Annotated in this window: 50 protein-coding genes and 5 tRNA genes (1 of these 55 running past the window's edge); 15 read left to right on the forward strand and 40 right to left on the reverse strand. The window is 33.2% G+C overall.

The genetic code is table 11. The annotated features are described in order from the left end of the window. The coding region (locus HNQ90_RS15590; RefSeq protein ID WP_221279887.1) for a beta strand repeat-containing protein at nt 1-4,235 on the reverse strand (4,235 nt) is incomplete at its 3' end. 384 nt (nt 4,236-4,619) lie between these two features. On the opposite strand from HNQ90_RS15590, the gene HNQ90_RS15595 reads away from it, so the two are divergent. Next, complete coding sequence (locus HNQ90_RS15595) at nt 4,620-6,209, forward strand: peptide chain release factor 3 (protein WP_144116607.1); 1,590 nt, start codon at nt 4,620-4,622, stop codon at nt 6,207-6,209. Between the two features lie 106 nt (nt 6,210-6,315). Beyond that, nucleotides 6,316-6,546, forward strand: coding sequence for a (4Fe-4S)-binding protein (locus HNQ90_RS15600; RefSeq protein WP_144116608.1), 231 nt, complete (start codon nt 6,316-6,318; stop codon nt 6,544-6,546). A 461-nt stretch (nt 6,547-7,007) separates the two neighbouring features. Here the strand turns inward: HNQ90_RS15600 and HNQ90_RS15605 are convergent, their stop codons facing one another. The 24 genes from HNQ90_RS15605 to HNQ90_RS15720 form a co-directional block, all read right to left on the reverse strand. Beyond that, nucleotides 7,008-7,325 (reverse strand): DUF3467 domain-containing protein, encoded by a 318-nt coding sequence (locus HNQ90_RS15605; protein ID WP_144116609.1) that lies wholly within the window; start codon nt 7,323-7,325, stop codon nt 7,008-7,010. A 114-nt stretch (nt 7,326-7,439) separates the two neighbouring features. Next, nucleotides 7,440-11,741 carry a DNA-directed RNA polymerase subunit beta' gene (rpoC, locus tag HNQ90_RS15610; RefSeq protein ID WP_144116610.1) on the reverse strand — a complete coding sequence of 1,434 codons (4,302 nt, stop codon included), beginning with the start codon at nt 11,739-11,741 and terminating at the stop codon, nt 7,440-7,442. 32 nt (nt 11,742-11,773) lie between these two features. After that, nucleotides 11,774-15,586, reverse strand: a complete 3,813-nt coding sequence (rpoB, locus tag HNQ90_RS15615; protein ID WP_144116611.1) for a DNA-directed RNA polymerase subunit beta — start codon at nt 15,584-15,586, stop codon at nt 11,774-11,776. Between the two features lie 193 nt (nt 15,587-15,779). After that, entirely contained in the window at nt 15,780-16,154 is a 375-nt protein-coding gene (rplL, locus tag HNQ90_RS15620) for a 50S ribosomal protein L7/L12 (protein ID WP_144116612.1), read from the reverse strand. A 65-nt stretch (nt 16,155-16,219) separates the two neighbouring features. Beyond that, nucleotides 16,220-16,741, reverse strand: a complete 522-nt coding sequence (gene rplJ / locus HNQ90_RS15625; RefSeq protein ID WP_144116613.1) for a 50S ribosomal protein L10 — start codon at nt 16,739-16,741, stop codon at nt 16,220-16,222. A gap of 21 nt (nt 16,742-16,762) precedes the next feature. After that, complete coding sequence (gene rplA / locus HNQ90_RS15630) at nt 16,763-17,452, reverse strand: 50S ribosomal protein L1 (protein ID WP_144116614.1); 690 nt, start codon at nt 17,450-17,452, stop codon at nt 16,763-16,765. 19 nt (nt 17,453-17,471) lie between these two features. After that, entirely contained in the window at nt 17,472-17,909 is a 438-nt protein-coding gene (gene rplK, locus HNQ90_RS15635; protein WP_144116615.1) for a 50S ribosomal protein L11, read from the reverse strand. Between the two features lie 73 nt (nt 17,910-17,982). Continuing rightward, on the reverse strand, nt 17,983-18,537 hold the full coding sequence (nusG, locus tag HNQ90_RS15640; RefSeq protein WP_144116616.1) for a transcription termination/antitermination protein NusG: 555 nt from the start codon (nt 18,535-18,537) through the stop codon (nt 17,983-17,985). Nucleotides 18,538-18,548: 11 nt separating this feature from the next. After that, on the reverse strand, nt 18,549-18,743 hold the full coding sequence (gene secE / locus HNQ90_RS15645) for a preprotein translocase subunit SecE (protein ID WP_092851656.1): 195 nt from the start codon (nt 18,741-18,743) through the stop codon (nt 18,549-18,551). Nucleotides 18,744-18,794: 51 nt separating this feature from the next. Beyond that, nucleotides 18,795-18,867 (reverse strand) — tRNA-Trp (locus HNQ90_RS15650). A 66-nt stretch (nt 18,868-18,933) separates the two neighbouring features. Next, nucleotides 18,934-20,121 carry an elongation factor Tu gene (gene tuf, locus HNQ90_RS15655; RefSeq protein ID WP_144116617.1) on the reverse strand — a complete coding sequence of 396 codons (1,188 nt, stop codon included), beginning with the start codon at nt 20,119-20,121 and terminating at the stop codon, nt 18,934-18,936. A 70-nt stretch (nt 20,122-20,191) separates the two neighbouring features. Beyond that, nucleotides 20,192-20,263: transfer RNA gene (locus HNQ90_RS15660), tRNA-Thr, on the reverse strand. 90 nt (nt 20,264-20,353) lie between these two features. Then, nucleotides 20,354-20,426, reverse strand: a tRNA-Gly gene (locus tag HNQ90_RS15665). Nucleotides 20,427-20,489: 63 nt separating this feature from the next. Next, nucleotides 20,490-20,571: transfer RNA gene (locus HNQ90_RS15670), tRNA-Tyr, on the reverse strand. A gap of 32 nt (nt 20,572-20,603) precedes the next feature. Continuing rightward, a tRNA-Thr gene (locus tag HNQ90_RS15675) sits at nt 20,604-20,677 on the reverse strand. Nucleotides 20,678-20,788: 111 nt separating this feature from the next. Then, the gene (gene hpf, locus HNQ90_RS15680; RefSeq protein ID WP_144116618.1) at nt 20,789-21,091 is read right to left on the reverse strand and encodes a ribosome hibernation-promoting factor, HPF/YfiA family; all 303 of its coding nucleotides are present in this window, start codon (nt 21,089-21,091) and stop codon (nt 20,789-20,791) included. A 35-nt stretch (nt 21,092-21,126) separates the two neighbouring features. Beyond that, the gene (locus tag HNQ90_RS15685) at nt 21,127-22,017 is read right to left on the reverse strand and encodes a tyrosine-type recombinase/integrase (RefSeq protein WP_144116619.1); all 891 of its coding nucleotides are present in this window, start codon (nt 22,015-22,017) and stop codon (nt 21,127-21,129) included. Nucleotides 22,018-22,319: 302 nt separating this feature from the next. Continuing rightward, a complete protein-coding gene (gene rpsU, locus HNQ90_RS15690) occupies nt 22,320-22,514 on the reverse strand; it encodes a 30S ribosomal protein S21 (protein WP_144116620.1) in 195 nt (64 codons plus the stop codon). A 388-nt stretch (nt 22,515-22,902) separates the two neighbouring features. Beyond that, a complete protein-coding gene (locus HNQ90_RS15695; protein ID WP_144116621.1) occupies nt 22,903-24,069 on the reverse strand; it encodes an acyl-CoA dehydrogenase family protein in 1,167 nt (388 codons plus the stop codon). Further along, on the reverse strand, nt 24,070-24,960 hold the full coding sequence (locus HNQ90_RS15700; protein WP_144116622.1) for a ComEA family DNA-binding protein: 891 nt from the start codon (nt 24,958-24,960) through the stop codon (nt 24,070-24,072). Between the two features lie 22 nt (nt 24,961-24,982). After that, nucleotides 24,983-26,683: an alanine/glycine:cation symporter family protein gene (locus HNQ90_RS15705; protein WP_144116623.1), complete on the reverse strand. Its 1,701-nt coding sequence runs from the start codon at nt 26,681-26,683 to the stop codon at nt 24,983-24,985. 107 nt (nt 26,684-26,790) lie between these two features. Then, on the reverse strand, nt 26,791-27,810 hold the full coding sequence (locus HNQ90_RS15710) for a potassium channel family protein (protein ID WP_144116624.1): 1,020 nt from the start codon (nt 27,808-27,810) through the stop codon (nt 26,791-26,793). Next, nucleotides 27,807-28,034, reverse strand: coding sequence for a PspC domain-containing protein (locus tag HNQ90_RS15715; protein WP_144116625.1), 228 nt, complete (start codon nt 28,032-28,034; stop codon nt 27,807-27,809). Before HNQ90_RS15715 ends, HNQ90_RS15710 begins: the two co-directional genes overlap by 4 nt. 159 nt (nt 28,035-28,193) lie before the next feature. After that, complete coding sequence (locus tag HNQ90_RS15720; protein ID WP_144116626.1) at nt 28,194-29,465, reverse strand: DUF2851 family protein; 1,272 nt, start codon at nt 29,463-29,465, stop codon at nt 28,194-28,196. An 82-nt stretch (nt 29,466-29,547) separates the two neighbouring features. On the opposite strand from HNQ90_RS15720, the gene HNQ90_RS15725 reads away from it, so the two are divergent. Continuing rightward, the gene (locus HNQ90_RS15725) at nt 29,548-29,943 is read left to right on the forward strand and encodes a DUF2721 domain-containing protein (protein ID WP_144116627.1); all 396 of its coding nucleotides are present in this window, start codon (nt 29,548-29,550) and stop codon (nt 29,941-29,943) included. 10 nt (nt 29,944-29,953) lie between these two features. On the opposite strand, the gene HNQ90_RS15730 is transcribed toward HNQ90_RS15725, so the two are convergent. Next, nucleotides 29,954-30,784 (reverse strand): sterol desaturase family protein, encoded by an 831-nt coding sequence (locus tag HNQ90_RS15730; protein ID WP_144116628.1) that lies wholly within the window; start codon nt 30,782-30,784, stop codon nt 29,954-29,956. Nucleotides 30,785-30,808: 24 nt separating this feature from the next. Next, nucleotides 30,809-31,300, reverse strand: a complete 492-nt coding sequence (locus HNQ90_RS15735) for a YkgJ family cysteine cluster protein (protein WP_144116629.1) — start codon at nt 31,298-31,300, stop codon at nt 30,809-30,811. A gap of 122 nt (nt 31,301-31,422) precedes the next feature. Between HNQ90_RS15735 and HNQ90_RS15740 the strand changes: the two genes are divergently transcribed. Continuing rightward, nucleotides 31,423-32,121 (forward strand): class I SAM-dependent methyltransferase, encoded by a 699-nt coding sequence (locus tag HNQ90_RS15740; RefSeq protein ID WP_144116630.1) that lies wholly within the window; start codon nt 31,423-31,425, stop codon nt 32,119-32,121. Here HNQ90_RS15740 and HNQ90_RS15745 read toward each other — a convergent pair. The 3 genes from HNQ90_RS15745 to HNQ90_RS15755 all read right to left on the reverse strand — a co-directional run bounded on the left by HNQ90_RS15745 (nt 32,118) and on the right by HNQ90_RS15755 (nt 37,650). Then, nucleotides 32,118-32,501 carry a hypothetical protein gene (locus HNQ90_RS15745; RefSeq protein WP_144116631.1) on the reverse strand — a complete coding sequence of 128 codons (384 nt, stop codon included), beginning with the start codon at nt 32,499-32,501 and terminating at the stop codon, nt 32,118-32,120. The genes HNQ90_RS15740 and HNQ90_RS15745 overlap by 4 nt on opposite strands. Nucleotides 32,502-32,822: 321 nt before the next feature. Then, the gene (locus tag HNQ90_RS15750; RefSeq protein WP_241678367.1) at nt 32,823-34,586 is read right to left on the reverse strand and encodes a TonB-dependent receptor; all 1,764 of its coding nucleotides are present in this window, start codon (nt 34,584-34,586) and stop codon (nt 32,823-32,825) included. Between the two features lie 43 nt (nt 34,587-34,629). Next, nucleotides 34,630-37,650, reverse strand: coding sequence for a tetratricopeptide repeat protein (locus HNQ90_RS15755; RefSeq protein WP_144116632.1), 3,021 nt, complete (start codon nt 37,648-37,650; stop codon nt 34,630-34,632). Nucleotides 37,651-37,908: 258 nt separating this feature from the next. Here HNQ90_RS15755 and HNQ90_RS15760 point away from each other — a divergent pair, with 258 nt between their 5' ends. From HNQ90_RS15760 to HNQ90_RS15775, 4 genes are all read left to right on the forward strand, one after another. Further along, on the forward strand, nt 37,909-38,592 hold the full coding sequence (locus tag HNQ90_RS15760; RefSeq protein WP_144116633.1) for a cell division ATP-binding protein FtsE: 684 nt from the start codon (nt 37,909-37,911) through the stop codon (nt 38,590-38,592). A 2-nt stretch (nt 38,593-38,594) separates the two neighbouring features. Beyond that, nucleotides 38,595-39,485 (forward strand): glycosyltransferase family 2 protein, encoded by an 891-nt coding sequence (locus HNQ90_RS15765; RefSeq protein WP_144116634.1) that lies wholly within the window; start codon nt 38,595-38,597, stop codon nt 39,483-39,485. A 2-nt stretch (nt 39,486-39,487) separates the two neighbouring features. Beyond that, entirely contained in the window at nt 39,488-40,444 is a 957-nt protein-coding gene (locus tag HNQ90_RS15770; RefSeq protein ID WP_144116635.1) for a glycosyltransferase family 2 protein, read from the forward strand. A 78-nt stretch (nt 40,445-40,522) separates the two neighbouring features. Further along, nucleotides 40,523-41,476 carry a glycosyltransferase family 2 protein gene (locus tag HNQ90_RS15775; RefSeq protein ID WP_172625879.1) on the forward strand — a complete coding sequence of 318 codons (954 nt, stop codon included), beginning with the start codon at nt 40,523-40,525 and terminating at the stop codon, nt 41,474-41,476. Here the strand turns inward: HNQ90_RS15775 and HNQ90_RS15780 are convergent. The 9 genes from HNQ90_RS15780 to typA form a co-directional block, all read right to left on the reverse strand. Next, nucleotides 41,447-41,866: a sugar 3,4-ketoisomerase gene (locus tag HNQ90_RS15780; RefSeq protein ID WP_144116637.1), complete on the reverse strand. Its 420-nt coding sequence runs from the start codon at nt 41,864-41,866 to the stop codon at nt 41,447-41,449. The two genes, HNQ90_RS15775 and HNQ90_RS15780, sit on opposite strands and share 30 nt — an antisense overlap. 1 nt (nt 41,867) lies before the next feature. Further along, nucleotides 41,868-43,145, reverse strand: a complete 1,278-nt coding sequence (locus HNQ90_RS15785) for an O-antigen translocase (protein ID WP_144116638.1) — start codon at nt 43,143-43,145, stop codon at nt 41,868-41,870. Then, nucleotides 43,145-44,248: a DegT/DnrJ/EryC1/StrS family aminotransferase gene (locus tag HNQ90_RS15790; RefSeq protein WP_144116639.1), complete on the reverse strand. Its 1,104-nt coding sequence runs from the start codon at nt 44,246-44,248 to the stop codon at nt 43,145-43,147. The genes HNQ90_RS15785 and HNQ90_RS15790 overlap by 1 nt, the downstream gene beginning before the upstream one ends. Then, complete coding sequence (locus HNQ90_RS15795; RefSeq protein WP_144116640.1) at nt 44,245-45,219, reverse strand: GNAT family N-acetyltransferase; 975 nt, start codon at nt 45,217-45,219, stop codon at nt 44,245-44,247. Before HNQ90_RS15795 ends, HNQ90_RS15790 begins: the two co-directional genes overlap by 4 nt. A 5-nt stretch (nt 45,220-45,224) precedes the next feature. Continuing rightward, the gene (locus HNQ90_RS15800) at nt 45,225-46,439 is read right to left on the reverse strand and encodes a sulfatase-like hydrolase/transferase (protein WP_172625880.1); all 1,215 of its coding nucleotides are present in this window, start codon (nt 46,437-46,439) and stop codon (nt 45,225-45,227) included. Between the two features lie 250 nt (nt 46,440-46,689). Then, nucleotides 46,690-48,075, reverse strand: a complete 1,386-nt coding sequence (locus HNQ90_RS15805; RefSeq protein ID WP_144116642.1) for a class I SAM-dependent methyltransferase — start codon at nt 48,073-48,075, stop codon at nt 46,690-46,692. Continuing rightward, entirely contained in the window at nt 48,068-48,268 is a 201-nt protein-coding gene (locus HNQ90_RS15810) for a hypothetical protein (RefSeq protein WP_241678368.1), read from the reverse strand. The genes HNQ90_RS15805 and HNQ90_RS15810 overlap by 8 nt, the downstream gene beginning before the upstream one ends. Nucleotides 48,269-48,336: 68 nt before the next feature. Continuing rightward, a complete protein-coding gene (locus tag HNQ90_RS15815; RefSeq protein WP_144116643.1) occupies nt 48,337-49,644 on the reverse strand; it encodes an O-antigen translocase in 1,308 nt (435 codons plus the stop codon). A 367-nt stretch (nt 49,645-50,011) separates the two neighbouring features. Beyond that, on the reverse strand, nt 50,012-51,811 hold the full coding sequence (gene typA / locus HNQ90_RS15820; RefSeq protein ID WP_144116644.1) for a translational GTPase TypA: 1,800 nt from the start codon (nt 51,809-51,811) through the stop codon (nt 50,012-50,014). A 175-nt stretch (nt 51,812-51,986) separates the two neighbouring features. Between typA and HNQ90_RS15825 the strand changes: the two genes are divergently transcribed. The 4 genes from HNQ90_RS15825 (at nt 51,987) to HNQ90_RS15840 (ending at nt 54,617) form a co-directional block, all read left to right on the forward strand. After that, entirely contained in the window at nt 51,987-52,346 is a 360-nt protein-coding gene (locus tag HNQ90_RS15825; protein ID WP_144116645.1) for a hypothetical protein, read from the forward strand. A gap of 206 nt (nt 52,347-52,552) precedes the next feature. Next, complete coding sequence (gene kdsA / locus HNQ90_RS15830; RefSeq protein WP_144116646.1) at nt 52,553-53,371, forward strand: 3-deoxy-8-phosphooctulonate synthase; 819 nt, start codon at nt 52,553-52,555, stop codon at nt 53,369-53,371. A gap of 13 nt (nt 53,372-53,384) precedes the next feature. Beyond that, a complete protein-coding gene (locus HNQ90_RS15835; RefSeq protein WP_144116647.1) occupies nt 53,385-54,245 on the forward strand; it encodes a hypothetical protein in 861 nt (286 codons plus the stop codon). Nucleotides 54,246-54,380: 135 nt separating this feature from the next. Beyond that, complete coding sequence (locus tag HNQ90_RS15840; RefSeq protein WP_144116648.1) at nt 54,381-54,617, forward strand: CDGSH iron-sulfur domain-containing protein; 237 nt, start codon at nt 54,381-54,383, stop codon at nt 54,615-54,617. Between the two features lie 324 nt (nt 54,618-54,941). Here HNQ90_RS15840 and HNQ90_RS15845 read toward each other — a convergent pair whose 3' ends face one another. After that, on the reverse strand, nt 54,942-55,310 hold the full coding sequence (locus tag HNQ90_RS15845; RefSeq protein WP_144116649.1) for a DUF1801 domain-containing protein: 369 nt from the start codon (nt 55,308-55,310) through the stop codon (nt 54,942-54,944). 91 nt (nt 55,311-55,401) lie between these two features. Between HNQ90_RS15845 and HNQ90_RS15850 the strand changes: the two genes are divergently transcribed. The 3 genes from HNQ90_RS15850 to creD all read left to right on the forward strand — a co-directional run. Then, a complete protein-coding gene (locus tag HNQ90_RS15850) occupies nt 55,402-56,013 on the forward strand; it encodes a hypothetical protein (RefSeq protein WP_144116650.1) in 612 nt (203 codons plus the stop codon). 73 nt (nt 56,014-56,086) lie between these two features. Further along, complete coding sequence (locus HNQ90_RS15855) at nt 56,087-56,380, forward strand: winged helix-turn-helix domain-containing protein (protein ID WP_092851608.1); 294 nt, start codon at nt 56,087-56,089, stop codon at nt 56,378-56,380. 53 nt (nt 56,381-56,433) lie between these two features. Next, nucleotides 56,434-57,671: the 5' portion of a cell envelope integrity protein CreD gene (gene creD, locus HNQ90_RS15860; RefSeq protein WP_144116651.1), read on the forward strand. 133 nt of this gene lie beyond the right edge of the window; only the first 1,238 of its 1,371 coding nucleotides appear in the window; the start codon lies at nt 56,434-56,436; the stop codon falls past the right edge of the window.

The following is a 57,671-nucleotide window of genomic DNA, read 5'->3' on the forward strand; positions in this document are numbered from 1 at the left end:
TTTACTAAGGTTCCTGGATCGGTAACTGCAGTGTCATCATCAGCTACTGGTGGTTGATTTACTGTTACTGTTACATTTCCTACATCTGTTAATCCGTCTTCATCTTCTAATGTATAATCTAAATCTACACTGGCTACTCCTGTTCCTGGTGTAATATCCAAAGTACCATCTGGTTTTAGAGTTACTTCCGTTCCATCGGTTAAGGTTACTGGTGTGTTAACTGTTAATGGAATAGCTACTGTTGGTGCTGCTGGATCAAAAACTTCGGTAATTACTAAGTTGGAATTTAATCCATCTGGATCATTATCACCATCTAAAGCATTTACATTTACTAAGGTTCCTGGATCGGTTACTGCTGTTTCATCATCGGCTACTGGTGGTTGATTTACAGTTACTAAGATGTTTCCAGTATCTGTTAATCCGTCTTCATCTTCTAATGTATAATCTAAATCTACACTGGTTACTCCTGTTCCTGGTGTAATATCCAAAGTACCGTTTGGTAATAAGGTCACTACCGTTCCATCGGTTAAGGTTACTGGTGTGTTAACTGTTAATGGAATAGCTAGTGTTGGTGCTACTGGATCAAAAACTTCGGTAATTACTAAGTTGGAATTTAATCCATCTGGATCATTATCACCATCTAAAGCATTTACATTTACTAAGGTTCCTGGATCGGTTACTGCTGTTTCATCATCGGCTACTGGTGGTTGATTTACAGTTACTAAGATGTTTCCAGTATCTGTTAATCCGTCTTCATCTTCTAATGTATAATCTAAATCTACACTGGTTACTCCTGTTCCTGGTGTAATATCCAAAGTACCGTTTGGTAATAAGGTTACCGTAGTACCATCTGCTAATGTTTCTGTAACACCTTCCGATAATGGAATCGCTACTCCTGGGTTTGATGGATCAAAAATCTCTGTGATCGATAAGTTGGAATTTAATCCATCTGGGTCATTATCACCATCCAATGCGTTTACATTTACTAAGGTTCCTGGATCGGTTACTGCTGTTTCATCATCGGCTACTGGTGGTTGATTTACAGTTACTAAGATGTTTCCAGTATCTGTTAATCCGTCTTCATCTGCTAATGTGTAATCTAAATCTACACTCGTTACACCTGTTCCTGGAGTAATATCTAAAGTACCGTTGGCTAATAAGGTTACCGTAGTACCATCTGCTAATGTTTCTGTAACACCTTCCGATAATGGAATCGCTACTCCTGGGTTTGATGGATCAAAAATTTCTGTGATCGATAAGTTGGAATTTAATCCATCTGGGTCATTATCACCATCCAATGCGTTTACATTTACTAAGGTTCCTGGATCGGTTACTGCTGTTTCATCATCAGCTACTGGTGGTTGATTTACAGTTACTAAGATGTTTCCAGTATCTGTTAATCCGTCTTCATCTGCTAATGTATAATCTAAATCTACACTCGTTACACCTGTCCCTGGAGTAATATCTAAAGTACCGTTAGCTAATAAGGTTACCGTAGTACCATCTGCTAATGTTTCTGTAACACCTTCCGATAATGGAATCGCTACTCCTGGGTTTGATGGATCAAAAATTTCTGTGATCGATAAGTTGGAATTTAATCCATCTGGGTCATTATCACCATCCAATGCGTTTACATTTACTAAGGTTCCTGGATCGGTTACTGCTGTTTCATCATCGGCTACTGGTGGTTGATTTAAAGTTAGAGTAGCACAATTAACCTCACTGATACATTCATTATCATCATATGTAATTAGTAAACAATACTGAGTACCATCTAAACCAGTAACATCAACAATACTTAATGTGTTTGTATTTTCCCCTGAATAATTAGTATTCGATGCAGCAATTGCAGTAGACCCATCAGGATTTGGCGTTCCTATATGCCATTCATAATTTATACCACTTGTAGAACTTGTACCTGATCCATAATCTGGAACCCTATTAGATACTGGACCAGTAAAAGTAGTTGTATTATCTGCACTCACTGGGGTAATAGTAAAAGACGTACCTGATCCTACATTAACTGACTGATCCACTAATGCTGCAGCATCTACAATAACTTGGCTAGCCGTAGTCACTTCAGCAGAAGTATCCTGCGGGCTACCTGAAACCGTAGGCACTCCATTAGTCCCAACAGGACTATCTAAGCTATCATCTGTACCTGGATTCACCAAATTCGCTGCTGTAAAAGCCCCTTGACCTTCAATAGCATCAGGACAACCATCGTTATCACTATCAAGATCCAAATTATCAGAAAGTCCATCGCCATCTGTATCAGGACAAATTAATACAGAGGTCTCTATAATTAAAGATGTTAATGTATTTATAATATTTTCTCTAGCTCCATTTTGAGCCAAATCTTCAAACAATAGGGTTGCTTCAACGAAAGGAGAATCTGCAATGAAAGTGGCACTTGCCCCATTAGTTTCTCCACCTACTGTACCTCTAAGTAAAGAAGATCCTACTCCACCTCTAGTAAGAAATTCTTGGTTAGAGCTTCCACCTACAGATATATTATTAGCTGCATCTCCATTTTCATTATTAGTTATTAAAGCACCTGTTGTTAAATCATATGACGCCATATCACCAGAGTCTACCTGCCATGTACCTGGTATTGTAAATGCTATAGCATCTGTTGGACTTGTAGCGTTGTTATCTCTATCATAATCATCAAGTGTTGGTAATTGTATCCTATCTATCGCAATTGTAGAAGTAAAAGTTATGGCACTTTCTAATACGGCAAACTCGCCAGGGTTTGTTCCTCCATCACCGTCTAAAGCTTCAATTACTGGAGATGAACCCGCGGTAATAGTTACACCACTTGCTTCTGTAGTACCTGTTGAACCATAAAAATATAATGGATTTGTAGCCGTACTTACAGTTATAGTTTCTTGATTTCCATCAACGGTTGCAGTAAACACCAATGTACCTGCAGAAGACAATGCCTCATCATAAGCAAAACTAACAGTGCTTCTTCCCGTACATTCGTCCAAATCAAGGATACCATCATTATCGTTATCTAAATCACAGGAATCAGATATTCCATCATTATCAATATCAGGATTACCTGAAGCAACCGCATCACACTCATCAACCACAGTAATTTGTAAATTACTTCGATTAGAACTAACTCCTAAATCATCTTCAACAGAAAACAAAATAGAAGCATCACCAATATAATCTTGCTGTGGTAAGAAAATAACATTTCCTGTGTTATCTACCGTATAAGTACCAATACCAGAAATTACTAAAGGAGTTCCAAAAGAGCCTTGATTAGCAGGGTTACTAGGATCCCATAATCTCACCGTTGAAACATCCAAATTACCATCCGGATCACTTGACCCTGGCAAAACATTTTTAGAAAATGTTGAATTTGAAGCTATTACATTCCCTAAATTATTTATAACCACAGGAGGATCATTAACATCTACTGTGTTTTCTGTATTAAAAGTCACCTCTCCTAAAAAGCTAATAGAATTCTGCCTATCATTACTATCATTAGAGCTACCATTTCTAAATTTTACTACACTAATATTAGTATAATCCACCCTAACAACATATTCAGTATTTGCAGCATCTATTCCAGCAGCAAAATCAACATCACTTTGAAACCTTGTCCAAGCACCATTTTGCGACACCACTAATTCTGTAGTTGGAGAAGCACCACCTTCTATAGTATATGAATCTGTTACAATAACCTCTAAATACTCAAAACCGTCAACATCAATAGCTTCAAGAGAAAAATTATCAAGTCGTGCCCTTATTCCTTGGTCATTAGCATCGGTTACAGAACCATCTAATACAAATTCAATTTGCCACTCCACATAACCATCACCCGCACCAGTATTTACGGTTGGCTCAAATCTATCATCTTCACCTAAAGCAGAATCTACAGTAAATGAATTAGCTGTTGCTTCCTGCGTATTAACCTTATTCACAATAGTTACAATAGCGTCAATAAATACTCCATCTGAAGAAACCTCTATATTTTGATAAATATATTTAGCCCCGACCTGTTCAGCTCCAGCTCCGTTAGCCAAAAGTGTTGGCCCTTGAGATAAGTTGAATGTTGGCTTAGTTTGTGCAGCAAGATTATTAATGCTTAGTAAACATAACGTTAGTACTAAAAAAACACCTTTTAGTAAGGATACATAGACAGATAATTGAAAAAACTTCTTAAATGCTCTTATTTCTAGCTTAGAAATAAATAATTTTAATTGAGTAAAATTTATCATATTAAGGGAAGGGTGAATTATAAAAACAACTTTTTATTTTGGATATAAAAATAGGCATTTGAGAGAAAAAATTATAGTGCAACAATAATATTACAAGAAAAATACTACCAAAAGTCAATTTTTAAGCTAAATTATAAAAAAATATTAACATATGTTAACAATTAAAAATAAATGTATACTCAAATACACTTAAACATCATTGCTAATATTATTGCAAAAATGATGTTTGGAAATGAATTATCATGAGATTAAACCACGCAATTACTACTCAAAATTTGGTTTAATTTAAATCTAATAATAACCAATACACTACTAAGACACAAAATCACAAACGAAAGTCACAAAAATCCTTTATAAAAAGTATATTTGCCAAAATTTAATTTTATGTCTTTTTTAAAAGAAATACAACGCAGACGAACCTTTGGAATTATTTCTCATCCCGATGCTGGTAAAACTACATTAACAGAGAAACTATTACTATTTGGAGGTGCAATTCAAGAAGCTGGAGCAGTAAAGAGTAATAAAATAAAAAAAGGTGCTACCAGTGATTTTATGGAAATAGAACGCCAGCGTGGAATATCGGTAGCTACCTCTGTATTAGCTTTTGAATATAATGGCATTAAAATTAATATTCTTGATACACCAGGGCACAAGGATTTTGCTGAAGATACATTTAGAACACTAACCGCCGTGGACAGTGTTATTGTTGTAATTGACGTTGCAAAAGGTGTTGAGGAGCAAACCGAAAAACTAGTAGAAGTTTGCCGTATGCGTAACATCCCAATGATTGTATTCATAAATAAAATGGATAGAGAGGGAAAAGATGCTTTCGATTTATTAGACGAGGTTGAGCAAAAACTAGGATTAAAGGTAACACCTCTTAGTTTTCCTATTGGGATGGGCTACGACTTTAAAGGAATCTATAATCTATGGGAGAAAAACGTTAATCTTTTTAGTGGTGATAGCAGAAAAGATATTGAAGAAACAGTTGAGATTTCAGATTTATCTTCAGCAGAATTAGATAAATTAGTAGGACAAGAAGCCGCTGATACTTTAAGAGAAGAAATTGAATTAGTAGAAGGTATTTACCCTTCATTTAATAAAGAAGATTACCTAAATGGGCAACAACAACCCGTATTTTTCGGTTCTGCATTAAACAATTTTGGGGTTAGAGAACTATTGGATTGTTTTGTTGAAATTGCCCCAAAACCAAGGCCAAAACAAAGTGAAGAACGTCTAGTTAAGCCAGACGAAAATAAATTTAGTGGTTTTGTATTTAAGATACATGCCAATATGGATCCTAACCACCGAAACAGGTTAGCATTTATAAAAATTGTATCTGGCGAGTTTAAAAGAAACACACCATACTTGCACGTACGCCATAACAAAAAAGTAAAATTCTCCAGCCCAAATGCTTTTTTTGCTGAGAAAAAGGAAATAGTAGACATCTCGTATCCTGGTGATATTGTTGGCTTACAAGATACCGGAACATTTAAAATAGGCGATACATTAACAGAAGGCGAAGTATTAAATTACAAAGGTGTACCTAGCTTTTCTCCAGAACATTTTAGATATATTAATAATGCCGATCCTTTAAAATCTAAACAACTATTTAAAGGTATAGACCAATTAATGGACGAAGGTGTAGCTCAATTATTTACATTAGAGCTAAACGGTAGAAAAGTAATTGGAACCGTTGGAGCCTTACAATATGAAGTAATTCAATATAGACTAGAACACGAATATGGTGCTAAATGTACCTACGAAAACTTGAATGTACATAAAGCATGTTGGGTAGATCCTAAAAACTCAAAAAGTGCAGAATACAAGGAATTTGTACGAGTAAAACAACGTTTTTTAGCAAAAGACAAGCAAAACCAATTAGTATTCTTAGCAGATTCTGCTTTTTCATTACAAATGACGCAGCAAAAATATCCAAATATAAAACTACATTTCACTTCAGAATTTGAGTAATATTAGCCAAAATTTTAGGCTAAATATAAAATTGAAACCTTATAACTAAAGGGCTATATAACAATTATAAGCCCACATATAACAGTCAATCCCAAATTGATACAGTATGAATATTGAATATAAAACATTTAAAAACAAAGAAGTAACGGTAACTTACGACCCAAGAAAATGTGAACTATCTGGAACTTGCTCCAAAGAACTTTCGGATGTATTTAGCGATAGCATAATCCCTTGGGTAAATTTAGAAAACACAGAAACCGAAAAAATAATTAAACAAATAAAAAAATGTCCTTCAGGTGCTTTAAAATTTCGGTTAAGAGAAAAAGCAACGTATTAAGTATATATCTTTGGTACAAAAATGGAAGTGAAACAGAAAAATACTTAAATTAAAACGATTTAAGACCGTTTCGTAAACCATCCTAAACAAGTACATGTAAATTTAATTAAACTCGATTAAAAGTATATTTATGAAGGTCGGCTTCTAAACCACTATAAGGTAAACTTATTGATAAATTATTTTATATAAATAATTTATATAATAAAGGAAATTTCAATTTTTTTTATATATCAGATTAAAATTAAATAAAAAAAGCAGGACGTATAAATTTATACGTCCTGCTTTTTTTAGCAATAGATATTAATTTCCTTTTAAAACACAAAAAATAAAATTGTGTTCTCCACTAATTAAAAAAACATGCTTGACCCGTTGGTTCGAAATTCAAAGGCATTGGTGGTTGCTCAAACAAAACATTTTGAGCACCACTTTTAAGAAAAACTATTATCCTCCACTACCCTTGATTATGCCTGACCTGTTGGTCCGAAATTCAGTGGCATTGGTGGTTGCTCATAATCTTTGATTTCACCATGGGCATTTTCAAATCTTGTAACATTTTCACCTAATGCCTTCAATAAACGTTTAGCGTGCTGCGGTGTTAATATAATCCTAGATTTAACCTTGTTTTTGGGAACACCTGGCATAATATTTACAAAATCCACTACAAATTCTGATACTGAATGGTTTATAATAGCTAGGTTAGAATAAGTACCTTCGGCAACTTTTTCGTCTAGCTCAATATTAATCTGTCCTTGTTTTGGCTTATCTTTTTCTTCTGCCATAATAACGTATTTTTTAAGTATTAAAAAAGCCTTCAAGTATAATATACATGAAGGCTTTTAGTTTTATAAATTCCCGCCTTCTTGCCTGCCGGCAGGCAGGCGCGGAAATAAAATTTAATTGTAATTCAATTCTTGTTTTACTTGCATCATTTCATCAAACTCTTCTTTAGAGCCAACAATAATATCAGAGTAACTTCTCATACCTGTACCTGCAGGAATTCTATGTCCTACAATTACATTTTCTTTCAATCCTTCTAAAGAATCAACTTTACCAGCAACAGCGGCTTCGTTAAGTACTTTAGTTGTTTCTTGGAAAGAAGCAGCAGAGATAAATGACTTCGTTTGAAGTGACGCTCTTGTAATACCTTGAAGTATTGGTGTAGCAGTTGCAGGTTGTGCATCTCTTGCTGTTACCAATGCCTTATCTTCTCTACGTAAAATAGAATTCTCATCTCTTAACTCACGAGGCGAAATAATTTGTCCCGCTTTAAGGTTAGATGAATCTCCGGCATCTTCAATAACTTTCATTCCAAAAATATCATCGTTTTCTTTGATGAAATCTGCTTTATGAGCTAATTGATCTTCTAAGAAAATAGTATCTCCAGAATCAATAATTCTAACTTTACGCATCATTTGTCTTACAACAACTTCAAAGTGCTTATCGTTAATCTTCACACCTTGTAAACGATATACTTCTTGTACTTCATTTACTAAGTATTGTTGAACAGCTGAAGGGCCTTTAATATTTAAAATATCGTTTGGTGTTATAGAACCATCAGATAATGGCATACCAGCTTTTACGAAATCATTTTCTTGTACAAGAATCTGACTTGATAACTTAACTAAGTATTTCTTAACATCTCCTAATTTAGACTCTACTATAATCTCACGGTTACCACGTTTAATTTTCCCGAAAGAAACTACACCATCAATTGCACTTACAACTGCTGGGTTAGATGGGTTACGCGCTTCAAATAACTCAGTTACACGAGGAAGACCACCTGTAATATCACCTGCTTTAGAAGATTTACGAGGTATTTTAACTAATATTTTACCAACACTAATCTTATCACCATCATCAATCATTAAGTGGGCACCAACTGGTAAGTTATAAGAACGCATTGTTTCTCCTTTAGAATCTTCAATATGAAGCGTTGGAATAAGCTTTTTATTTCTAGATTCAGAAATTACTTTTTCTTGGAAACCTGTTTGTTCATCAATTTCAACTTGGTAAGTAACACCTTGCTCAACGTTTTCATATCTTACTTTACCAGCAAATTCTGAAACGATTACACCATTATATGGATCCCAAGTACACACCACATCACCTTTACTTAATTTATCACCATTCTTTATTTGAATAGTAGAACCGTAAGGAATATTATTAGTACTTAAAACAATACCTGTTTTCTTATCAATAAGTTTAAGTTCAGATGTTCTAGAAATAACGATATCTGCATCATTTCCTTCGCTATCTTGACCTTTAACTGTTTTTAAATCTTCTATTTCAGCAATACCATCAAACTTAACAGCTAAATTGTTATCCTCTGAAATGTTACCTGCAATACCACCTACGTGGAATGTACGAAGCGTTAACTGTGTACCAGGTTCACCAATTGATTGTGCAGCAACTACACCAACAGCTTCACCGCGTTGCACCATTTTACCGGTAGCTAAGTTACGTCCATAACATTTAGCACAAATACCTTTTAAAGCTTCACAAGTTAATGCTGAACGTACCTCTAAACTATCAATAGGAGAAGCTTCAATTGCTTTAGCAACATCATCTTCAATTAATTGACCAGCTGATACTAATAACTCATCAGTAAGCGGGTCTACAACATCATTTAATGACACACGACCAACTATTCTTTCTTGTAATTTTTCAACTACTTCATCATTCTTTTTCAATGCTTCAACTTCAACACCTCTTAAAGTACCACAATCTTCAGTATTGACAATAACATCTTGAGATACATCTACTAAACGACGTGTTAAGTAACCCGCATCGGCAGTTTTAAGAGCCGTATCCGCAAGACCTTTACGTGCACCGTGAGTAGAGATAAAGTATTCTAAAATTGAAAGTCCTTCTTTAAAGTTAGAAAGAATTGGATTCTCAATAATAGATCCACCTCCTGCTGTAGATTTTTTAGGCTTAGCCATTAATCCACGCATACCTGTTAACTGACGAATCTGTTCTTTAGATCCACGAGCTCCAGAGTCAAGCATCATAAACACCGAGTTAAATCCTTGTTGGTCTTCTCTAATACGTTTCATTGACAATTCTGTCAATTCAGCATTTGTAGATGTCCAGATATCAATAACTTGGTTATAACGTTCGTTATTTGTAATAAGCCCCATGTTATAGTTTCCAGTAATACCGTCAACTAAACCATTAGCTTTATCAATCATACTTTGCTTTTCTGGTGGGATAATAATATCACCTAAACTAAATGATAATCCACCTTGGAATGCAAATTTAAATCCTAATGTTCTAATACTATCTAAGAAATCAGCACATTCAGGAACAGATGTTGCCTTAAGAATATCACCAATAATATCTCTTAAAGATTTTTTGGTTAATACTTGGTTGATGAATCCTGCTGCTTGTGGCACGTGTTGGTTAAATAACACACGACCAACAGTAGTTTCAACAATCATTCTGTCTAACTTACCATCTTCATTAATATCAATAGTTCTAACTTTGATACCAGCATTTAATTCAACCTTTCCTTCATTAAAAGCAATCTCTACTTCTTCTGGAGAATAGAATGTTAAACCTTCACCTTTTACTTTTACCTCTGCAGTAGAAGTACGTAACTTAGTCATGTAGTATAAACCAAGTACCATATCCTGAGAAGGTACAGTTACTGGCGCACCATTTGCTGGATTTAAAATATTATGAGAGGCCAACATTAACATTTGACACTCTAATATTGCTTCTGGTCCAAGTGGTAAGTGAACTGCCATCTGGTCACCATCAAAATCGGCATTAAATGCCGCACATGCTAATGGGTGTAATTGAATTGCTTTTCCTTCAATTAATTTTGGTTGAAAAGCTTGTATACCCAAACGGTGTAAAGTAGGCGCACGGTTTAGTAATACCGGATGTCCTTTAAGAACATTTTCCAAGATATCCCAAACCACTGGTTCTCTTTTATCTATAATTTTCTTTGCAGATTTTACAGTTTTTACAATACCTCTTTCAATTAGTTTCCTAATTACGAAAGGCTTGTATAACTCAGCTGCCATATTTTTAGGCAATCCACATTCAAATAATCTTAATTCTGGACCAACAACAATTACAGAACGTGCAGAATAATCAACACGCTTACCAAGTAAGTTTTGACGGAAACGCCCTTGCTTACCTTTAAGTGAATCTGAAAGTGATTTTAACGGTCTGTTAGAATCTGTTTTTACAGCTGAAGATTTACGAGTGTTATCAAATAATGAATCAACCGATTCTTGTAACATACGTTTTTCATTACGTAAAATTACTTCTGGTGCTTTTATCTCAACTAATCTTTTAAGACGGTTGTTACGGATAATTACACGACGGTATAAATCATTTAAATCTGAAGTTGCAAAACGACCACCATCTAAAGGCACTAACGGACGTAATTCTGGCGGAATAATTGGCACCACCTTCATAATCATCCACTCTGGTCTGTTTTCTCTATTAAGATTTGATTTACTCAACGATTCAACAACTTGTAAACGTTTTAAAGCTTCTGTTTTACGTTGCTTAGACGTTTCAGTATTTGCTTTATGACGTAACTCGTATGATAAAGATTCTAAATCAATTCTTGCTAATAAATCTATTAAACACTCAGCACCCATTTTAGCTAAAAACTTATTTGGGTCTTCATCATCTAAATACTGATTATCTTGAGGAAGTGATTCTAATACATTTAGGTATTCTTCTTCAGTAAGGAAATCCATTTTTTGTAATGGTTCGCCTTCTTCATTTTTAGCATTACCTGGTTGTATTACTACATAACGTTCGTAGTAAATAATCATATCTAATTTCTTAGATGGTAACCCTAATAAATAACCTATTTTATTTGGTAAAGAACGGAAGTACCAGATATGAGCTACAGGAACCACTAAATTAATGTGCCCTACTCTATCACGACGTACTTTCTTTTCTGTTACTTCTACACCACAACGGTCACATACAATACCCTTGTAACGAATTCTTTTATATTTACCACAAGCACACTCATAATCCTTTACAGGACCAAAAATACGCTCACAGAACAAACCATCACGTTCAGGTTTGTGAGTTCGATAATTGATAGTTTCTGGTTTTAAAACCTCACCTCTAGACTCTGCTAAAATAGACTCTGGTGATGCTAAACCAATTGAGATTTTGTTGAATCTCTTAACTGTATTTTTATCTTGTTTTCTTGCCATAATAAATGGTTGAAATGAATTTAATTAATTAACTACTCCTCTAATCTGATGTCTAAACCTAAACCTTTCAATTCGTGCATAAGTACGTTGAATGATTCTGGTAAACCTGGATCTGGCATTGGCTCGCCTTTTACGATTGCTTCGTAAGTTTTAGCTCTACCAATTACATCATCAGATTTTACAGTTAAGATCTCGCGTAAAGTACTTGATGCTCCATAAGCCTCAAGTGCCCAAACTTCCATCTCACCAAAACGCTGACCACCAAACTGTGCTTTACCACCTAATGGTTGTTGTGTAATTAATGAGTAAGGTCCAATAGAACGTGCGTGCATTTTATCGTCTACCATGTGTCCTAATTTCAACATGTAAATCACACCAACTGTAGCCGGTTGATCGAAACGTGCACCTGTTCCACCATCATATAAATATGTATGACCGTATCTTGGTATTCCTGCTTCATCAGTCAAAGCATTAATCTGATCGATATTAGCACCATCAAAAATTGGAGTTGCATATTTACGATCTAATTTTTGACCTGCCCAACCAAGAACAGTTTCATAAATCTGACCAATGTTCATACGAGATGGTACACCAAGTGGATTTAATACAATATCAACAGGCGTTCCATCTTCTAAGAAAGGCATATCTTCTTGACGAACAATACGTGCAACAATACCCTTGTTACCGTGACGTCCTGCCATTTTATCACCTACTTTCAACTTTCGTTTCTTAGCAATGTATACTTTAGCTAATTTGATAATTCCAGCTGGTAACTCATCACCTACAGAGATTGTAAATTTCTCGCGACGTAATGCCCCTTGTAAATCGTTCTCTTTAATTTTGTAGTTATGAACTAAATCTGCAACTAACTTGTTAGTATGCTCATCAGTTGTCCATTTACCTGACACTAAATGCGCATAATCATCAACAGCATTTAACATTTTAAGTGTAAACTTTTTACCTTTTGGTAATACCTCTTCACCTAAATCGTTAAAAATACCTTGAGCTGTTTTACCATTTACAATAGCAAATAGTTTTTCAACTAAAACATCTTTTAACTCGTCAAACTTTCTATCGTATTGCGCTTCTAAAGCTAAGATATCATCTTTATCTTGTGCTCTTTTACGCTTATCTTTTACCGCTCTTGCGAATAATTTCTTTTCAATTACAACACCATGTAATGAAGGCGAAGCTTTTAAAGATGCATCTTTAACATCTCCTGCTTTATCCCCAAAAATAGCACGTAATAATTTCTCTTCAGGAGTTGGATCAGATTCACCTTTTGGTGTAATCTTACCAATTAAAATATCTCCAGGTTTAACTTCGGCACCAACTCTAATCATTCCATACTCATCAAGGTCTTTTGTAGCCTCTTCAGAAACGTTAGGAATATCGTTTGTTAATTCTTCGTTACCTAATTTAGTATCTCTTACATCAAGAGAATACTCATCAATATGAATCGATGTAAAGATATCTTCACGAACTACTTTTTCAGAAATTACAATCGCATCCTCAAAGTTATACCCTTTCCAAGGCATAAAGGCTACTTTCATATTTCTACCTAAAGCAAGTTCTCCTTTTTGTGTTGCATAACCTTCACATAAAACTTGTCCTTTAGTTACTTTATCACCTTTAACAACGATTGGTTTAAGGTTAATAGAAGTTCCTTGATTCGTTTTACGGAATTTCACCAATTGATATGTTTTAACATCAGAATCGAAGCTTACTTTAGCTTCATCTTCAGTACGATCATATCTAATTTGAATTTCTTTTGCATCAACATAAAGTACTTCACCATTTCCTTCAGCATTAATTAACACTCTAGAATCTGATGCTACTTGACGCTCTAACCCTGTACCAACTATAGGAGCATCTACTCTTAATAAAGGAACAGCTTGACGCATCATGTTAGATCCCATCAAGGCTCTATTCGCATCATCATGTTCTAAGAACGGAATTAACGAAGCCGATATAGATGAAATTTGGTTTGGTGCAACATCTGTATAATGCAGCTCATTAGGATCAATTACAGGGAAGTCACCTTCCATTCTTGCAATTACCTTATCATGTAAAATTTTACCGCTATCATCAACATTTACCGTTGCTTGAGCGATTAATTTATCTTCTTCCTCTTCTGCACTTAAATAAATTGGTTCGTTTTTAATATCTACAACACCATCTGTTACCTTTCTATAAGGTGTTTCAATGAATCCCATAGAATTCACTTTAGCAAATACTGAAAGTGAAGATATTAAACCAATATTTGGTCCCTCTGGTGTTTCAATTGGACAAAGTCTTCCGTAGTGTGTATAGTGAACATCACGAACCTCAAACCCTGCTCTTTCTCTAGATAAACCTCCTGGTCCAAGAGCTGATAAACGACGCTTATGCGTAATTTCAGCTAATGGATTGGTTTGATCCATAAATTGAGATAACTGGTTTGTACCAAAGAAAGAATTAATTACAGACGATAATGTCTTAGCATTAATTAAATCGATAGGTGTAAATACCTCGTTATCACGAACGTTCATACGCTCACGAATAGTACGAGCCATACGTGCTAAACCAACACCAAATTGAGAAGATAATTGCTCACCTACAGTACGTACACGACGGTTAGATAAGTGATCAATATCATCAATCTCTGCTTTAGAATTGATAAGCTCGATTAAATATTTTATAATAGTAATGATATCTTCTTTGGTAAGCACTTGCTTATCCATTCCGATATCTAAACCTAATTTTTTGTTCATTCTGTAACGACCTACCTCTCCTAAAGAGTAACGTTGGTCTGAGAAGAATAATTTATCTATAATTCCACGTGCTGTTTCCTCATCTGGCGGCTCAGCATTACGTAATTGTCTATAGATATGTTCAACAGCCTCTTTTTCAGAGTTTGTTGGATCTTTTTGAAGCGTATTATGAATAATAGCATAATCTCCTTGTTCATTAGATTCTTTATGTAAAAGAATCGTTTTAACTTCAGCTTCAAGAATTTCTTCTATATTTTCTTTATCAAGAACCGTATCACGATCAAGCACAATTTCGTTACGCTCGATAGATACAACTTCTCCAGTATCTTCATCAACAAAATCCTCATGCCATGTATTTAATACACGCGCAGCTAATTTTCTTCCTAAGTATTTTTTTAATCCAGATTTTGAAACTTTAGCTTCTTCTGCTAAATCAAAAATCTCTAATATATCTTTATCACGCTCAAATCCAATTGCACGGAAAAGCGTAGTAACAGGTAATTTTTTCTTTCTATCAATGTATGCATACATCACCTGGTTGATGTCTGTAGCAAACTCAATCCAAGATCCTTTAAATGGAATAACCCTTGCTGAATATAATTTTGTTCCATTGGCATGGAAAGACTGACCGAAAAATACTCCTGGTGAACGGTGTAATTGAGATACTACTACACGCTCTGCACCATTAATACAAAACGTACCAGATGGTGTCATGTAAGGTATAGTTCCTAAGTACACATCTTGAACAATGGTTTCGAAATCTTCATGTTCAGGATCGGTACAATATAACTTTAACCTTGCTTTAAGCGGAACGCTATAAGTAAGTCCTCTTTCAATACACTCTTCAATGGCATATCTTGGTGGATCTACGAAGTAATCTAAAAATTCTAAAACGAATTGATTACGAGAATCAGTAATTGGAAAGTTTTCCATGAAGGTATTATAAAGACCTTCATCACCTCTTTCTTCAGATTTTGTCTCTAATTGGAAAAAATCCTGGAAGGATTTTATCTGAATATCCAAGAAGTCTGGATAATCTGTCTTATTTACAATAGACGAGAAATTTAATCTTTCAGCTTGTGTTGATAACATCAATGGACGGAATTTTGATTAAAAAATAGTGATAGTGCTTTTAAACACTAGTTAAACATTAAATTATGTATCCATAGTTTAACGCGATTTTGCAATTTATTTTTGCTATATCATTATATACGCAAAATGGTCTAGGTGTTATCCCGCTAGAAGCGGGATATACCTAAACCTTTGTATTATTGAGTAGTAAAGCTTACTTAAGCTCAACCTCAGCTCCAGCCTCTTCTAAAGATGCTTTTAATGCTTCAGCTTCATCTTTAGTAACACCTTCTTTGATTGCACTTGGTGCATCATCCACTAAACCTTTAGCTTCTTTTAATCCTAAACCAGTTAATTCTTTAACTAATTTTACTACAGCTAGTTTAGAACCACCTGCCGCTTTTAAGATTACATCAAATTCAGTTTGCTCTTCAGCAGCTTCTCCACCACCAGCACCAGCAGCAGCAACAGCTACAGCTGCAGCAGCAGGCTCGATACCATACTCATCTTTTAATATAGTTGCTAACTCATTTACTTCTTTTACAGTAAGGTTAACTAATTGTTCTGCGAAATCTTTTAAATCTGCCATTTTTCTATCGTTTTAATAATTTTGTAATAATAATATAATTGTAATAAAGTGCGTACTGTTTAATACTATTCTGATCTCTCAGAAAGTGTTTTGATAAGTCCAGCTATAGTTCCTCCACCTGATTTAAGTGCAGAAATAACGTTTTTAGCAGGCGATTGTAATAATCCAACAATCTCTCCTATTAACTCTTCTTTAGACTTAATATCAACTAACATGTCTAACTGATCATCGCCAATATAAACTGCTTCCTCAATAAAAGCTCCTTTTAATAAAGGCTTCTCTGATTTTTTACGGAAGGTTTTAATTAACTTAGCCGGTGCATTACCAGTTTCAGAATACATCACAGATGTATTTCCTTTTAATACTGAAGCAAGGTCTCCAAAATCTCTATCTGAAGCTTCCATTGCTTTTTCAAGTAATGTGTTCTTAACAACTGCCATTTGCACGTTTGCTTTGTAAGCAGCACGACGCAAGTTAGAAGTAGTTCCAGCATTTAATCCTGAAATATCTGCTAAATAGATATTTGAGTTATTAGCTAATTCTGCAGTTAATTCCTCAATTACTTGTGATTTTTCTTCTCTAGTCATAATTTGAAAGTTTTAACTTAATTAACCAATTTTAGGATCAATAGCTATACTAGGGCTCATTGTAGAAGACATAAATATGCTTTTTACATAAACACCTTTAGCGGTTGTCGGTTTCAGTTTCATTAATGTTGTTAATAATTCATTTGCGTTACCCGCAATTTTATCAGCACTAAATGATGCTTTACCAATAGCAGCGTGTACAATACCGGTTTTATCAACCTTAAAGTCAATTTTACCAGCTTTTACTTCGCTAACTGCTTTAGCAACATCCATAGTTACTGTTCCTGTTTTAGGGTTTGGCATTAAACCACGAGGACCTAATACACGTCCTAAAGGACCTAATTTACCCATAACACTTGGCATAGTAACAATAACGTCTACATCTGTCCAACCACCTTTGATTTTATCAAGGTACTCATCTAAACCAACGTAATCTGCTCCAGCTTCTTTAGCTTCCGCTTCTTTGTCTGGTGTTACTAATGCTAATACTTTCATGTCTTTACCAGTTCCGTGTGGTAATGAAACCACCCCTCTAACCATTTGATTAGCTTTACGAGGATCTACTCCTAAACGTACTGCTAAATCAACTGATGCGTCGAACTTGGTATTGGTAATTTCTTTAATTAAAGCTGAAGCTTCGTTTAAAGAATAAACTTTACCTTTTTCAATTTTTGCTAAAGCCTCTTTTTGCTTTTTTGTTAATCTTGCCATTTTTTAATGCTTTAATAGATTAAGAAGGGAATTGCCCTGTTACGGTTATACCCATCGATCTTGCTGTACCAGCTACCATTTTCATAGCAGACTCGATAGTAAATGCGTTTAAATCTACCATTTTGTCTTCTGCGATGGTTTTAACCTGATCCCAAGATACTTTAGCTACTTTTTTTCGGTTTGGCTCTCCAGACCCTTTCTTCACCTTTGCAGCTTCTAATAATTGAACTGCTGCTGGTGGAGTTTTAATTACAAAGTCAAATGATTTGTCTTTGTAAACAGATATAACAACTGGTAATACTTTACCTGCTTTATCTTGGGTTCTGGCATTGAATTGCTTACAGAACTCCATGATGTTAACACCTGCAGCTCCTAAAGCGGGTCCAACCGGTGGCGATGGATTCGCAGCACCTCCCCGAACTTGTAACTTAACTACTTTACCTAATTCTTTTGCCATTTTTAATAATTTAATTTTTTGATGTTATCTTTCTTTTGGAAGCGAAAGACTCATCTATCGTAATGTAACACTATTATACTTTTTCAACTTGCATATAACTTAATTCTAATGGTGTTTTTCTTCCGAAAATCTTAACCATAACTTCAAGTTTACGCTTTTCTTCATTAATTTTCTCAATAGTTCCATCAAACCCGTTGAAAGGACCATCGATAACTTTAACTGTTTCTCCTTTAGTAAAAGGAATTGCAACATTTGCACTTTCTTCAACTGAAAGCTCATCAACCTTACCTAACATTCTGTTAACTTCAGATTGTCTTAATGGCACAGGATCTCCACCTTTAGTTTCCCCTAAAAAACCAATTACATTAGTAACCGATCTAATAATATGAGGAACCTCTCCAGTTAAGTTAGCTTGAACCATAATATATCCAGGAAAGAATGTTTTCTCTTTCTGGATTTTTTTTCCGTTACGGATTTGAATCACTTTTTCTGTAGGTACAAGTACTTGATCAACATAATCTTCTAAACCTAAACGAGCAATTTCATTCTCGATATAAGTTTTGATCTTGTTTTCCTGACCACTTACTGCACGAACAACGTACCATTTTTTTTCACTTACTTCAGACATAAATTCTCTTTTTAACTAATCGATTGAAAGTAAGCTGTTATAACTTTACTAAAAACTGTATCTACACCCCAAATAGCAAGTGAAAATATAATAGAGAATACAGCTACCAAGATTGTTAAACTCTGCGCTTCAGCCCAAGTAGGCCACGACACATTATTTTTTAACTCTCCGAATGATTCTTTAATATAGTTTACTAATCCAGCCATGACGTTATTTTATTTTTAATCTAAATTGAAATGTTACTCAATTCTTTGTTGCACGGGCGGAGAGACTCGAACTCCCGACACCTGGTTTTGGAGACCAGTGCTCTACCAACTGAGCTACGCCCGTAAATACAAGTCAAGGTATTCCAAATAAACGGAATACCTTAACTTATAATATTTATTTAAACTTGTATTAGTCTAATATTTCAGTTACCTGACCTGCACCAACAGTTCTACCACCTTCACGTATAGCGAAACGTAGACCTATGTTCATTGCAATTGGCTGAATTAACTCAACAGTAATAGTTAAGTTATCTCCAGGCATAACCATTTCAACACCATCAGGAAGCGCAATGTTTCCAGTTACGTCAGTTGTACGTACGTAGAACTGTGGACGGTAGTTGTTATGGAATGGAGTGTGACGTCCACCTTCTTCTTTTTTAAGGATATAAACCTCAGCTTTAAATTTAGCGTGTGGAGTTACAGAACCTGGTTTAGTAATTACCATACCTCTAGAGATTTGAGATTTCTCAATACCTCTTAATAAGATACCAGCGTTATCACCAGCTTCACCTCTATCTAATATTTGACGGAACATTTCAATTCCAGTAATAGTAGAAGTTAATTTCTCAGCTCCCATACCAATAATTTCTACAGGATCTCCAGTGTTAGCAACACCAGTTTCAATACGACCAGTTGCAACAGTACCACGACCAGTAATAGAGAATACATCCTCGATAGGCATTAAGAAAGGCTTATCCATATCACGTACAGGCTCTTCGATCCAATCATCACAAGCTTGCATTAATTCTAATACAGTATCAACCCATTTTTGCTCACCGTTAAGTGCACCTAAAGCAGAACCTGATACTACAGGACCATTATCACCATCGTATTCATAGAAAGATAATAAATCTCTAACTTCCATGTCTACTAATTCTAATAGCTCTTCATCATCCACCATATCAACTTTGTTTAAGAAAACAACGATACGAGGAATTCCTACTTGACGACCTAATAAGATGTGCTCACGAGTTTGTGGCATAGGACCATCAGTTGCAGCAACTACTAAAATAGCTCCATCCATCTGTGCAGCACCTGTTACCATGTTTTTTACGTAATCGGCGTGACCTGGACAGTCAACGTGTGCGTAATGACGATTTGCTGTTTGATATTCTACGTGTGAAGTATTAATTGTAATACCTCTTTCTTTTTCTTCTGGTGCGTTATCAATTTGATCAAATGATCTCGCTTCCGAATAACCTGCATCAGCTAATACTTTAGTAATAGCAGCAGTTAAAGTTGTTTTACCGTGATCTACGTGTCCAATTGTACCAATATTTAAGTGTGGTTTTGAACGATCGAAAGTTGCCTTTGCCATGTTTTTAAATAATTTTAATCTTAGTTATATAATAATATTAGTGTAATCTACTTTTTTTTACTCTTAATAGAGCCAATGACGAGAATTGAACTCGTGACCTCTTCCTTACCAAGGAAACGCTCTACCCCTGAGCTACACCGGCGTAAAGTTTTTATTCCCTATTCTTCCAAAACAACCATCTATATGTTGCTATCTATGAAAGAAGAGATTCCTGCCTTCGCAGGAATTTTAGAGCGAGAGACCGGGTTCGAACCGGCGACATTCAGCTTGGAAGGCTGACGCTCTACCAACTGAGCTACTCTCGCAATTTTAGATAAACTTACGCTTATCAAACTTCAATATTTCAAGAAAAATAACAAAAAAAGTTGTGGGGAGAGCAGGATTCGAACCTGCGAAGACGTAGTCAGCAGATTTACAGTCTGCCCTCGTTGGCCGCTTGAGTATCTCCCCAATTAACTTTATTTCAATATTTTAAGAACTTGAGCCGATGGAGGGACTCGAACCCACGACCTGCTGATTACAAATCAGCTGCTCTAGCCAGCTGAGCTACATCGGCTTTTCAAGATTTTTTTTACTAAAAAACCACATAAAAAAAGCCCGCTATTTCTAACGGACTGCAAATGTATAGATTTTTTACATTATTCAAAACATTTTTTAATAAATTTTATTATAAATGTGCTCTTAATTTTTCTTTTCGCTTTTTTAACTGCCTTTCTAGAGACGCAACTGCCATATCTGCGCCCTCTTCGAACGTTTTACATTGCTTCTTTACAACGAAGCTATCACCGGGTACACTTACTTTTGCTTCAAATATTTTATTTTCTTTATCACTTGTGTTTTCTAATTTTAAAAAAACTTCCGATTTGATAACTTTATCATAGAACAAATCTAATTTATCCATTCGTTGTTGAATAAAGTCTATCAATTTTTGATCTGCATTGAAATTTACTGATTGGGTGTTTACTTTCATACTCGTTTTTTTTGGTTAGACAATAACTTTAAATTCTATTTTTTACTTCTTGGGTGTGCATTAATATGCACTTTTTTCAATTCGGCTATACTATTATGAGTATACACTTGTGTGGAAGCTAAACTGGAATGTCCTAGAAGTTCTTTAACAGCATTTAAATCGGCACCTTGATTTAACAAATGCGTAGCGAAGGAGTGCCTAAGTATATGGGGACTCTTCTTTACTTTTGAAGATGCCAAACTAAAATACTCATTTATTATTCTGTAAACAAGTGTTTCGTATATTTTAACTCCTTTTTTTGTTAAAAATAGCTGCTGGCCATCTATAATGCTATCTATACTTTTTCTAAAACTTAAATAGGTTTCTGCGGTTTGCACTACAGACTTTAATAACGGCACAATACGTTCTTTATTTCTTTTACCTAATACTTTTAACGTATTATTATGTAAATCTAAACTGCTTAGTTTTAGCTCTACCAATTCTATTCTTCTTATACCGGTAGAATAAAATAACTCTATAATAAATTTATTCCTTACGCTCTCAAAATCGTTTGCCGAGTTTAAATAGTCTAAAACAGATTCTATTTCGGCCTCAGAAAATGGCACTTGTATTTTTTTACTTGTTTTTAATGCTTTATGTTTTGATAGCGGGTTTAATTCTATATCGCCAGTTTTTAATAGAAATTTATAAAAGGTATTTAATGCCGATACTTTTCGGTTTATGGTGCGGTTAGATATTCCTTTTTCCACTAAGGTTACAATCCAATTTCGTATTTGTGGGTAATTGACCTGTTTTATAGAACTTGAATCGTATTCGTTTTTTATAAATTCTGAAAACTCATTTAAATCGTTTTGGTAGGCGTTTACTGTTAACTTGGAATAGTTTTTTTCTAATAGTAGATAATCTGTAAATTGAGTGAAGGGCATATTAACTTATGTTGAACTATGAATATACAATAGTTTTATTTAATCTGAATTTATTGTGATTATTTTTTTAACATGAATTTCATGAATCGTTTTATGCGTGTCTGTAATTATTTGAAAAACCCTTTTTGAAACTGTTGTGTGAATGGGCAGTAATGTTCTTGCACTAATATTCACTGAGATTTACTCCTTTCTTATTAGCTATCAATTCAATTTGAATGTTTTAAAATTCTATTAACAGAAATAGTGTTAAACAAAAAATCCCGCTATAAATAGCGGGATTATTATGGTTTTAAAAAAGTGAATTACACATTTTCTGCATCTCTTAAACTTTGAATGTATTGTGCTTTTTTTATTAGCGCTCTACGTTCAACAGAGGGTTTAGTGAACTGCTTACGTTCTTGCAACTGATTTTTAACCGTTGTTTTAACAAACTTACGTTTGTAACGTTTTAACGCTCTTTCTATATTTTCTCCTTCTTTTACTTGAATTTTTAACATAGTGTCTTAACCTCCTCTCTTTTAGAATTTTCAGGCCGCAAATATAATAAGTAATTTAGAATTTGCAATTGTTTGTATTGGTATTTTTTACGAGATTTTAATTTAGAATTATAATTAGTAAATCCTTTATATAAACGCTCCTAACACAATTTCTAAACTGTAATGCTTTTACAAGGATAAATAAGTGCGTTAGGGATTGAAACGGCATCCTTTTTAAAATAGAGAAGCAATGCATTTAATTTAAGGTAAAAAACAAATGGATAGCCACGACAATCTAAATTCGTTATTACCTTTTAAAAAGATATAGTGGAAAGCCCGACCCTTGGGTAACGCCCAACTTCTCGATACCATTTCGATAAAAAATTTAAGTTACTAGAAGTGACTACAATTATGTTGCTGGCTTATACTCTTTTTTGTCTATTATTATTTTAGCTAAAATTTCGCGGAGTATCTCGGAGGTTCCGCCACCTATTGGCCCTAGCCTACTGTCGCGCAGGAGTCTTGCCATTGGATATTCTTCCATGTAACCATATCCGCCTAAAAATTGTAGGCATTGGTAAATAACCTCGTCGGCCATTTTGGTTGATTTTAATTTAGACATGGTAGCCTCCTTTACTACGTACTCGCCATTATTTAACCTTGCGGCTATGGTGTAGTTAAAGATTTTGTTTACCTCTAGATCTGAATATAAATCTGCGATGCTGTGGCGTAAGGCTTGAAATTTATCGATAGTTCTACCAAATGCTTCGCGTTCGCTCATGTATTTTAGTGCGTACTCTAGTGCGAATTCTGCGCGCGCATGGGCGTTTATTCCCATTATTAAACGCTCTAGAGAGAAGTGCTGCATGATATATGAAAAGCCTTTATCCGCTTCGCCCATAAGGTTTTGGATTGGTACTTTTACATTATCGAAAGCTATTTCGCCAGTATCTGATGCGCGCCAACCTAGTTTATCTAGTTTTGTAGCAGATACTCCTGCCATATCGCGATCTAGTACAAATATACTTATGCCTTTATTACCTAGTTCTGGTGTTGTTTTGGCAGCTACTATTAAATAATCGCTTAAAACACCGTTGGTAATAAATGTTTTTGAGCCGTTAATTACGTAATGATCGCCTTGCTTTACTGCTGTTGTGCGCATTCCTGCTACATCGCTACCGCCAAAGGGCTCAGTTATACACAGACAACCTATTTTATCGCCTGCTATACTTGGCGCTAAATATTTTTGTTTGATAGCTTCATCGCCTTCGGCATTTAAATGCGTCATAGCTAAATACACATGTGCCCAAATTGCGGCTGCAAAACCGCCAGAGTTTATTTTTTGAAGTTCTTCGAGTAGAATAACAGTGTAGAATAAATCTAGATTCATGCCTCCGTAGGCTTCTGGATAATTGATACCAAAAAAGCCCATATCGCCAAATTTCTTCCAGATAAACCTGTCGATTATACCTGTTTGCTCCCATTTTTCGATATGTGGAACCACTTCTTTTTGTAAAAAATCTTGAAGGCTTTTTCTAAAAAGATTGTGTTCTTCGCTGAAGTACATGCTATTCATTTATTTTTCTTTTTCGAAGTGCAAATATAATTCAATTATCTTGATTTTATTTAAAGGGAAGTCTTTTACTTTTTTTAATTGATTAATAGAATTAAACCCTTCCATTAATATACGTTGCTCAATAATACTGTGGGCTAGATCGTAATCGATATGCGGAATGGTTACCAAATCATCTACCGTGGCGGTATTTATATTGAGCTTTTTAATTGCTTTTGGTGTTTTTACTGTAAACTGGTTTGTTATGTTTTGAATAACTTCTGGCGTTAACCCATAAACATCGTGCAGCTGAATATCGGTAATAAAACCGCCAACGGATTTATTTCGATATTTAATAATACGGTCTGACAACACCTTGCCTACTCCATTTACTTTTTGAAGTTGTTGGGCAGTTGCTGTGTTTAAATCTTGTTTTTGAGCGTAGGTTTTGGGTTTATTACTATAACTATTTGAAGTGTTATCGCTAGCTTTATAATTTGGCTTGGGATTGGTTATCCATTCTGGGAACTTAAAAAAAGGAGCCATTGCATTTAACAATGAATCTGAAACTTTTGTAACCTCTTGAAACTGCTTGGTAGAGTTAATCCATTTGTTTTGTTTTCTAAACGCTAACAGCCTATCTATTTCTTGGCTATTCATACCTAATGAAGCGCCTTTAAAATCTGTTATATAATTAGGATTGAAAGGGTATATTTTGGGTTTTCGGGCTTTTATCTCTACTTGTTTTAATGAATCTATTTCTTTGGTGAAATTTGCTAATTCCAATTGATCGACTTCAATATGGTTTGATTGAAAACTAATAAAAAAATAAGCGCATTGGCATATTACAATAAGAATAAGCAATAAAAAAATCCCATTTCGTTGTTTTTTAGAAAACGTAAAATGGGATTTCATATATTTTAATTTTAATATTTATCTACGAATCTATCGCCTCTTTTTTAAGGTTGATAGCATCTAAGTAACGTTTTAATTGTTTTTTAACCACTGGGAATAATAAGAACAATCCAACCATATTAGGGAAAATCATAGCAAATATCATTGCATCAGAGAATGACCAAATAGAGTTCATACTTGCTGCTGCACCAATTACGACAAAGGTTAAGAATAAAATTTTATAAACTAAATCTGCTACTTTACCTCTACCAAATAAGAATTTCCAAGATTGTAATCCGTAATACGACCAAGAGATCATAGTTGATACTGCAAATAACACTACTGCAATAGTTAAGAATACATTAGAATACGGTATATATTGTGCAAAAGCTTGCGATGTTATTCCGGCCCCTTCATAAGGTAAACCATCAATATAAATAGCTCCAGAACCATCGCCTCCGTACTCGAAGAAACCACCTAGGTTAAAAATAACGATAACTAAAGCCGTCATGGTACAAATTACAACCGTATCGATAAAAGGCTCTAATAAAGCTACTAAACCTTCGGAAGCAGAATATTTAGTTCTTACTGCGGAATGCGCAATAGATGCCGAACCTGCACCAGCCTCGTTAGAAAAGGCAGCACGCTGAAAACCTACTAATAAAACACCTATTAGAGAACCAACTCCAAATGCTGTAGGGTTGAAAGCTTCTTTAATAATTAGGCTAACAGCATCATCAATTAAAGTAAAATTACTTAGAATGATATATACACATGCTACGATGTACATAATAGCCATAAAGGGCACTACTTTTTCTGTTACCTGAGCGATACGTTTAATACCACCTATAATTATTACACCGACTAAAACAGCCAATACAAGTCCTACAATAGCTCCTGCAGCGGTACTTTGCCAGTTGAATAATTCTTTAATTACAATGGTTGCTTGATTAGATTGTGCAGCGTTACCACCACCAAAAGAACCACCAATACAGAATATTGCAAAAATACCTGCTGCAATTTTTCCTATAGTTTTAAAGCCTCTTGCTTTAAGTCCTTTACTTATGTAATACATTGGACCACCGTAAACGGTTCCGTCTTCGCCAACATCTCTATATTGAACACCTAAAGTACACTCTACAAATTTTGTTGACATTCCTAGTAATCCACAAACTATCATCCAAAATGTAGCTCCAGGACCACCAAGCGCAATAGCTAAGGCGACACCTGCAATATTACCATTACCAACAGTACCAGAAACAGCTGTTGCTAAGGCCTGAAAATGGGACACTTCACCTTCTGAACTTTCATCACGAATAGTATCTACAATATCACCATCTACCGCTAAATCATTTTCAACACTTATTAAATGCTCTTCTATATCAACATTCGATAAATCTTGACCTTGAGCAATACCGCCTTCACCGTAAAGTTCTTTAGCACCATGCTTTTCTATATCTTCATATTTCCCTCTTACTGTACTAATAGCAGTCCAGAAATATCGAATGTTAGGAAATCCAAAATAAATTGTGAAGAATAAAGCACTTCCTACTAAAAGGACTAAAACAAAAGGAATGGTATATACATCGTCTTGATATATAGGAAAGAAAATGACATCTGTAAAAAATTGTGCTACTGGAGCAAAAGCTTGGTCTATTTTTTCATCTAGACCTAATTCTTCTTCTTGGGCAAAAGTTAAAATTGGAATTATTAATGTTAATATTGAAAGAAGATATTTCTTCATAAGGTAGTTGTTAGTTAATTTTTTATTGAAAGATTCTTATTAAAGATAAGCAAGATGCTAAAAAAAATTGATTTTTTAAAACTATGGTTGTTAAAAAAGCAAATACGCTAATCGATATCGTACTCATTATTTAGTGCTTCAATCTGCTCCGGACGTCCTAAAACAATCACTTTAGAGTTACGTGCTAATGCCATATCTGCCTCAGGATTAACTACATATTCACCATTCTCATCTTTATAACCAATAACGGTGCATCCTGTTTTTCTTCTAAGGTCTAAATCTTTTATTGTTCTAGGCTTAGTAGAATCATAAAATTTCTCTACAGCAATTTCCTCTATGTTAATCCCTGACTTTCCTACAATAGATAGATTATCTATAAATTCCATTAAACCAGGAACCACAACTAAAGATGCCATGTGGTCGCCACCAATTTTGTCTGGTAATATTACATTATCGGCACCCGCAAATTTTAATTTATTATAAGACGACTCATTTGATGCACGACTAATAATGTTTATATTACTATTTAACTGTCGTGTAGAAAGCACCACAAATAAGTTGTCGGCATCGTTTGGAAGCGCAGATATAAAACAAGATGCTCTATCTACTCCTGCCATAACAAGTACTTCATCTTCATTAGCATTTCCAATTACATAAGGCACATCGTCGAGCTGTAAACGCTCCTCCAACTCTTTATCTTTTTCAATAACAATAAACTCTTTATCGTGAGCCTTAAGTTTTACGGCTGCTTGCCTACCGTTTCTACCGTAACCACAAATAACAATGTGATTTTTAAAACCATCCATCTTTTTTTGCATCTTCTTCTGTTTTAATTCTACTACGTCATTTTTACTTAAAATGTATTCGGTAATTACAGATAAAGCGTAACCCACTATAACTACGCTAGCCAAAATTAAGAATATTGTAAAAATCTTTGATTGATCATCTAAAGGAACCACCTCGCCAAAACCCACGGTTGTCATGGTTATAACAGTCATGTAAAGCGCATCGACTAGCGAATAGCCAGAAATCATTACATAACCAAAAACACCAATAAGCATAATAACAACCAGTAGAAAAACGGCTGTGTAAATTTTTGTTCTAAAAAACTTAATTAGTGGATTCATAAATCAAAAACCGATGAACGTTTAGTATATATTAAATCCTTAATACGCATCCAAAAGGCTAAAAACATATATAAGGCAAAACCAAAACCCACGGTTACAAAAGTTATATACATAAATGATGTTCTAACCACTTTGGCTCGAATACCAAAACGATCGGCAATACGTTGGCAAACGTAGTAGCCATGTTTCTGAAAAAACAATAATGGTTTATAGATATTGTTCATGCTGCAATTTAATACTAACTTTTTTAGTTTAAAAGTTTATACCGGTAATTGTTCTAGTTTTGGTATTAAAATCGATATCTTAAATTATATCGCACCATTTTAGTAATTCGCCTAAAAATGAAAGAGTAGTTTTTTATATTCCTAAAACAATATTACAATTTAGTCATTGATAAGTGCATTTCCTATGGCACATTGTAAACATTTATGCTTATCGCAATACTCAGTTTTTAATTGAATTAAGGCTTGAGAATCTATAGAAGATTTGGACACTTTTTTTAAAGCATTAAACGCATTTACAATACTATTTTTTTCTGAAGCCAATAGTGATGCTATTTCTAAAATTTCGGAATCTATTTCTTGACCTTTTTGTTTTGCGTAACTAAATTTAATAGGCAGAATGGTATTTATAAGCAATAAGTCTATAAAGGACTTTGAAAGCGTTTTGGTTGACGCTTTAGATTCCTTTTGAAAGGTATAATGGGTTTTCCAAAACTGGGAGGTGGACACTTTAAAAAGATTGTAAAAGTCCTCTAATGTGTTTCCTTCGATAAGTTTAGAAAACAAATTTTGATGTGCAGCGTACAAACTTGCCAATTGCGACAGCCTTATAGTTGGAAAGTTTGGTGGGCGTAATCTAAAAAACTGAATGGGCAACACATTAGAATTAGTCAGCTTGAATTTTACTTTTAAAAACTCATACTCTTTTTCTAGTCCCGAATAGTATGCGTTTTGAACATCTTGGTTTAATAATCCTGCTTGCCCAAATAACAAAGCTTCTAGAACTTGAGGGTTGGATTGTGTTTTTCTAACAATAGAGAAATCTATGGATTGAGCTAAACTAAAAAAGGAGTCGCCGTTAACTTTCAACCCAAAGTTTTTAGTTAGCATTTTAAATAGTACGGCCTCCCAATCGTTATTTGATGCCTGCAGAAGCGATTCTATGGTTTCAGATTTTCGTTCTAAGCGTTCAAAATACAAACGTTCTAGCCAATTGGTTAATACAAAAGCATCAGTAGCACCAAAATCATTTTCGCAGTTAATCCATTTATTCTCTTTAGCAAACAGTCTTTTATAATTATTTAATAAGGCTTCATCTATAACATCTTTTAAAACAAGTGTTGGTATGGGGGTATTGTTGTTTCTGAATACTTCGGTATCATCTTCCCAAACCACGTGCAGAATAACATTATCGTAAGCCGGATCTTGTTCATGATTATGTAAAAACCAATCTGATGCTTTTATGTGAATCTCAACATTACCAGCCCAGAGTTGCTCTCCTATTTTAAGTTTAGCATTAAAAAAATCTGAGCCCGAATTATAATTATGCTGCCCTACAGAAGTTACTACAACAGGTTCGCCTGCAGTAGTTTTTAAATTATTAATTTGAAATTTTTTATGTTTCCAAATGTAGTGTAGGAAGTCTTCTCGCATACTGAAAGATAAAATACCGATTTAAATATACCAAATTCAAATTGGTTATTTATAATTTAGCATAATTAAAAGATGATACGCCATGGAACAATTAACGCTCACTACACCTGCTCTTTTATTTTCGGCAATTTCCTTAATTATGTTAGCCTATACCAACAGATTTATTGCCTACACAGCAGCTATAAGAGATTTGTATGATAAGTATCAAAAAAATCATGATAAGCGTTTTTACAAACAAATTAGGAATATTAAACACAGACTATACCTTACTAGATATATGCAAATTTTAGGTATTACCAGTTTACTGTTTTGTGTATTAACTATGTTTTTAATTTACATACAACAAAACACCATTGCTGTTTGGATATTTGGGATGGCTTTATTATTACTTATTGCCTCGCTTATGCTTTTAATTGTAGAAATTCAAATTTCGGCAAAAGCCTGGGAAGAACATATTAGTGATATTGAGAACGACTAATAAAATCTTGCTATTCTACTTCTTCTGACTTTTGATATTTTAAAAAAGGTTGTTTTAATAAATGGGGAATGCTTCCATTCTGTTTTTCGTTTGGAAAAACATCAATCCCATAAATAATCTTATCGGTATCTAACTCTTTATAGGTTCCAAAGAGTCTATCCCAAACCGAAAAAATATTACCGTAGTTAGAATCGGTATAAGGCATTTTATAATGATGATGCACCTTATGCATATCTGGAGAAACAATAACGTAGCTAAGTAATTTATCTAATTTTTTTGGCAATTGAATATTAGCATGATTAAACTGTGTTGCCACCACCGACAATGACTGATATAACAACACCAAACCAATTGGTGTACCCACTATAAAAATTCCGGCTAGTGTAAAAACATACCGAATAACACTTTCCAGAGGATGGTGTCTATTGGCTGTTGTAGTATCTACATTATGGTCTGAATGATGCACCAAATGTACCATCCATAGTGGTTTTACTTTATGCTCTATTAAATGCGGTAAATAAGCACCAATGCAATCTATTAAAAACACCCCAAGAATACCATATAGCCAAACAGGCATTTCTGGCAACCAATTTAGAATACCAAAATTATTAGCCATAACCCAGTCTGACGATTTTAAAAACAAAAAGGCTAAAGGTAAATTAACAAGAATAGTGGTTAAGGTGAAAAATATATTAGGAACAGCATGTTTCCATTTTTTATATTTAAAACCTATTAAAGGAATAATGCCTTCTAAAATCCAAAAAAGAGTTAAACCTCCTATAATAATTAATCCTCTGTGGTGGGTTGGAATGGTTTCGAAATAGTTTAAAATAGCTTCCAAATATTTAGTTTTTTTCTAAATATACTACTTTATTCTTTTCTTCATTTCTTCAACTATATTAAAAGCGGCAGGACAAACGGCCACATTCTTTAAAGTGAGATTAGATATTTGCTGAAACTTTTTTCTATCGGTGTGTGGAAATTCTCGGCATGCCTTAGGGCGAACATCGTAAATAGAACAGTAATTATCGGCGCCTAAAAAGGTACAAGGCACCGTTTGCAAAACATAATCATTATCCTCATCGACACGCAAAAACTGACTAATAAATTGCTGCGTTTTCATTTTAAAATGCTTAGCAATTCTATCTACATCTTTATCTGTAAAAAGTGGACCAGTAGTTTTACAACAGTTTGCACAGGCTAAACAATCGGTACGTGTAAATTCATCATCATGCAAATCTTGCATGATATAGTCTAAATTTTTAGGCGCCTTCTTTTTTAGCTTGGTAAAGAATTTTTTATTCTCGTTATGTTTATCTTTGGCCAGCTTTGGAAGATTGTTAATAATGTCTTGCATGGCGCAAAAATAGTGTTTTTTATCATTATTTCGCTTTCGCGGAAATGAAATGAGATTAGCCTTATTTAAAGAAATTAATAAAAGATTCCCTCCTTCGAGGGAATGACAAAATAGCGATATTGATGAAAGACCTTTTCGGGCGTGCATTATTAGATTACCAAAACGGAAATTACACTGAGGACATTACAACATCCACTAACATTTCGGATGAAGATGTGCTACCGCTTCCCTATTTATTTAGAGATTTTAAAGACATGCCTGCATTAGAGCAAAAAGCTTTAAAACTCTGTAAAGGTTCTGTTTTAGATGTAGGTTGTGGTTCTGGAATTCATAGTTTGTATTTACAAAAAAAAGGCTTTAAGGTTAAAGCTATCGATGTATCGAAAGGTGCTATTGAAGTGACTAAACAACGTGGTGTTTTACATGCTGAAGTTTTACCCCTTTTAAACGAACAGAACACGTTTGATACCATTCTACTTTTAATGAATGGCACCGGTATTTTTCAAGAATTAACTCAGGTATCTAAATACCTAGCGCATTTAAAAAGTCTATTAAATACTAACGGACAAATTTTAATTGACTCTTCGGATATTAAATACATGTACGAAGACGAAGATGGTGGCTATTGGATGGATATGAATTCGAGCTACTACGGCGAATTGGATTATTTTTTGAGTTATAAAGGCGAAGAAGAAACAACTATGAAGTGGCTGTATTTAGATTTTGAAACCTTAAAACTGGCTTGCGAAACTCTAGATCTTAAATGCGAATTGGTTTTAGAAGGAGAGCATTTTGATTACTTGGCTAGAATTACAGCTTAGTTAACATCCTTTACAAAGTAATGCGCTGTTGTGCCTTGGCCATAAACAAAGGTGTTTTTATTTAGCTTAACTATTTGCTCTGACACAGTACCGAAAGGATATACCATTTCTATAAAAAATACACCATCTATTAGTTTTATGTTTACCGCAGCTTGATCGTTTTTAACTAATCGTCCTATTTCTGTGTGTTCTGCTTTTGGTGGTAAGTTTAATTCTTCTAGAACCTCTACAAAACCTGCGTCTTGATTAAACCAAAACCTATAGGTTTTGTTAGTATTGAGAGCTTTTAATTTCCATTGGCCGGCTAATGTGCTTTTAACACTATCTATACTTTGTCCGCATTCTAAATTTTGAGAGAATCCATTTATGGATAGAAACAACGCTATAACGACTAATTTTTTAATAACCTGATGTTTTTAATAACACTACAAAACTAGTTAAATTCTAGCTACTGTTTGTACTTTAAGATTGCTTGGGCTTAATGACCTTGGTGCAAGCCCGCGTTAAGGATTGCAGTGGAAAGCCCACAGCCCGACGTAGGAGGTGCGAGGACTAGCAACGGAAAGCCTGACCTTTTGCGATCCTGCAAGGTTTTGAAAACCTTGTAGGCATGAGCAACAGGTAACGCCCAAAATAATGTTATAACCTTATAATGTTTCATGAGATTCCCGCCTTCGCGGGAATGACAAAAAAGGACCTGTTTAAAAATCGAACTTATATGTTGCTCCTGCTAAAAACTGAATGCTTTGTACCGGGAAATTCTGCCATTTTTGGTAGGCGTTATTTGCCATATTATTGGCTTTTGCAAATACCGAAAATTGCTCGTTTATATGATACCCTACGTGTACGTTGGCATCGAAAAAACTATCTAAAGTTACGGTTAAAGGCGCGCTATTAGTTATACCATCGTTTACAAAATATTGGTCCTTACGCTCGCCTGTGTAATACAGATTGGCTCCTGCAAACCAATTTTCGTCTATTTGATAATCGATAAATAGGGAGCTTTTTATGTCTGGTAAATTCCAAGCTTCGTCCTGGTTATCGGTAGTATAAGAGAAGTATTCGGCTTTTAAACCTAATTTGAAATTACGGTTTACATCGACATTAATTTCGCCGGCCACACCAAAGGTATCGATGTTATCGTAAACAATACCAAAGGAGTTACCATAGGTGTAGTCTTGATTTGTTGCTGTGATGTCGTTGTTTCTATACAAGGCCCTATTTCTATCGGACACATAACGGCCGCTTACATTATAGCTCATATTGCTAGAAAGTTTCCCTTTTAAGCCAATGTATGCATTGTACAACTGATCGGTTGGTGAGATTGCTAATGTTGGTGATACAAATGGATTCTGGTTTGCAAAACCGTAATACGAATTAATAATTAAATCGCCCTTTACACCTGCATAAGCAATTACAACATCGTTTACTACGCGGTAGGTTGCCGATACATTTGGATAAAAGTAAAGGTTATTATCGCCAGAGGCTTTGTCGTTTAAATAATTTAAAGACACCCCGATATTAACGGTTAAATCGTCTTGTTTTAATTGGTAAGTTGGTGTTAAGCCTACTTGAAAGTTACCATAGTCGATGGCGTTAGTGCCATCATAATTTGTATCGAAAGCCCCACCTAGATAGTCTATTTTAAAATCGGTTGAAATTTCGATATCTCGTATGGGCACATCTACTTTTGCTTTGGCTGTAAATCTGTTTTCGCCAGAGCCTTGGTTGTCTGAAAAGCGTCTAAAAAAGACACTTCCTGAGTTGATGTATGTATCTTCGAAGGTAACATCGCCTCCAAAATGTGCATTAAAAAATGAATGGCTACCATCCATATTATCCGATTTGGCTTGAGCGACATGTGATTCAGGTACACCATACCAATTGTATAATTGATGTTGGAAACCAGCCTCGGCCTTCCATGATAAATCTCTTAACTGACTTGAGTAATTGATGTTAATTTTTGAATCGGAAAAATTATTATCGAATTCCACATCCTCTATACCTGTGGCAGAGGAGTGATGACTTACATAACCGCCAATATTTTCGTTACGACTTAGTGCTTGATTTAAATACACCTCACCCAAAATAGTGGTATAACTCCCTACGCCCAAAGTAGCATAATTATCGTATAATTTTGTTGGTGCACGTTTTTCTACAACGGCCGCTTTACCTTTTGCCGGTGTAAATGTAGAGGCCACAGGGAACGAAAATATATTGTACTTAATATCCTTTTTTGTTTGGGTAGTTTCATCGTCTAGAGACGGCACTTCCTTTACCTTAAACGCATCTGAAATTGTTGGCACATAGGGTTTAACAACATCAATAACACCTGTATTTATGGTATCGTTTTGAGTTCTTTGAGCAAACCCAAAAGTGATACTTAAAAAAAGAACAACGGTTAATATATATTTAATTTGCTTGCGCATACGTATAGATTTTTTTTGTTTTACGATTGATGACATGCTTAGGTGGTTTTAAGCATAACATGTTAACTTCTTATTAAAATTAATCTTCTGGTAAAATTGATGAATTTGTTTTTGCTTCTTCCTTCTTGATTTTGCTTAATTCGGTTTTTGCCTCTGAAACCACATCGTCGAATTCTGAGAAGTTTTGAATAACACTTTCTAGAATATAAGTGGCCTGAAACGCATCGTTTAAAGCATAGTAATTTTTAGCCATAAGCACTAAGCCTTTGGCGCTATAATATTTATACCCCGAATAATCTTTAGCTAATTTTTGTACCGTAGTATTTGAAGCCTCATGCTTACCTTCCTTAGTTTTAAAATAAGCATTGTAATACAAGGCTTCGGCAGCTGTTTCGCCAGTAGCAACACCTTCTACATTTGCATAGGCTGTTTTTGCTTTAGCTTCGTTATCCGTTTTAATTGCCGAACGTGCTATAATAATATGTGCGTCGCCTTTAATTTTATTATCGATAGTAGAACTCGCCAATACTTTTTCGGCGTAAGCCACAGCATTGTCATAATTTTCTAATTGATAATTGGCTTTCATTAAATTAGATTGTGCGAATACAATATTTTGCGGGTAGTTAGCTTCATTTTCCAAACGGCTTAAAATAGGAATGGCTTTATTCCAACTTTTACTTTCCAGATAAAATTGCGATAAACGCGTTAAAGCTTGTTCTGTAAATTCGTTACGACTAGCATCGGCAACATACTTATAATGCGGTGCTGCGTTTTCTAATAAATCCTTTTTGTAATACAATTGCGCCACATAGAAATGCGATTGCAAAGCATGTAAACCATTAGGAAATTGATTTAAATACCCATTAAATTGTTTTATAGCTTTATCGGTATTGTTATCTAAATATTGTTTTTCGGCTGCTTCGTAGGTTGCGTTATCTAAATCGGCATCGGTAACCTCGACATAATCTAATTTTTTTACCCAATTGGCATAATCATCTACACGACCTAAATCGATATAAATTAAACGCGCTGTAGATACCGCTTGAACTGCTTCTGGCGTTCCTGGATAGTCTCCAGCTACTTTTTTAAACTTGGTTAAAGCATTTTCATTTTCGGCGCCATTATAATACACTAAACCTTGACGAAGCAATGCTTTTGGCACAAAAGAGCTCATTCTATACTCGCTTGCTAACTGATTATAAGCTGCCATACCTTTGGCTGTATTATTGTCTTTTATATAAGAATTACCTAAATCGTAAAGCGCATCGTCTCGTAATTTTGATTTTGGATAATCTGAAATAAATTGTTGTAAGGCCTTAATTTTAGCCGATGTTTGTCCCGCATACCCGATACTAATTGCTTTTTGAAATGCAGGGTAATCTGAATCAATTTTATTTAATTTAATGGCATTTTCGTAGGCAGAAATAGCACTTTGGTATTGGCTAGACACAAAATAACCATCGCCTAAACGTAAATAAGCATCATTCAATCTTAATTGATCTTCTCTTTTATTAGTGATGAAAGTATTGAAGTATTCTGTAGACTTATCGTAATTTTTTAATTTGAAATAAGTGTAAGCGAGATTATAATCTAGATTTTCAAACTCGGGAGTTTCTGATGCTTGGGCCTGTTGTTGAAATTGTTTGAATCCAATTAAAGCATCGTCGTAGTTTGTTAAATTATAATCGGCTTCGGCCTTCCAAAATGTTGCTCTTGCCGTGTATTTTTGATCTTGAGATTCTTTTAAAGATGCATCAAAAAGTGCTTCTGCTTCTTGATAATCGCCTTCGTTATACAACTCTAAACCTCTATAAAAAGCTACTTTTTGATAGGCTACTTTATTTTCGAAACTTTTTTTACTTTCTAATAAGGCTAAAGCTTCTTTGTAATTTTTTGATGTAATGTACGAATCGATTAACAGCGTTTCTATTTCATCCTTAAAACTGCTATCTGGATATTTTTCTAAATAGCCTGCTAATACTTGTGGTGCCGATTGATAAGGATTACCAATTTCGTAACTAATTTTAGCGTAATTTAACCAAGCATCCTCTTGAATTTTTAAATCGAAATTCATTTGCGATGCATTTCTAAAAGCGTTTAAAGCTTCCTGCTTTTTGTTTAGGTTCACATAACTTTCGGCTAAATGGTAGTAGGCATTTTGAGCAATTGAATTGTTCCCTCCTACTATTTTATTGAACTCGGAAATAGCGTTTTCGTAATCCTTTTGTTTATAATAGGCATATCCTAATTGATAAAAATCGGTATTACTCCACTTGCCCTTTTTTCCTTTGTATTTGGTTAAATACGGAATAGCCTCGGCGTATTTTTCTAAATTAAAATAGCTTTCTCCTATAATTTTAGATAGCTCTGAAACTTCGTTAGCATCACTAGTTTCTAACCGGTCTTTAGCTAATTTAATAGCTTCGTCAAATTTTCCTAATTTAAAGTTTAAATCGGCTTGATAGTAAGATAGCTTTTCTTTGTATTGTTCTTGGTCGCTTACTTGCTCGAAATACTCATTGGCTCTATCATAATCGTCACCCTCATAAGCCATAAAACCAATATAATATTTAGCTTGAGAGCCAAATTCTTGAGAGTTTTCAACTTTACTTAAATACTTTCTAGCATCTTTATATTGCTTAGTTGTAAAGGCTGTATACCCATTATTAAAGTAAAACTTTTCGCGTTCTTTTCCGCTTAAAGCTTGTTCATCAACCTTATTATACCATTTTCTGGCATACGAATATTTGGAGTTTTCGAAGTAATAATCGGCTACATCTACGTAGGCGGTATTCCTTTTTGTGCTTGTAGGATAGTCTTCTACAAAATTCTCAATTAATTGATCTGCGTTTTGTTGGTTTAAACGCACAGCGCAATTAGCAATATAATAGGCGCAATCGGATTTTAAAACATCTTCAGTAGTTGTTTTTTTAACCGTACTAAACAAGGATTGGGCAGCATTATATTGTTGATTATTGTAAAGCGATAATGCTTTTTGATAATCGACTAAATTACTTGTATATGTTGCAGATTGCTGAGCTATTACTTGAAAACCAAAACTTATAGCTACTAGTAATGAAACGATACTTTTCTTAGTCATTTAGGATTCGTTTTTTAATTTAAAATCAAAGATAAATTAATAACGTAAAAATCGTGCCATAATTATAATCAAGTTAACAAATGTTTAAAAAAATGAATGCAAGGAAATGATAGAATATTGAATACAGTAGACGGAATAATCGACAATTAAACCAATTACCCATTGCCATTAGACTTTTTTTATTCTTTTTACGTTAAACTTTTACTTTCAAGTTTTAAATAATACATTTACATCAGTAACAAAATCTTTAATTACCTTATGTCAAATTCCATTTTACAATTAAAAAACGCATCTATTTTTCAAGGAGATAGCTTAGTGTTATCCAACGTAAATGTAGAAATAAACAAGGGTGATTTTGTTTATTTAATTGGAAAAACAGGAACAGGTAAGAGTAGTTTTATGAAAACACTTTACGGCGATTTACCTTTAACTGAAGGTGAAGGCCATATTGTTGATTTCGATTTAAAAAACTTAAAAGAAAAAGACATCCCGTATTTACGCCGTAAATTAGGTGTGGTTTTTCAAGATTTTAAATTACTTACGGATAGAACAATTAACGATAATTTACTTTTTGTTTTAAAAGCGACAGGTTGGAAAGATAAGGACAAAATGAAAACCCGTGTAGAAGAGGTTTTAACCAAAGTTGATATGAAAACTAAAGGTTTTAAATTTCCGCACGAACTTTCTGGAGGCGAGCAACAACGTGTTGCTATTGCTAGAGCTTTGTTAAACGACCCAGAACTTATACTTGCCGACGAGCCTACCGGAAATTTAGATCCACAAACTAGTGTTGAAGTTATGGAAGTACTTCAAGATATTAATAAAAACGGAAATACTATTTTAATGGCTACACATGATTACGCATTGCTATTAAAATACCCAAGTAAGACCTTAAAGTGTGATGAGAATCAGGTTTATGAAGTGGTGCAACGTAAAAACTAACTATGCTTTCAATACTTATACCTGTTTATAATTATTCTATTTCAAGCTTAGTAACTGAAATCTATAAGCAAGCAACTGATGCTAAAGTTAGCTTTGAAATTATCTGTATTGAAGACGGATCAACCAAATTTGTTCAGGAAAACAGAGCGATAGTGGACAGCCTAAAGCATGCCTCTATCATAGTGTCTAATAAAAATAATGGTAGAACAAAATCTAGACAAATACTCTCGGAGCATTCAAACTTTAATTGGCTTTTATTTTTGGATGCCGATGTAATGCCAAAATCTGATAAATTTATTATAAAGCATCTTAAAAATATTAACTCCAACTACGAAGCTATTTATGGTGGCTTTGCTTACAAAAATATAAAACCACAAAAAAACAAAACCTTACGGTATAATTTTGGCAAAAATTTTGAAGAAGTTAATGCTAAAAAGCGCAACTTAAACCCTTATCAAATAGTTATTTCCGCGAATTTCCTTATTAAAAAGGCAATTTTTTCTACTCTAAATTCGCAAATAAAAATAAAAAGTTATGGTTTAGATAATTTTTTTGGAGCACTACTAAAAGAAAACAAAGTTAATGTCCTTCACATAGATAACGAAGTTTATCATTTTGGAATAGAAAACAATAAAATATATTTAAACAAAGTTCAAGAATTCATAACCACCTTATTAAAGCTTTACAACGACCGTATGTTTTTAGAGCATAGCAACAAATTACTTTCCCTATTTGTAAGTCTAAAAAAATATAAACTGAATTTCTTGCTAAGTTTTTTTTACAAGTTGTTCAACAAAGTAATGGAGCGTAACTTGATTGGTTCTAAACCAAATATGTTTATATTACAACTATACAAGTTATCATATATCTGTTTCAAAGATTTAGATTATTAACCATGTCTGTAAAGCCATTTTTCTCTGTAGTTATACCATTATATAACAAAGCCGACTATATAGAGGCTACCTTAAACAGTGTCCTTAACCAAAATTACAAAAACTTTGAAATTGTTATAGTTAATGATGGGTCTACGGATACCAGTTTAATGAAGGCTAAAACGGTTCTTAAACAATTTAAGGAAACCACATTCATAGAACAAGAAAACAAAGGCTTATCAGCTTCGAGAAACAAAGGCATTTCTGTTTCTAAAGGTGCTATTATTGCATTATTAGATGCTGACGATTTATGGCATGTTGATTATTTGGAAACCATTTACATTTTATATAAAAACTTTCCGGAAGCCTCATTTTACGGAACAGATTATCTGGAAAAACATAATGCGTCAAAAACTATTGAAACTAAAAAAAACATTTCTCCTTCCTTAAAAAATCATAGCTTTTTAATTGACGACTTCTTTTCGTTAAATCTTTTTCAACCCATAATTTGCCCGAGTAGTATGGCTTTTAAAAAAATATATAATCAGCATAGTTTATTTGATGAAATGATAACTTATGCTGAAGATGTAGATTTTTATTTAAAAAATTTAATTGCACACAAACTAGCATATTGCTACACGCCATGTGTAACTAATTTGCATAACGTTCCTAACCAAATAACCCAAATTGGAATTAAAAACAAAACATTACCTAACCTCTATAAGTATGAAAAAAGAAACCCAAATGATGTATCTTTAAAAAAATATTTAGATTTTAAACGTTACATGTATGCTAATCAATACAAAATAGATCAAGATACATTAACCTTTAACAAACTAACAAAACGTATAAACCTCGAAAATTTATCTACCAAACAAAAAATTCTTTTAAAAACACCAAGACTATTATTATTACTTTTAGAGTTTATAAAAAAAATGCTTTTAAAACAAAATATTAGAGTAACATCATTTAAATATTAAGAAAATATTCTTCTTACCTGTAGTTTATATTATGTTAATTAAAAATTTTAATACTCACCTAATAACCTCTTAATGAAAATGGGTTCTAACATAAAACTATCTGTACATCTTATTACCTTTAATAATGAAAAGCACATTAAAAACACTTTAGAATCCATTCTGAAACAAAAAGTAAATTTTAATTATGAAATAGTTGTCGGAGATGATTGTTCCACCGACAACACTTTAAAAATCATTTTAGATTACGAAAAAAACCATCCAGATTTATTTAAAATAAAAAAAAACAGTAAACAACTAGGTATTTTAAAAAATTTTAAAGCCACATTGGACCGATGCAACGGTAACTATATTTTTGACATAGCAGGAGATGATCTTTTAAAACAAGATTGCGCATTACAAAAAATGGTAGATGCTCTATCCAAAGATAGAAACTTAGGTTTTATTGATAGTGGATATGATGAGCAATTCGACGCCATTAATAAAACAATAAAATTCAGGAATAAAAACAACCAAACTTGCAATACGAACGACTACAAAACACTAATACTTACTGGCCAAATTTACCCTATAGGCATTTGTTACAACAAAGAACATTTATACAATTATGTCGATTTTGACAAATACATAGAATTGGGTATTACAATTGAAGACTACCCTATTCTAGTGGATTTAATTATGAATACTTCTTTTAGCAGGATAAATGAATCCTTACATATCTATAGAATTCACAACACATCTTACAGTCATCAAAAAGATTATAAAAAACGACTAACCCTAAATAAACAGATGCTATTTTTAGTTAACTTTTTTAATAAAAAATACAATTTCCCTTCTGAAATTTTATCGGATTACAAAACAAAATCGCAAAAAAACAGACTTTATTTAGCAGGTTATTTTGGAGATAAATCTTTAGGAAATGAAATGTATAAGAAGTTAAAACAGAAGAAAACACCCTCGGTTATTTTAAACTACTTATCAAGTCAAAATTATTTAATAAGAAAACTACACTTTTTGTTCAGAAAGATAAAGTAAGTAATCGGTGAAATCACTAATATAATCCTCCTCTTTATACACCTCCGAGGCAACTACTAAACAAACTGCTCCGGAAGAAAAATTTTCAAGCTCGCGCCAAATACATGGGGTTATTAACAAACCTTTTGCCGGGTTATTTAAAGTGATTCTTTTTTCTTTTGAAGCATCTTTAACTAACACATCAAAACTACCACTTAAAGCTATTAAAAACTGGCTCAAACCTTTATGAGCATGTCCACCTCTGTGAGAACCACTAGGAACATCAAACAAGTAATAAACACGTTTAATTTCAAATGGTACGACATCATTTTCAATAACAGCCAGAGTACCTCTTGGATCATGTATTTTTGGTACATCTAAAATTTCTAAATCTTCAATATTTATAATCATATTACTTTTTACTCCTATTAAAAACAGACTTGACTGAAAAATGTATTATTATTAGATATAATAAATAACGTAAAAAATGTGCAAATACTATTCCCTCAACGCCATTTTTTTCAATATAATAAACTCCTAGCACATATAGTAATAGATACGAGACTACTTCGGTTGCTATAAATAACTTCCATTTATTTTTAGATATTAACTTATAGGCCATTACAACCGATATGATTTTAACAAAATCGCCAATTAATTGCCATTTAAATAACCTCTGCATAGGCAGAAACTCTTCAGTGTACAAAAGTTTAATTATTGTAATTCTAAAAAAATACATGCCAATAAACAAAATTATAAAAACAGGTAATATGAATTTAAGTATGTGTATTAACTCACTTATGTAATTACTATATTTTTCAATTTTAGCATATCTAGGTAACACATATAAAGAATAAACACCCGCCATAAATGACAAATAGTAACTAGATAAACTAGACATTGAAGTCCAATAACCAGCGTCTTCTGTAGTAAGTTTATTTATCAAATAATTTCTTAATTGTATATCGACCAAATTACTTAATACAACAGCCGTAAAGGACATTACAAGAAATCCTCCTAGCTTTATCTTGAAAATTTTACAAAATTTTATTCTTGCTTTAAGTAATAATACAACCTCTTCTTTTGCAAATATTAATAATCCTAATAAGTGCAAAATGGGTGTTAAGATTACCGCTAACACACCACCAGATAATTGATAATAAGAAACCAAAAAAATAACCAATAAGCTAGACAGCGTATATGTTGAAAATGAAAGAACAGTTGCCTTTATATAATTGGATTTACCATTAATTATACTAAAACACAAATTGTAAATAGCAGTAAACGGCAAGGTGAAGGAAAGAATTTTAAATAAATAATTATAATTAGATGTTTTTAATAAATAATTACTCCAAAATGTGGCACCAAAAAACAAAATTAAAAATACAATAACACTACCTAATAAACTATAAGCAAGAGATGTACTATATAGTTTTTGTAATAACCCCCTTCTGTTTTCTAATTTAGCTTGATACTTTACCACACCCTGATCTACTCCAGCTGATGAGGCCATGCCAAATAATGCTAAGGCATTTTTTAAATTCCCCATTAAAGCAATACCATCAGGCCCTAAAAAAATGGCTATTATTTTTTGAGAAATAATTGCTAAAACAGACCTTAAAATTACCCCTAGTGAATTAACTGAAAATAATTTTACGAGAAATAAATCTTGATATTTTTTAAACCACATCAATTAAAATTATTTAATGTTGAAACAATTTTATTAATTTCTGCTTGGGTAAGTGTTGTGTAGAACGGCAAACTTAGTACTGTATTGCATATATTTTCAGTAATTGGCAATTCCAAATCATTAAACTCCGTAAAACACTTTTGTTTATGAATCGGAACTGGATAATGTATCATAGTCTGAATCCCATGTTCTAATAAGTAACCTTTAAGTTTATCTCTATTTTTACATCTAATAACAAACTGATGATAAACTTGTTGACCCGAATTACATTTTTTTGGCAGTACAATCTGCTTTGACATTATATGTTCTAAAAAATAATTAGCTAATTCCTGCTTTTGCTTATTTATATTATCCAAATCGGATAATTTAATCCTTAAAAACGCTGCTTGCATCTCATCTAATCTTGAATTACACCCTTTAAAATCATTTTGATATACATTTAACCCGCCATAACTTCTTAGTCTTTTAATAATTTCATGTAATTCTTTATCATTAGTTGTTATAGCTCCAGCATCACCTAAGGCACCTAAATTTTTAGTTGGATAGAAGCTAAATGCAGCAATAGTAGATAGGTTACCCGCTCTTCTTAAATTTTTAAAAACGGCACCATGAGCTTGTGCCGCATCTTCTATAAGTAGTAGATTATGTTTTTTTGAAATCTCTTCTAAAGATTCTACATCAAATAAGTTACCATACAAATGAACCCCTAAAATCGCTTTAGTTTTTGAGGTTATATAGGCTTCTATACCTCCTGTATCTATATTATAAGTGTCTATATTAGGCTCGACTAAAATGGGTTTTAAACCTGATTCACTTATAGCTAAAACTGAAGCTATAAAGGTATTAGCAGGGACTAAAACCTCATCTCCAACCGCTAATTTACCCTGTAATTTAAAGGCTTCAAATATGAGTTTTAAAGCATCTAAACCAGAACCAACTCCTATACAATAGGAAGTTCCGCAATATGCCGAAAATTCGTCTTCAAATTTAGACACCTGTTCACCTAATATATACTGACCAGTTTTTAAAAAATTGTTAAAAACGTTTTTAAATGCATCTTCATACTTCGCATTAACAGCATTAAGGTCTAAAAACTTTATCATAACATAACGTTTTTTAAACTAGGATGATTTTTAACTTGTATTTCATAAAAATCATGAACTATCCCAGACGCACCAAAACTTTGTTTCCAATTTAACAACCCTAAATTTATATTTTTTCCCTGATTTTCGTTTGAAATTCCAAAATCAAAATACAATTTTTCTTTGTAAACATCGGTAATTAATCTATCAATTAAAAAATCTAAAGCTCCCTTTTTTATAAGTTTATTGGTTGCAATATATTGTAAATGAGCAACCTTACCTGTTTCAAAAATTGTACATCCTGCCAACAACTCACCTTTATCAAATACATTAAACTGCCTTATATTATCGGGAAAAGATTTGTTTAAAGAACTTATTTCTGTTAGATTATGCACAGGTAAAACACCAAATGTGGTCTTTAGGTTAGGAACTAAAATCTTAGTCCAAAATTCCTTAAAATTAGTCGTTTCTTTAAAAACCAATCCGTGTTTTATAGCTTTTTTAATTTCTCGATTTCTTAGTTTGGAGTAAGCTTTTACTTCATCCAATTTTATTGTCATAGACAAATCTCTTCTAAATAATTTTGCTTCCAAAATAAATAAAAGATACTCTAATTCGTTAGCTAATTTTTGGTGATATATTTTTGGGACTTGTTTAATTATTAACTTTTCAATTTTTTTAATTGAAAGGTATTCTAAAACAGTTTCTAGTGCCTCAAGAACCAAAGAAAAAGGTATTTTATCTGGCAATAACAGCCCACCGTAACTTAATCCTTCATGAGAGGTTAACACATTATTTTTAATGTTAGCCGGCAACAAAGCTATTAATTTGTTGTCTTTGTATATTAGCAAAGAATAATCTTCAAACCTATCTGAATGATACTCCATATAATCCCTATGAAATAGGAAAGTAGAGTTTTTAGAAAGCATTAAAAAGTTATTCCATTCCTCATAGAATTCTTTCTTATACTTTTCTATACGGTAAGTTTTCAAAGTTTTTATCTTTTTTCTAAAACAACATTATTGTGTTTATCAATAAGTTTATAAACAGATTCTAAAAAAAATGAACCATGCCTTACATTATAACTAGAATCTTCTTCCAAAGATTTTAAATATGTTGAATTTTGACTTAAAGCCGAAAACAACACTCTAAAAATGTTTACATTTGTTTTTAGATCTTTATCATAAGGAAAAGCGTCGATTTCATTCCACTTGATAGCTACTAAATTACTAAAAACAGATCGAACCAATTCTTCTTTCTCCACCATAGCTAACTCTGTAAAACTGTTAAGACCTACCCAACCGCCATGATCTGCAGCTACTATAATTATTCCATTAGGATCATTTTTAGAGATTTCAAGAACAATTTTTTCAATCCAATCATTGGTTATATCAATTTTTGCTAGATACTCCTTTCGCTCTGCTTCTACTCTATTTTTTTCTGCTTTAAAATGCACATGGTGTGGTAACAATTTTTCAATAAAAAAGAAATTAGGTTTTTTGCTATCTTTTGATTTATTAAAAATATTTCTAAAATCTTTAAAAACATCCTTTTTTACATTATTATCATTACTAAAATAAGGAATTTCACTATAATCTATATTATAATAATCGTATGATTTATTCGGTCTGTTTTGTTGAAAATACTCATCTTCAACGATAAAATGAGTTTTATAACCATTACTTTTAAAAATATCAATAACGGGATTCTTTCCAGCTATAAAATCTCTTGTAAAAACCATATCCCATTTAGGATTTATTACATCTCCAAAATAATGATGACGCATAATAAACATAGATGAATTAGAAGATAAGCTTGCCGGGTAGTTACTCCTAAAATCGTCATAAACCTTAAATTCTTTTTCCTCCAACCATTTATACAAGGAACTTGAAAAATTATATAATGAATCTTCCATTACTGAGCGACCAACATACCCATCTGGCTGAATCATATATACATTTGGGGTAGTTACAAATTTCGCATTTAATATATCGTCCTTTTGTTCATGCCAATTATTCGGCATTAAACTATAAGACAAGTTAACCCCGCATTTAATAAACGGAATACCTGCCATAACTAGTATTAACACTAAAACTTTCCAATAATGATTAGCTAAATAAATTGCACCTATAAAACCTACAATAACTGAAATTAATAAAAGTTTCCAGTTGATTGCTAAAAACATAGCTTGAGATACTAAAATGGCACTCATAACAACTGAAAAGAAGAAAAAGAAGGAATTTATATACTTAGACTTATCCCTTAACTTAAGTAACAAACACGTACAAAAACATGCTATTGAGATGGGAATGAAGAGAAAGAAAAAAGAAAAGAACAGTAAATGTTCCCAAGAATTAATTGAGAAATAATTATTAGAATAATAAAACAAAAAGGGATAAATACCAACAATAAAACCAACTAGTATAGGACTTTTGGCTTTATTTTTAAAAAATTCAAATAATCTATTCATTTTTTCTCTTAAAAAAGAACATTACTCTTTTTGTGTTTTTAATTGGTAATTTATAAACTAAATCAAAATAATTAAAATATGAATTCTCAAAATTTTCAATGTTATAAGCATCAAAATGTTTACTAAAATCACCTTTTCTTTTTAGTAAGTATGCAACCCAAGAATCGTCTCTTTTTGGGAATTCAATAATTAAATGTTTTGAAAAAGTTGCAAAAAATTCCGCAGATTTATCGAATGGCACATTCCCAGATAACGACATATGATGTATTAAAGCTAAAGCTAATGTTACATCCGGAGAAAAGGCCGCTATACGGCTTATAAAGGAATCTCTTTCCTTATTATTAAATCCAATAGCCGGAGTTGGGCTTAAAACATCTAATACGAAAGGCAAAACATTAGTTTCTTTATTCGTTTTTAGTGTCTTATAATTATAATCTACCGCATTATTATCAATATCGCAAACAAGAGCCGTTTCTAACTTAGACTTAATTTCCCTAACAAAAGTGCCGTCATTACCTCCTACATCTATTAAGGTTTTTACATGTATCTCGTCTATCCACTTATTTATTATTTTCGATTTTTCATTAAATGCATCAACAGCATAATTGGTTTTATCATAATATTCTCCCCATTCACTATCTTCTTTTAAACTTAACTTTTTAATATAATTATATAAACTTTTAATAATATTTATTTGTCCATTTTTGGAAAGCGCTACCTCCTTATCGTTAACCTTACTGTCTTTACTATACTTATCTTCATACTTAGCTAGCAAATGAATATTTGAGTATAAAAAAGGATTTAATTTAGTCTTGAATGGTAGCATAGAAGACAACAATTTTAATGGAATTCCATCAATAAAACCAGTCATTAATTTTAATGCATCAGCACCATGATATCGAGCTAAAACTAATGGGCCTAAAAAATGCTCTATAAATTGTTTAAAACTACGCCAAGGTGAGTTTTCTTTATAAAAATCAAAAGACAAGGTATCTACAAATATGGCCTTCCCTTTATAGAAAGTAATATTAAATGCCGAAGCATCTTTTAATGAAAAGTTATTTTCTAAACAAATTTTTTGAAGTTTAAGAGTAAGTAGTGCAGCTTCCTTATATTGGTTAAAACTCCATTCATACGGATAAGTAAAAAAAGGAATTTTTTCGGGTTTAATAATTATTTCTGTGGCATTTGAAGCAATTTCCTCATGCTCAATTAACAGTCCTAGCTTAAATAATTTCTCGAAAAACTCATTTTCTTTAAGAGCTCTATATTGCTTAAAATAAATAGGATTAACTACTCGTTTTACAACATCTTCATCTAAAAAAACATACCCTGAAGAATCTCTAAACGATGCAGGATGAAATTGTTTCTTAATCACGTTTTTCTTCTTTTTCTGTATTTAAGTCGTCATCTATTTCTTCAAAAAGATGATCTTCTTTCACTAAACCAAAAAAGCTTTTAATTTTATATAATAAATTTTTTGAAAACAACAAGACTCCTGCTACTCCTGCAACAATAGCCTGAATAATCATAGCCCCTAAACCTGGATCGAAATACAAAAAATTCATCATTTTTTTTGTAAAAATAGTTAATTTATTTAACTATAATTATAAAACCCTGCTATTTTATATTAAACGAGCTAACTACTCTCCTTATCGACATCCACCCCAAACAAAGAACTACCAAAAATAAGAAGTATAATACCATAGTACATAAGATAACTCACAAAATGAGCAATTACAGCACCTTCAACATTATCGTATAAGTCAATAAAATACACACTGGTGGTATATAAAATAACAACTAGAAAAGCTTCGGTTAAAATATAGTGCCAAAACATTTTTTTAGCTAAAAACTGATAAGCTATGACAATAGATAATATCTTAACAAAATCACCTAAAAGTTGCCAGAAAAACAAATCTTCCACAGGGCTAAACTCATCAGAAAAAACAATCAAAACAATTATATGTCTCAATACATATATTAGCAATAAACCAACCAGCATTATAGGTATTATAGTTTTATAAAAACTTAACACTTCCTTTTTAAAGGCTTTAAAACCATTAATTTCGGTAAATCTAGGCAAAAGGTATAATACAATTAAAGAGCTTACAAACATTAAATAATAGTCTGATATTCTTGTCATAGCCTCCCAAAAACCTGCGTCCTTATATCCTAAATTGTCAATTATATAAGACCTAATTGCAATAGTAACAAAAGGCATTAAAACCGCTGTAAACAACCCCATTAACGAGTAAGGACTCAGCTTTTTTAATACACCCAAACTTACATTACTTAGCTTAATCTGGCTTATTAAACTCTTTCTATTAATAATACCAACTAGCGTAATTAAAAATATAAGTGATTCTGCTATAACAACCGATATTAAGGCACCATCAATTTTATTCTGAAAAATTAATAGTAAAGCTATGGCGACGCTTAGCACCTGACCAATAATATTAATTATAATTAGAATTTTATATTTTGAAAACCCATTCATTATAGAAAAGGAAAACATATTAAGCGAATAAAAAGGAATCACTATAGCAAAAATTCGAATTACATAAGCATAATCGTTGTATGTTGGAAAAATTATAGTATTTATCCATTCTGCTTTAAAATAACAAAAGAAAGAAACCATTACGGTAGCAATAAAACCAATGTAATAGCTCGTAGAAAGTGTTCTACTAAGGTTTAAGGTATCTTCTTTAAATTCTGCTATGTATTTAACTATCCCCTTATAAAACCCTAAGGTCGCCACTGTTTGAAAAGCACTAACAAAATTTCGTAAATTACCTATTAAGGCTAAACCTTCGGCACCAATAAAAACAGCAATAGCTTTTGAAGTTAATATCCCTCCTAATATTCTAGTAAATACCGAGGCACTTTGCAATGAGGCAATCTTGACTAAAACCTTATCGTTTATATATTGTATTAATTTTCCCAATTAATAGATAATTACCTTTTTTATTTGACCCACCAAAACGCGTTTAAATTATATAAACGTTTTATAGAACCAATTATGTTTTGTGTTAATAAGATCTAACCAAATATACAAAATCATTTAAGGTTTAAAAGTTTAATTTATAAAACCTAGCTTTTATTACTAAAAACTTATCATTCAACGTGTTTTATTCAAGACAATTAGGACTAACCGTATGTACAGTGGCTTTTAATAAAGCTGTTATAATTACAAAAACAAACTGCTATAAAACACAAAAGGTAAACACCTTGGGTGTTTACCTTTTGTAATTTATTTACAGGTTTAATAAAATATGAATATAAACCTGCTAAATGTAAAAGTGTTTCTAAATTTATATAGTCTTATTTCTTTTACGGTCTACTTCAGATAACCAAATTTTACGTAAACGTAAGTGATTTGGTGTAACCTCTACGTATTCATCTTTTTGGATATATTCTAAAGCTTCTTCTAAAGAGAATTTAATTGCTGGTACAATTTTCGCTTTATCATCTGCTCCAGAAGAACGTACATTACTTTGCTTTTTAGCCTTAGTAATGTTAATATTCATATCATCCTGACGAGAGTTTTCACCAATTACTTGGCCTTCATATATATTCTCACCTGGCTCTACGAAAAACTTACCACGATCTTGTAATTTATCAATAGAATAAGGAATTGCTGTTCCGTTTTCCATAGATACTAAAGATCCCGAAATACGTCCTGGAATAGCACCTTTTAAGGGTTGGTATTCTTTAAAACGGTGTGCCATAATAGCCTCACCTGCAGTTGCCGTTAGTAATTGGTTACGTAAACCAATAATACCACGCGAAGGAATTAAGAATTCGCAAATCATACGATCTCCTTTAGCTTCCATACTTAGCATTTCACCTTTACGTAAAGTTACAAACTCTACAGCTCTACCAGAAACAGTTTCAGGAAGGTCAATAGTTAACTCTTCAATAGGCTCACATTTAACACCATCAATTTCTTTAATGATTACCTGTGGTTGTCCAATTTGAAGCTCATAACCTTCACGACGCATAGTTTCAATTAAAACCGATAAGTGTAATACACCACGACCAAAAACCATGAATTTATCTGCACTACCAGTTTCACCTAGTTTAAGTGCTAAGTTTTTCTCTAATTCTTTTTCTAAACGATCTTTAATATGACGAGATGTTACAAACTTTCCATCTTTACCGAAGAAAGGCGAATCGTTAATTGTAAACAACATACTCATTGTAGGCTCATCAATAGCAATAGATTTAAGTCCTTCAGGATTTTCTAAATCAGAAACAGTATCTCCAATTTCAAAACCTTCAACACCAACAAGAGCACAAATATCTCCTGTTTGAACACTATCTACTTTTTTACGTCCAAGACCTTCAAAAATAAAGACTTCTTTAATTCTACTTTTTACAATACTTCCGTCACGTTTAACCAAAGCAATTTGTTGTCCTTCAACTATAGTTCCTCTTTGTACTCTACCAATCGCAATACGACCTGTAAAAGAAGAGAAATCTAAAGATGTAATTAACATTTGCGTTGTACCTTCTGGAAATACAGGAGCCGGAACGTGCTCAATAACCATATCTAATAATGGCTCAATATTGTCAGTTTCATTTCTCCAATCGTCACTCATCCAGTTATTCTTAGCCGAACCGTAAACTGTTGGAAAATCTAACTGCCACTCTTCAGCACCTAGTTCAAACATTAAATCGAAAACTTTTTCATGTACTTCATCAGGCGTACAGTTTTCTTTATCAACTTTGTTTACAACCACACATGGTTTTAAACCTAAATCGATCGCTTTTTGTAATACAAAACGCGTTTGTGGCATTGGCCCTTCAAAAGCATCAACCAATAACACAACACCATCGGCCATGTTTAATACACGTTCAACTTCACCTCCAAAATCGGCGTGACCTGGTGTATCAATAATATTAATTTTTGTTCCTTTATAAACAACAGATACGTTTTTAGAAGTAATTGTAATACCTCTTTCACGCTCTAAATCATTATTATCAAGAATTAAATCACCGGTGTTTTCGTTTTCACGAAACAATTGACAGTGATACATAATTTTATCAACCAACGTAGTTTTACCGTGGTCAACGTGTGCAATAATTGCAATGTTTTTAATAGTAGCCATATTATAGTGCCTTATTTTAAGCCTGCAAAGGTACGCTATATTTAATTTTAAATCTATTTAATTTAACATTTTACTAGCATAAAAAGTTAATTATATGTTATAATCATAATTTCAAAAAACTAATTTCCTAATTTTTACGTTTATTAAAGTACAGTCTCTCTAAAAAAACAGAATTATGAAAAGCATATCCAATTATACAAAACTCGTTCCATACCTATATTTTATTGCCATTACAGCCTATTGGTTCACTGTAGTAAATCGTACCGAAGGTTTAACAGCATATCCAATTCTATTATTTGGTATTCCATTTTTATGGCAAATATTAAAGCCAAGTAAAAAATTAAATTTCACATTAGGCATCACATTTGTGTGCATTTCGTCGTATTTAATTTTAGCTTTCGTATCAGATATGCTTCAAATTGTGTCCGTTTCTTACCCAATAAAGCAATTTATGGTTTACGGCGGTCTTTTTATTTTCGCAAGTTTTGCTATGGCACTCTGGATTATAAAAAACAGTTTAACCAAAAGCGTTTAAAACCAAGTTACCTACAGTAATACAATAAGTTGGGCGTTACCCAAAGGGTAGGGCTTTCACTACTCGCTCCCTCCTAAGGTCGGGGAGCTTAAACAGGCCATTCAATCCCTAACGCGGGCGTATCTGCCAGCAATAATCAAAACCCAAAACAGTGGTGTTTTATTAAAACTCATTTTCGTAACTTTGCAGCCTAAATTTTATAGCACATGCAACTTAGCGAGGTACCAAAAATAAAACATACAAATTCCAATAACTTTTTTCTATTATGTGGTCCATGTGCCATTGAAGGCGAAGATATGGCAATGCGTATAGCCGAAAAAGTAATTACAATTACCAATAAACTAGAAATCCCTTATATTTTTAAAGGCAGTTTTAAAAAAGCAAACCGCAGCCGCATAGATAGTTTTACTGGTATTGGCGACGAAAAAGCCTTAAAAATTCTTAGAAAAGTATCCGAAACTTTCGATGTTCCTACAGTAACCGATATTCACGAAGTTTCAGATGCTATTAAAGCAGCCGAATATGTCGATGTGCTGCAAATACCAGCATTTCTAGTACGCCAAACCGATCTTGTAGTTGCAGCAGCAAAAACAGGAAAAGTAGTCAACCTAAAAAAAGGACAATTCATGAGTCCAGAGGCCATGAAGCACGCCGTACAAAAAGTAAAAGACGCCGGCAGCAACAAAGCTTGGATAACCGATAGAGGTACCATGTTTGGGTATCAAGACATGATTGTCGATTTCCGTGGTATTCCAACCATGCGAAAAATCGCACCTACTGTTTTAGATGTTACCCATTCACTACAGCAACCAAATCAATCGGTTGGAGTAACTGGCGGACGCCCAGATATGATAGAAACCATTGCCAGAGCTGGTATTGTAAATAATGTAGATGGTTTATTTATAGAAACCCACTTCGATCCTGCAAATGCAAAAAGCGATGGTGCCAATATGCTACATTTAGATAATTTAGAAAAATTATTAAGCAACCTAGTAGCCATCAGAAAAACGGTAAATTCTCTTTAATAGTTCCCAAATTATGACATTCCAAATATTAAAGCCTTATTTAGGTTTAACCTTATTTTTGCTTTCACTTAACCTCGTAGCACAAGACATTCAACCCTTAAAATATACAGCGTCCAATAAAGGTAAATTCTTTGTTAGTTGGGGAGGAAACAGAGAATCCTTCTCAAGATCCGATATTCATTTTAAAGGTGAAGATTACAATTTTACTATAAAAGATGTCGCTGCAAAAGACAAACCTAAAGGTTGGCATATCGATTATTTAAACCCAACACGTATTACCATACCGCAAACCAATGCCAAAATAGGTTATTTTATATCAGATAAATACACCGTTTCTTTAGGTTTAGACCACATGAAATATGTCATGCACAGAAACAGAAACCAAACCGTAGATGGTTACATAAATTTACCCGCCACCGAAACCGGTTCGCAGTTCAATGGCACTTACAATAACGATGAAACCTTTATTTCCGAAGATTTTTTAATGTTCGAACACACTAATGGTCTAAATTACATCTATACCGAATTTTCTAGATATGACGATATTTCAAAACTTTTCAATATCCAAAACACCGATAAATTTCAAATAAACATAACCGAAGGTTTAGCTGGTGGTATTCTATATCCAAAAACAAATACAACACTTTTACAAAAAGAAAGATACGATGAGTTTCATTTAGCAGGCTATGGGGTGTCAATACATGCTGGACTTAACTTCACGTTTTTTAAGCACTTCTTTATGCAACTCGATTTAAAAGGTGGTTATATTAATATGCCTGATATTCGTACTACAAGCAATACTGCCGAAAGCGCATCGCAACACTTCCTTTATTTACAACGTGTTATTGCTTTTGGAGGTATTTTCAGGATATAAAATACCTAAACAAAAACTAACTTAAATCACCCCTTCTAAGTAATTTAGAATCGTTATTAACTACCAGTGTTCTCTAACTAAAACCACTATTAGTTTATTTAAAATAGTATTTTACTTGTCACTAAAACAAATACTATGGAAAATAATACACGAGGAGGCGACGCTCCTGTTAAATGCGAATTAGAAGCGAATAAAAATTATGCATGGTGCACATGTGGCCATAGCGAGAACCAACCGTTTTGCAATGGCGCTCATAAAACAGCAAAGGCAACAACACCTTTAATTTTTTCGGTAGAAGAAGAAAAAACAGCTCACCTTTGCACCTGTAAACTAACTAAAAATCCGCCGTATTGCGATGGTTCTCATAACTAAAAAGCGTTATATCAAATAAAAAAAAGCGTTAGTTTCTTGCTTTGAAACTAACGCTTTTTTCAATTAGCGAACACTGCTAATTATATTTACTCACATACTGGCACCGTAAAAGTTACTTCAAAAATACGCGCTTCTGCAATAGTGCTTGCTTCTCTATTAAGCTTCATTTTTAACACCGCTATCACTACAATCTTTACTTGGAACCACCTAAAAAAATGTAAGCTAATACATAGCCTACAGTAATTTATTCATTTTAAATATTTATAGATTTAGCGACAACTGTATTATTTTAAAAACTGCCTTTACAGTATTATAAGCGTTTATTTACTTATTGTAAAACGATTTTCCTTTTTGCTTTTTTGCTTCTTCTAAAATGGCAATAAATATGGCATCGTCAATGTCTTCTAAAGATGTATAGCGTAGCGATTTAACTACTTTACGGTTTTCGCTAACCAAATACGTATCAAATTTATCGAGGTATGCCGAATGCCAAAACCCAACATCGACAAATTGTTTTTTATGACTCGCATTTAAATAACACATGGGAGTTTCACCTAAATAATAACAAGGAATTCGCCATTTATACTTTAATTCAACCTCCGGAATAGCATGTTCAATAATCACTTGAATATGCATTAAGATGGAACGATAAGGTTCTGGCTGGTTTAGGATATAGTCTTCCGCTGGATTCATTCGTAAATTTAATTAATAATAAATTTTAACAAAAATTTATAAAGCAAAAGTCAAAAATTATTATTTACTTTGCAATTCAAAGTACTTTTATATGGAATCAAAAGATTATCTAAAAGACATAAGCGAAATTAAAAACATGATGAATAAATCATCTCGTTTTATTTCTCTTAGTGGGTTATCGGGCATACTTGCAGGTATTTATGCTTTAATTGGAGCGGCCATTGCGTATTGGCTAGTAACTACATCGGTTAGAGGTTATTTAATTTTAGATGGCGCTATATTTAAAATATGCTTATTTATATTACTCATGGTAGCATTTTTAAGTATCGTTACAGGAATTATATTAACAACCAAAAAAGCTAAAAAACACGGAGCCAAAATTTGGGATGCCACCTCAAAAAGGCTGGTATACAATTTTTTAATTCCTATGGTTGCCGGTGGACTTTATATTATAATTATTCTTAGCCAAGGCAAGTACGGACATACAGGTGGTTTAATGCTTATTTTTTATGGCTTAGCACTTGTAAACGCTTCAAAATACAGCATTGGCGACATCCAATATTTAGGTTTTATTCAGGTAGCTTTAGGACTAATTGCGGCACTGTATCCTGGGTATGGCTTTTGGCTTTGGGTGCTAGGATTTGGGGTTATGCATATTGTTTATGGTACGTGGATGCATTTTAAGTATGATGTTAATAAGTAAGTGGTTTACAGTCGCAGTATTCAGTAACTTTGAACTTTAAATTAATTAGATTTCTGCCTACGCAGGAAATAATATGAGTATAATAACCAACATAAATAAAGCATTCGACCATCGTATTAGATTAGGCATCATGTCTATTTTAATGGTAAACGAATATGCCGATTTTAAAATGCTAAAAGAACTTTTAGAAGCTACCGATGGTAATTTGGCTAGCCACACCAAGGCCCTAGAAAAAGCCGAATATATTAAAGTAGAAAAACAATTTATTGGCAGAAAACCAAACACCCGCTACTCTACCACAAATTTGGGCAGAGCAGAATTTAAAAAGCATATTAGCGCACTAGAAAAATTAATAAACAAACAATAACAATTTTTTTATCATTTTACTTTGAATTTCAAAGTACTTTAAAACAAAATCAAATGGAAACACAAAACAACAATCTGCAGCAAAACAAATTTGGGCATTGGCTTAAAACTTCAATAACAGCAAGAATGCTCATGGTCGGGTTTCTGGTTATCATCTTATTAGTCCCATTATCATACATTAATAGTTTAATAAACGAAAGAGCCTTTAGGCAAAAAGATGTGGTAAACGAAATAAATAAAAAATGGGGAAACGATGTTTTGGTTTACGGTCCCATTTTAAAACTCCCTTATAAAACATACAGCGAAACCAAAACCTTTAACGAGAAAACTAAAACTTATTTTAAAGAAACACAAACGCATATTAAGTATGCTTATATATTTCCAGAACATCTCAACGCAACAGTAGATGTAAATTCAAAAACCTTAAAACGAGGTAACTTTGAGTCGGCTGTATTTACTACAACAATGGACTTTACAGGAAACTATATTCCTGTAGATTTAACGGCAAAAGGCATTAAACAAGAAGATATTGTTTGGAACGAGGCTTCCATAATTATTAAAACCTCTAACTTAAAAGGCATAAAAAGCGAAGTACAAATAAAACTAGAAGACAAAGCATACAGTTTCGAAACTAATTTTAATCAAAACACTAACAGCCGTCTCGATGTATTAGAATCTGCGCTAATTAAAAACGAAGATTTATTCAAAACAAAAAATACGCCTTTTAGCTTCTCCATGACCTTTAATGGCAGCCGCCAAATAGAGTTAATTCCTATTGGAAAAACCACAACCATGCATATGAATTCCAATTGGGCAGACCCAAGTTTTATGGGTAACTACCTACCCAACGACGAAACTAAAAGCATTACAAAAGACGGTTTTAAAGCCGATTGGAAAATATTACATATAAACAGAGCCTTCTCGCAGCAACACCTAAAAAGCATTCCTAAACTAAGTCAGTTTGCTTTCGGAACAAAATTTATGGTCATGGTAGACGAATACCAAAAAAGCGAACGCTCTGCCAAATACGGTTTTCTAGTTATTGGGCTTACCTTTTTAGTATTCTTCCTAATACAAACCCTTAGTAAAATACACATTCACCCTTTTCAATATTTAATGATTGGGTTGGCGCTAACTATGTTTTACACGCTATTAGTATCCCTATCGGAGCACAGTAATTTCCTAAAAGCCTATGTAATTTCTGGCGCATCGGTAATTGTGCTAATCACTTTATATTCAAAATCTATATTAAAAACCTTTAAGTTTCCAATATTTATCGGGCTATCGTTAAC

Source organism: Algibacter amylolyticus (assembly GCF_014202225.1).
In the GTDB taxonomy this organism is placed as follows: Bacteria; Bacteroidota; Bacteroidia; order Flavobacteriales; family Flavobacteriaceae; genus Algibacter_B; species Algibacter_B amylolyticus.

Excerpts from the sequence above, each read along its gene's own strand:
- HNQ90_RS15595 (WP_144116607.1), top strand. The coding sequence starts at position 4,620 with ATGTCTTTTTTAAAAGAAATACAACGCAGACGAACCTTTGGAATTATT.
- HNQ90_RS15600 (WP_144116608.1), top strand. The coding sequence starts at position 6,316 with ATGAATATTGAATATAAAACATTTAAAAACAAAGAAGTAACGGTAACT.
- HNQ90_RS15605 (WP_144116609.1), bottom strand. The coding sequence starts at position 7,325 with ATGGCAGAAGAAAAAGATAAGCCAAAACAAGGACAGATTAATATTGAG.
- rpoC (WP_144116610.1), bottom strand. The coding sequence starts at position 11,741 with ATGGCAAGAAAACAAGATAAAAATACAGTTAAGAGATTCAACAAAATC.
- rpoB (WP_144116611.1), bottom strand. The coding sequence starts at position 15,586 with ATGTTATCAACACAAGCTGAAAGATTAAATTTCTCGTCTATTGTAAAT.
- rplL (WP_144116612.1), bottom strand. The coding sequence starts at position 16,154 with ATGGCAGATTTAAAAGATTTCGCAGAACAATTAGTTAACCTTACTGTA.
- rplJ (WP_144116613.1), bottom strand. The coding sequence starts at position 16,741 with ATGACTAGAGAAGAAAAATCACAAGTAATTGAGGAATTAACTGCAGAA.
- rplA (WP_144116614.1), bottom strand. The coding sequence starts at position 17,452 with ATGGCAAGATTAACAAAAAAGCAAAAAGAGGCTTTAGCAAAAATTGAA.
- rplK (WP_144116615.1), bottom strand. The coding sequence starts at position 17,909 with ATGGCAAAAGAATTAGGTAAAGTAGTTAAGTTACAAGTTCGGGGAGGT.
- nusG (WP_144116616.1), bottom strand. The coding sequence starts at position 18,537 with ATGTCTGAAGTAAGTGAAAAAAAATGGTACGTTGTTCGTGCAGTAAGT.
- secE (WP_092851656.1), bottom strand. The coding sequence starts at position 18,743 with ATGGCTGGATTAGTAAACTATATTAAAGAATCATTCGGAGAGTTAAAA.
- tuf (WP_144116617.1), bottom strand. The coding sequence starts at position 20,121 with ATGGCAAAGGCAACTTTCGATCGTTCAAAACCACACTTAAATATTGGT.
- hpf (WP_144116618.1), bottom strand. The coding sequence starts at position 21,091 with ATGAAAGTAAACACCCAATCAGTAAATTTCAATGCAGATCAAAAATTG.
- HNQ90_RS15685 (WP_144116619.1), bottom strand. The coding sequence starts at position 22,017 with ATGCCCTTCACTCAATTTACAGATTATCTACTATTAGAAAAAAACTAT.
- rpsU (WP_144116620.1), bottom strand. The coding sequence starts at position 22,514 with ATGTTAAAAATTCAAGTAAAAGAAGGAGAAAATATAGAAAGAGCGTTA.
- HNQ90_RS15695 (WP_144116621.1), bottom strand. The coding sequence starts at position 24,069 with ATGAATAGCATGTACTTCAGCGAAGAACACAATCTTTTTAGAAAAAGC.
- HNQ90_RS15700 (WP_144116622.1), bottom strand. The coding sequence starts at position 24,960 with ATGAAATCCCATTTTACGTTTTCTAAAAAACAACGAAATGGGATTTTT.
- HNQ90_RS15705 (WP_144116623.1), bottom strand. The coding sequence starts at position 26,683 with ATGAAGAAATATCTTCTTTCAATATTAACATTAATAATTCCAATTTTA.
- HNQ90_RS15710 (WP_144116624.1), bottom strand. The coding sequence starts at position 27,810 with ATGAATCCACTAATTAAGTTTTTTAGAACAAAAATTTACACAGCCGTT.
- HNQ90_RS15715 (WP_144116625.1), bottom strand. The coding sequence starts at position 28,034 with ATGAACAATATCTATAAACCATTATTGTTTTTTCAGAAACATGGCTAC.
- HNQ90_RS15720 (WP_144116626.1), bottom strand. The coding sequence starts at position 29,465 with ATGCGAGAAGACTTCCTACACTACATTTGGAAACATAAAAAATTTCAA.
- HNQ90_RS15725 (WP_144116627.1), top strand. The coding sequence starts at position 29,548 with ATGGAACAATTAACGCTCACTACACCTGCTCTTTTATTTTCGGCAATT.
- HNQ90_RS15735 (WP_144116629.1), bottom strand. The coding sequence starts at position 31,300 with ATGCAAGACATTATTAACAATCTTCCAAAGCTGGCCAAAGATAAACAT.
- HNQ90_RS15740 (WP_144116630.1), top strand. The coding sequence starts at position 31,423 with ATGAAAGACCTTTTCGGGCGTGCATTATTAGATTACCAAAACGGAAAT.
- HNQ90_RS15750 (WP_241678367.1), bottom strand. The coding sequence starts at position 34,586 with ATGTCATCAATCGTAAAACAAAAAAAATCTATACGTATGCGCAAGCAA.
- HNQ90_RS15755 (WP_144116632.1), bottom strand. The coding sequence starts at position 37,650 with ATGACTAAGAAAAGTATCGTTTCATTACTAGTAGCTATAAGTTTTGGT.
- HNQ90_RS15760 (WP_144116633.1), top strand. The coding sequence starts at position 37,909 with ATGTCAAATTCCATTTTACAATTAAAAAACGCATCTATTTTTCAAGGA.
- HNQ90_RS15765 (WP_144116634.1), top strand. The coding sequence starts at position 38,595 with ATGCTTTCAATACTTATACCTGTTTATAATTATTCTATTTCAAGCTTA.
- HNQ90_RS15770 (WP_144116635.1), top strand. The coding sequence starts at position 39,488 with ATGTCTGTAAAGCCATTTTTCTCTGTAGTTATACCATTATATAACAAA.
- HNQ90_RS15775 (WP_172625879.1), top strand. The coding sequence starts at position 40,523 with ATGGGTTCTAACATAAAACTATCTGTACATCTTATTACCTTTAATAAT.
- HNQ90_RS15780 (WP_144116637.1), bottom strand. The coding sequence starts at position 41,866 with ATGATTATAAATATTGAAGATTTAGAAATTTTAGATGTACCAAAAATA.
- HNQ90_RS15785 (WP_144116638.1), bottom strand. The coding sequence starts at position 43,145 with ATGTGGTTTAAAAAATATCAAGATTTATTTCTCGTAAAATTATTTTCA.
- HNQ90_RS15790 (WP_144116639.1), bottom strand. The coding sequence starts at position 44,248 with ATGATAAAGTTTTTAGACCTTAATGCTGTTAATGCGAAGTATGAAGAT.
- HNQ90_RS15800 (WP_172625880.1), bottom strand. The coding sequence starts at position 46,439 with ATGAGTGCCATTTTAGTATCTCAAGCTATGTTTTTAGCAATCAACTGG.
- HNQ90_RS15810 (WP_241678368.1), bottom strand. The coding sequence starts at position 48,268 with ATGATGAATTTTTTGTATTTCGATCCAGGTTTAGGGGCTATGATTATT.
- typA (WP_144116644.1), bottom strand. The coding sequence starts at position 51,811 with ATGGCTACTATTAAAAACATTGCAATTATTGCACACGTTGACCACGGT.
- HNQ90_RS15825 (WP_144116645.1), top strand. The coding sequence starts at position 51,987 with ATGAAAAGCATATCCAATTATACAAAACTCGTTCCATACCTATATTTT.
- kdsA (WP_144116646.1), top strand. The coding sequence starts at position 52,553 with ATGCAACTTAGCGAGGTACCAAAAATAAAACATACAAATTCCAATAAC.
- HNQ90_RS15835 (WP_144116647.1), top strand. The coding sequence starts at position 53,385 with ATGACATTCCAAATATTAAAGCCTTATTTAGGTTTAACCTTATTTTTG.
- HNQ90_RS15840 (WP_144116648.1), top strand. The coding sequence starts at position 54,381 with ATGGAAAATAATACACGAGGAGGCGACGCTCCTGTTAAATGCGAATTA.
- HNQ90_RS15845 (WP_144116649.1), bottom strand. The coding sequence starts at position 55,310 with ATGAATCCAGCGGAAGACTATATCCTAAACCAGCCAGAACCTTATCGT.
- HNQ90_RS15850 (WP_144116650.1), top strand. The coding sequence starts at position 55,402 with ATGGAATCAAAAGATTATCTAAAAGACATAAGCGAAATTAAAAACATG.
- HNQ90_RS15855 (WP_092851608.1), top strand. The coding sequence starts at position 56,087 with ATGAGTATAATAACCAACATAAATAAAGCATTCGACCATCGTATTAGA.